This is a genomic window from Aeromonas sp. R4-3 (assembly GCF_040908275.1).
GTDB lineage: Bacteria > Pseudomonadota > Gammaproteobacteria > Enterobacterales > Aeromonadaceae > Aeromonas > Aeromonas rivipollensis.
In genome coordinates this window covers 1-55,996 of sequence record NZ_JBFODK010000058.1, presented here as the reverse complement: position 1 = coordinate 55,996, position 55,996 = coordinate 1, and the positions used below count along the sequence as shown (strand labels likewise).

The window sequence follows — 55,996 nt, the reverse complement described above, 5'->3', positions numbered from 1 at the left end:
AGAGCCGTGACTACGGCCGCTTCGAGGTGGGCACCGATGGCAAGTGGAGCTTCGTGCTGGCGGACAACGCCACCGTCGATGCCCTGGCCGCCGGCGACAAACACACCGAGCAGTTCACCGTGAAACTGAGCGATGGCTCGACCACCACGGTCACCATCACCATCAACGGCACCAACGATGCGCCGACACTGAGCATCGACAAGGGAGCTGTGGTATCCGAAGAGGGCCTCGTCGGCGGTATTGCCGATACGGCAGGCAGTAGCGATACGACTGACAGCGTGGCTGCCAGCGGCAAGATCACGGTCGGTGATGTGGATAGCCAGGATAACCTGACCGTCAGCCTGAGCGGGCCGGCCGGCCTGACATCCAGTGGTGCTCAGGTCCAGTGGAGCTGGAGTGCGGGCAGCAAGACGCTGGTCGGTTACACCGGCACCATAGGCGCTGCCGACTACAAGGCAGTGGTAGAGGTCAAACTGACCGCGCCGACTGGCAGCACCCAGGGGGACTGGAGCTATGATGTGACCCTGAAGGCACCCCTTGACCACCCGGGCAAAGTGAGTGAAGACGCACTCGACTTCCAGATCGGTGTGACGGTGTCGGATGGCAAGACTACCACTACTGACAGTCTGCCCATTTCGGTCGAAGATGACGCCTCCATCGCTGGCAATGCCGATGCCGTGTCCGTCGTCAAGACCAATATCCCGAACACCTTGACCGGGTTCTTCGATCTGACCCAGTTCAGCGGCAACCATTCGACCCTGAACATGACGGGCTTCACCATCAGTGGTCTCGGCTTCAAGTCGGCCACCGACTCAGAGTTGGTTGAGGCGAGTGTCAACGGCTCCGGATCGGGTCTGGGGGTAGCCAGCGGCGCGGCGCCCTATCACAACATCGCCAACGAGATCGACTTCCGTCACTTTGCGGATGGCACCTCTGCCTCCGAGCAGTTGGTCATCAAGCTGGATGCGGGCAAGGTCGCCTATGGCGCCAATATCAAGTTCAGCCAGATGTTTGGTGGCGAGCTGGAGAGCGGGGTGGTGGAGTTTTATCGCGGTGGTGTGCTGATCAATACCCTGGTATTCAACTCGACGGCAGCAGGCGGGGAGTTCAACCAGAACTTCCAAGTGCAACAAGGCGGCTTCGATACCATGGTGATCAAGGCGACCAACAACGGCAACACCAATACCCAGGACAACAGCGACCTGACGGTGAAGAGCATCGAGTTCCTCGGTGCCGATACGGCGCAGGCCATCGCCTATGGCTCCGGCACTGTGACGCCACAATGGGGGGCTGATGGCAAGGGCTCGATGGGACTGGTCCTGGATCCAAGCGCCTTCGAGAGCGGCCTGCGGACGGCAGCCGGTTCTCTGATCACCATCAGCTCAAGTGGGGCCAACACCCTGCTCGGCAAGGATGCGGGCGACAACCTGGTCTTCAGGCTGGAGTTCACCCCCGCCACCGGCAAGTGGGAGTTCTTCCAGTATCAGAACATGTCCAAGCCCCAGGGGGACAGCGACATCGACTTCCAGATCAAGGTGACGGATGGCGATGGTGACGTGAGTATCGGGTCGTTTGCCACCAAGCCACTCTTTACGCCCATCGTTCAGGGGATCTCTGCCGACAGCGTGACCGAAGGCGGTAGCCTGCAACATACGGTGACCCTGTCCGACGCGACCCAGGAGGCGACGCAATATGACTTCGCCATCAGGGGCAGCGGCAGCAACCCCGCATCTAACCTGGATTGGGGGACTGCCCAGTTCAGCAACGGGGTGACCTACAACAGCACCACCGGCAAGATCACTGTGCCGGCCGGGGTATCCGGTTTCACCGTGACGATACCTACGGTGAACGATCGTCTGGTCGAGGCAAACGAGACCCTCTCGGTGACCATAGGTGGCCAGAGCGGCACAGGTACTATCGTCGACAACGATCGGGCGCCGACGGCGGCCGGGGGCCACAGTGCCGGGCAGGAAGACAAGCCCCAGGTGCTGACCTGGGCCCAGTTCGGTGCCAGCGACGATCAGGCTGCGACCGATCTCGGGGTGAAGATCAACACCCTGCCCCTGAACGGTACCCTCGAATACCTCAATGCCGCGGGGCAGTGGGTTGCGGTGCAAACCGGATCCCTCATCTCCTACGCCGAGGTGAATGCGGGCCATCTGCGCTTCGTGCCCGGTCTGAATGAATCGAGCACCAATACCGCCAACGGAAATGGCGCCCTGGCCGGCAATATGAAGGGCGACTATGCCAGCATCGGCTATCAGATAAGCGACGGTGCCAACCTCAGCAACGGCGGCAAGCTGGTGATCGATGTGGCGGCGGTGGCTGACAAGCCGACCGTCAACCTGAGCCTGCTCGGCAATGGCATTCCGCAGTACAACCTGAGCTTCCCGAGCGCGGGGATCACCACTGGCCAGTTCCAGTCCGGCAGCTTCGACAAGAGCGCCCTCGGGATCACCAATACCCTGACCGACAGCTCTGCAGGGCAGGATCAGGTCAATGGCACCAGCGGCAACGACTACATAGTGAGCCAGAAGGGGGGTGGCGACAGTCTCGTCGGTGACAAGGGCAATGACATTCTGGTGGGCAGTGACGCCATCCAGGGCGACTCTCTCTATGGTGGGGAGGGCAACGACATCCTGGTCTCCGGTCTTGGCAACGACGGCCTCTATGGCGGTGCCGGTGACAAGGATATTGCCGTGTTGCCAGGCAACCGTGCCGACTACTCCATCAAGAAAGGGTCTGGCTACTCGTCCAATGACCGCTGGTTCGACTTTGCGGTGTCGGAGAAAGGGGTCGGAGTGACCAAGGCGCTGCACGACGTCGAGTATGTCCAGTTCGCTGACGGTATCTACCAGATCAACCAGAATACCGGGGAGCTGACCCTGGTGCCGCCGACCAAGGTGGATTACCCGGTCGAGCTGACTGCCTCCCTCACCGACAGGGATGGCAGCGAGGTGTTCGACAGCCTGGTGCTGAGCGGCATGCCCAAAGGCTCCGAGCTCTACAAGGGCAGCCAGTTGCTGGGTACCGTCGGTGATGATGGCAAGCTGACCTTCACCGCAGCGGACAAGCTGTGGAGTGGCAATGCCTTGGATCTGAATCTGACCGGGCTGACCCTGAGGGTGCCGGGTGACAAGGCGGGGCTGGTCAATCTCAAGGTCGACGTCACCGCCAAAGAGGCGGGGACCGATCAGACCAGCACCGCCAGCGATGAAGACAGCATCCGTCTGAGCTACTTCAACGCCACCGAAGGGGAGCCGGGTAATCAGAACCGCACCTTTGGCAGTGAGCACAATATAGTCGTGGGGGATCTGGATGGCAGCGTGGTGCTGCCGGGTCAGAACTACAACATTGCCTTTATGGTCGACAGCTCCGGCAGTATCGGTAGTGACGCCATGAAGACCATCAAGAGCCAGCTGGCGCAGGTCTTTGCCAGCCTCAAGAGCAGCGCCGGGGCGGACGGTGCAGGTAAGGTCAATATTTTCCTGGTGGATTTTGATTCTCAGGTCAACAAATCCATCAGTGTAAATCTGAAGGACCCTGATGCCTTGAACCAGTTGCAAAACATTATCAAAACCATGGATGGTAGTGAGAAAAATGGTGGCGCTACAAACTATGAGGATGTCTTTAAAACAACCGCTAACTGGTTCAAAAGTGATTTTGCCAAGTTAAACACCAATGCCAAGAATGTTGCCTACTTCATAACGGATGGCCAGCCGAATACGTTTAATTCCGAGTCTAATCCTTTCATTGGCTATCAGTGGGAGGGGGGCAAGTGGAACGCTATTTATTTAAGTCAGATCGTGACGGGCGAATACCAACCAGGTCAGGAATATTATCTTGATGGTCGTCTGGTGATTACAACGACTGGCCAAGTATATGGTGCTGACGGGCGTTGGAAAGGTGTTATGCGCCCTGATGGTAAAGGGGGCTATGAAGCGGTGACATTCTCTGGTGACCGAGATGGTAATAGCGATCAAAATGCGAGAGATGGGTACGCTCTATTGATTGCGGCAGGCGTTACTGTAGACGCTATTGGTATTGGTGATCAGCTGAGTGTCGACGATCTGAGAGGGTTCGACAGTGACGGCAAAGTGTTGACAGGGATCAGTGCTGACGGCTTGGCCAATGCCATTCTGGGGACCCCGGTCAGCAACCTGCCCGGTGCCGACAGGCTGGATGGTGGGGCGGGCGACGACATACTGTTTGGCGACGCGGTGCGCTTTACCGGCATCAGCGGGGAAGGGTATGCGGCCATCAAGCAGTATGTGGCCGGCAAGCTGGGGGCCGGGTCGGTGACCGATGCCCAGGTGCATTCCTACATCAGAGATCATGCCAGCGAGTTCGATCAGTCGTCGGCCAATGACAAGGGTGACACCCTCTACGGTGGGGATGGCAATGACATCCTGTTCGGCCAAGGGGGCGATGACTTCCTGTACGGCGGTGCCGGCAACGACACCCTGTTCGGCGGCAGCGGCAACGATATCCTTTATGGTGAAAGCGGCAACGACAGTCTCTCTGGCGGCAGCGGCAACGACACCCTCTATGGCGGTACCGGCAATGACATACTGAGTGGCGGGCTGGGCAACGACATCCTCATCGGGGGGCTTGGCAACGACGTTCTCAAGGGGGATGAGGGATCCGATACCTTCACCTGGCTGAAGGGGGACACGGTCGCAGGCTCCGTTGCCAAGGACTATGTGGTCGATTTCAGCAAGTCGGAAGGGGACAAGCTGGATCTGAGCGACCTGCTCGACAGCGATGGCAGCAAGAACCAGACCACCCTGAAGAGCCTGCTCTCTGTGTTCCAGGACAGCGAAGGGGTGCACCTGCAGGTGAAAGAGAGCAGCGCGGCAGCGGTGACCCAGGAGATAGTGCTGGTGAACCACACCTTCGACACCCTGACCGGGGGATCGGGGTCCACGGCCAACCAGGTCATCGACTACATGTTGAATAACAATCTGCTGGATATCGACAAGTAAGCCAGCCAGATGGACACAAAGCGGCAGAGCAATCTGCCGCTTTTTTTATGTGCGTCATTCGGCTTGTGGGGTGATGGAAAGTGGGGTGAAGGAAAGAGGGGGGTATGCAGGTCAGGGGAGGGGGCCGCAGACCCTGTGTTGCCGGGTAAAAGAAGGGCGCCGACTCGCACGAGGGGCGCCTCGGGGTCATCAGCATTGGGTGCTCAAGGATCAGGCATTGACCTGGGCCAGACGGGAGTCGCGCTGAAAGCAGTTCACCAGCAGCAGCAGGGTGGTGACGCCGACGGTGCCGAGCACCAGCCAGGGCAACCAGGGTTGTCCCTGGGCCATGGCGTAGTCGTGCAGGGCGCCGCCCCCCACGTAACCCGTCATGCCACCCAGCGCCAGACCCAGGCGACTGAACCCCATGTAGCTGCCGCGCGCACCCGGCTGGGCCAGTTTGGTCATGAGCGTCTCCCGCGCCGGTTCGGCGATGACGATGCCGAGATAGAAGCAGGCAAGCAGCATGAAGACGGCGGGCAGGGTGGTGGCAAAGGCCACCAGCCCTATCCCCGCCGTCATCAGCAATACCCCCGCCATCAGGCGGTTTTCCAGCTTGAAGTGGCGCTCGCCGTAACGGGCAAGGGGGTAGAGCAGGGCCAGGGAGATGGCCGTCTCCAGGGTATACATCCAGCCCACCGCCGTGGTGCTGCCCGCCATCTGCTTGACCAGGATGGGGAAGATCAGCATCACCTGTACCCAGAGCGCGTAGTAGCCGCTCAGGATGAGCACCAGCCGGCAGAACGCCTTGTCCGCAATCACCTGGCCGAGGCCTGTCCGGATCGGCGTCGGACGCAGGGAAAGCTTGTAGGGAGGCAGGATCAGCAGGTTGCACAGGGCCGCGCAGACGAACAGGCCGGCCCCCAGCAGGCAGACATATTCAAAGTCGAAGTTGAGCAGCCAGCTGCCGAGCAGGGCCCCCACCACGGCGCCGGCGCTCTCCAGCATCATCAGCAAGGAGATGTAGCGGCCGCGCTCCCGCGGGCGGGTGAACTTGATCACCAGGGCGGCGCGGGGGGGATCGAACAGGCAGCCGCCTAGCCCCGAGATGATGCAGGAGACGATGAGTTCAAGCCCGCTCTGGGCGTAGGCCAGACTGGCAAAGCCCAGCGCCCGCAGCAACATGCCGCAGACGATGAGGGGGCGAGCGCCGAACTTGTCGGCGAGGGAGCCGCCGAAGACCCCCAGCCCCTGCTGGGTCAATTGACGCAGGCCCAGCGCCAGTCCGACCACACCGGCGGCCCAGCCAAGCTGGTCCACGAATCGCAGGCTTATCATGGGCATCACCACGAAGAACCCCAGGATCACCAAGAGGGAATCCAATGCCAAGAACCACCGCCCCAACCGCCTCGCCCGCTCCACCATGACCCTTATACCCCTGCTTGCTTCGATGACATTATTTGTTGTGTACTCATTATCCGAATGGCGCCGTCACCAAACAGAGCCAAGGGCGACGATAAGTCCCTGACTCGCTGGCGTTCTGCCATTTCACGACGATTGATGCTGCTATTCTGGTGGGGCTCCAGATATAGTGGTAGCCGACAACTGGCTATATTTCATATTGGATTTGGTTATGGCTGTGACACTCGACGATTTGCAATTGCTGCTGGATGTGGCCAACCGTGGCAGCTTCAGCAAGGTGGCGGCCATTCGCGGCTGGTCACAACCCATGGTCAGCCAGCGGATCGCCGTGCTGGAGCAGGAGCTGGGCCAGTCCCTGTTCCGCCGTCACCGCCGTGGCGCCACCCCCACACCGGCCTGCGAGCAGTTCCTGCCGGCGGCCACCAGCGCTTTGAGTGCTCTGGAAGGGGGGCGGCTGGCGATGCAGGGGGCGCCCGCCCTACCGCGGATCCGGCTCTCCTGCCTTCCCTCCCTGACCACTGTGGTGTTTGGTCCCCTGCTGCTGGCTCTGGTGGACGAGGCGTTCGAGATCCGCTGCAGCACGGATCACTCCGGCGTCATCATGCAGGAGCTGCTGACCGGCGAGACCGACGTCGGTTTCATCCTCAAGTGTCCCGCCATAGCCGGCATCCAGCTCGAGCTGCTCTATCGCTCCCCCATCATCGCCGTGGCCTGCGCCACCCACCCGCTGGCCGGACGGCAGGGGCTGACCCTGCAGGATATCGCCAACGAGCGGCTGGCCCCCCAGCAGTGGGGCACAGGCTGTGACGAGCTGATCCTGCAACTGCGGCTGCTGCGCCAGGTAGCGAGCCCGCTGCACGCCATCCAGCCCGCCAGTGCGGCGCGGGAGCTGGCACTGGAGCACGGCTTCATCACCCTGATGCCAGCGCTCGCCATCACCCGGGATCTGGAGTTTGGTCGCCTGGTGAAACTGGATGTGACGGATCTGCCGCCGGATCACTGGGACGTGATGATGGCCTGGCGCAGCGGCAAGCGGCCCAACCCCGCCAAGGAGCGGGTGCTGGAGGCGGCGCGCACCCTGGCCAGGCGCTGGTCGGGCAAGCCCACATGAAAAAAGCGCCGGACAAGCCCGGCGCTCTCCCTTCACTGACATTCGGGATCAGTAGCTGGCCTTGAGGCTCACCCCCGAGAAGGCACTGAAGCCGCTCAACTGCACGTGCCAGGTCCCTGCCTTGGGCGCGTTCAGGGTGCAGGTTTCGGCGTTGCCGCTCTTGTAGGGGCGGCAGTCATAGCTGCTGCTGGTCGGCTCGCTGCCAAATTTTACGTAGAGATCCGCATCCCCGCTGCCACCGCTGCTGGCGATCACCAGTTGGCTCTTGCCGGTCGGCACCTCGACGGTGTAGTTCAGCTTGCCCCCCTTGGCGGCGGTGAGATTGGTCACAGCTACCCCGTTTTGCAGCACCTTGTCGGGCTGGGGCGTGGCGCCACAGCTGGCGTTGACCCCGACCGCGGTGAAGGCGGTGGCGACGTCGGTCAGGCTGTAGCCGAGATCGGTAGCCGCCCTGGTCACGCCGCAGGCGCCCTGATCGAAACTGGTGTTGGCCCCCCAGTAGAGGCGGTTTGCCAGCACGAACACTTCGAACGCCTTGCGGGTGTTCCAGCCGCCGGTGTTGGCCAGCAGGTAGAAGGCGCGGTTGTAGACCCCCGAGCTGTGGTGCACGTCGATGCCGTCATAGTAATCGCTGGCATGGCCGATGGAGCTGCCGTCCCGGGTCGGATCCTCGAAGTAGCGCAGGGAGCCGTTGCCCTTGAAGATCTGGGCCCCCACCAGCCAGTCGTTGCTGCCCTTCATGTAGTTCTCGGCCGCTTCCCCCGCCATGTCGGAGAAGGCCTCGTTGATGCCGCCCGACTGACCCGAGTAGACCAGCCCCGAGTTCTGCTCGGTGAAGCCGTGGCTCACCTCGTGGGCAGCCACGTCCAGGCTCACCAGCGGATAGAAGGTGGTGGCACCGTCGCCGAAGGTCATCTGGCTGCCGTCCCAGAAGGCGTTCTCGTAGTTGCGGCCGTAGTGCACCCGCATCTTGAGCTTGAAGCTCAGCGGCGCCGTGTTGTACCAGTTGCGGTACATGTCGAACACCACATTGCCGAAGTAGTGGGCATCGTTGAGTGGCGAGTAGGCACCGTTGATCTCCTTGACCCTGTTCTCCGGGCAGCTGAACTGGTGCACTGCACCCCCACTGGTGGCGTGATTGAGGTTGATGGTGTCCACGTTGCTGCTGCTCATGCGGCAGCTGTCGTCCACCTTGAGGGGACCAAAATCGGCGCCATAGAAGTACTTGCCGGTCTTGAGGTTGCCGCCAGGGCCAGTGGCGTCCTGGTGATTGATCCCCTCCCAGCGCTTGATCTCGGTGCCGCTCTGGGCATCGAGCATCACGAAGGGACGGCTCGGCTTATCGCTTGCCGCGAGCCAGGAGACCAGATAGACCAGGCGGGCCTGACCGGTCTCATCCTGCATCACGAACAGCTTGACCCGTTCGTTGCTGCCCTTGGCACCGGCGCGGGCCTTGAGGGCGGCATCGGCAGGGGAGAGGGTGGCGGTCGGGCCCGTCAGGTCGGCATCTATCTTGCGCAGCATGGTGCCGGACACCTGGTTGACCTGGCCCCCCAGGGCCTGATCGGCCACCAGCACCTGACCCCAGACCGGGATGCCTTGCCAGGTCTGCTCGTAGCGCACTCGCTGCTGGCCGTTGGGCAGCTTGACGACCCGTACCTGGCGAAACTCGCCATCCCCTGTGGCGAGGGCGCCTATCCTGGCGGCGCCGCTCACAGCGCCGGTCAGGTCGGAGACCTGGTTCACTTCCACCTGTTCTGCCGCCATGGCGGCGCTTCCCCAGCAGGCCAGTACCACGGCCAAATAGACTTTGTTCATCTCGTCTTTCCTTAGTCGATGAAGATTGCACGCCGGGTCCGTTGCCCGGCGCTCTTACACTAGTGCGCCGGTCTGAAATAACTGCCTGTCATATGTGACAGAGCAGCATAAAGGCGTAGCAGATCTGACTGTTGCCATTTGTGACTGCTGAAATTCGTCATGAATATGGTGACTTGTGCCAAGGGAAGGGCTGATTGCTGCAAGGTACAAAACAGTGCCCAAATGGGCACATCCATATGGGGATTGCCTGCCGGTTGAAGGCGCCGAAAGTCCTTGGCAAACAAGGGATTGATTGACTACATTGGCTCCCATGACGGCGGATGCCGGACCAAAGGCGGGGGAGGAGCAATGTTTTCATGGCAACTGGATGACGAGCTGGCGCTCCTGTTTCTGCAGCCCGACATGGCCAGCGAACTCTTTCGCCTCTGTCAGCGCAATCGCGACTATCTCTCCCAGTGGCTGCCCTGGGTGCCCCATATCCAGCAGCCCTCCGACAGCGCCACCTTCATTCGCCACGCCATCGAGAAATTTGCCCGAGGCGAGGGGCTGACCACCGCCATCGAGTATCAGGGGGAGGTGGTCGGTGTCATCGGTTACAACCAGATCGATCAGGGGCTGGCCAAGGTCAGCATCGGCTACTGGCTGGCGGAGCGCTGGCAGGGCAATGGCATCATCACCCGGGCCTGTCAGGCCCTGATCCATCACGCCTTCGAGGAGATGGGGATGGAGAAGGTGGAGATCAGCGCCGCGCTGGAGAACGAGCCCAGCCGGGCTGTGTGCGAGCGGCTCGGCATGCAGCAGGAGGGGATCACCCGGCGTGCGGAGCGGTTGGCGGACAGGGTAGTGGATCATGTCCACTACGGTCTGCTGCGGGATGACTGGCTCAGGCTGCGGGAAAGGGATCACTGATGGGGTCCCGGCCCAGTCCGGTTACTGGCACCCTGCATGGCCAGCATGGGGAGGCACAGTGCTGACCCTGCCCCATATCACCACGGCCCGCACCCGGCTGACCGTCCTGCCCCCGGAGCGGGCCGAGCTGATGCTGGATTTCTACCGGCGCAACCGCACCCATCTGCAGCCCTGGGAGCCCTGGCGCGACGAGAGCTTCTATACCCTGGGTCACTGGCAGGGGCGGCTGCGCGACGGTTATGGCCAGTTTTTCGACGGCAGCGCCGTGCAACTGGTGGCGCTCGACCCCAAAGGGGAGCGGGTGCTCGCCACCTGCAATTTCACCCACATCATGATGGGCATGTTCAAGGCATGCCATCTGGGTTATGCCATCGATCAGGATCATCAGGGGCAGGGGCTGATGCAGGAGGTGGTGGCCGCCGGCATCGACTACCTGTTTCGGGAGCGCGACCTGCACCGCATCATGGCAAGCTACATGCCGGTGAACCGGCGCAGTGGCGCCCTGCTGGCGCGTCTCGGGTTCGAGCAGGATGGCTATGCCCGGGACTACCTGATGATCAACGGCCGCTGGGAGGACCACGTCCTCACAGCGCTGCTCAATCCGGCCGGTTGAGGAGCCTGTGGCTTTCTCCGTGCGGGACAAGTTCCTCGCCAAGCCATGGGCGCAGGCCGTCCCGGATCCTGGCTCCCCATGATTTGGAGGCTTTTTCACGGCAAGATCGCACTATCTGTATGCCTCTCATACCCCTGACCCCAAAAGCGTGTAAAATTGCGCCCTGAATTTTCCCGGCCAGCAGCAGCTGGTCGCGACTCCATACATGCAAGGCTGACATTGTGACAGAAGTAGATAGATTCGCGGACATTCGCCCCTATCGCGATGACGAAGTGCCGGCTGCCATCGAGCGGCTGATCCAGGATGACGAGTTTATCGGCGCCATCGCCAAATACCGTTTCGGTTCCCTGATGAGCTGGCTGGGCTGGGCCATTCGCCCGCTGATCCGCCAGTTCCTGCGCCACAAGTGGGCCAAGGTCAGCACCATCCATCAGGTGCAGATGGGGGTGACCCGCTACATGAGTCGCATGATAGCCACCTCCACCCAGGGGGTGAGCTTCTCCGGTCTCGAGCATCTGAAGAAGGAGCAGGGCTACCTGTTCGTCTCCAACCACAGGGACATCGCCATGGATCCGGCGTTCGTCAACTGGGGGCTGCACACCCATGGCTTCGATACGGTGCGCATCGCCATCGGTGACAACCTGCTGCGCAAGCCCTGTGCCACCGAGCTGATGAAGCTCAACAAGAGCTTCATCGTCAAGCGCTCCGCCAAGGGGCCGCGGGAGATGATGAAGGCCCTCGGCGAGCTGTCGGCCTACATAGGTCAGTCGGTGCACGAAGGCCACTCCATCTGGATCGCCCAGAAGGAAGGGCGCGCCAAGAACGGGGACGACAAGACGGATCCGGCCATCCTCAAGATGTTCTACGTGGACGGCAAGAAGCAGAAGATCGACTTCGTCGATTACATGCGCAGTCTCAACATAGTGCCGGTCAGCATCAGCTACGAGGTGGATCCCACCGACAAGGCCAAGGCGCGCGAGCTGTACGAGAAGTCGGTCAACGGCAGCTACGAGAAGGGCGAGTTCGAGGACATCGAGAGCATAGTCGCCGGCATCGTCGGCCAGAAGGGGCGGGTACATGTCTCCTTCGGCGTCCCCATCACCGAGGGCTTCAGCGATCCGGACGAACTGGCCGCGCTCATCGACAAGGCGATCTGGAGCAGCTACCGCCTCTTCCCCGGCAACTATCTGGCGGCGGATGTACCCGGCAAGGCCAGCACCATAGAGCAGACCGCCTTCCTGACCCGTCAGTCGGAGGTGCCGGAAGAGCACAAGGCCATCTGGCGTGCCATGTACGCCAAGCCGGTGGAGAACGCCAGCAAGGTTTGAATGACGCCGATTCGGTGAAAAAAACGGGAGCAGATGCTCCCGTTTTTGCGTCTGGTCAAAGTCGGTGGCAATGGACTAGTGAATAATATTGTTTCAACTGGTACGATCATCGGGTGAATGAGCGGGTATCTCTTGGCAAGGGGCGGGCGACTGTGCAACAGTGACCCGGCGCCAACAAGATGAACCAGGCGCTTTTCGAGTCTGCACGGATGGCAGACGACGCTGGATAAGGACCTTTAGGGGTCCTTTTTCATTGATGGACAAAGATAGACGGCAGATATACCTAAGGATGCGACCCACATGATCACCGGCAGTCTGGATACCTTGCAACGCACCCCCTTGCCCGCGCCGCTGGCCCGCATCATGGCCGAGGTGGTGAAGAGCCTTGCCCACTGGCGTGAGGCGCCCCTTGGCAAGCAGGACATAGACGGCCTCAAGCTGTTTTGCCTGGTGAGCGAAGCGCTGACCGAGCCGGTCGCGGATCGCCGCGGCGAGTTTCATGAGCAGTATCTGGATATCCAGCTGCTGCTGCGGGGGGAGGAGTGGATCGGCGTAGGGCCCCATGCCTATGTGAGCGACGACGCCGATCATCCCCACCCCGATCTCTGGTTCGTCGATGACGACCAGACCAGTTATCTGGCGTTGCAGCCCGGCGACTTTGCCATCTTCTGGCCGGGAGAACTGCATCGCCCTCTCTGTACCCTGACTACCCCAGGCTTGGTGAAGAAGCTGGTTGTCAAGGTCCACCAGTCGCTGCTGACCTCGGTCTGAGCCGCAGCGCCGGGTGCCCGGGCACCCGCCAGGACAGGGCCGCGTCGAATGGGCGCTGGCCTGTCCCGCATTGACGATTCGATGAGTGTGCCAGCCTCGGGGTCTGCACCAGAGAGTTTGAGAAAGATGAGCGCGCCAGACTATGGGTCGGCGCCAGAGAGTTTGAAAGGATAAGCGCGCCTGGACCAGAGTTGGCGGTCGGCGTTAGAGAGTTTGAAAGGATAAGCGCGCCTGGCCCAGAGTTGGCGGTCGGCGTTAGAGAGTTTGAAAGGATGAGCGCGCCAGACTATGGGTCGGTGCCAGAGAGTTTGAGAAAGATGAGCGCGCCAGACAATGGTCGGCGCCAGACAGTTTGAAAAATTGGGCGCACTTTCCTGCGACCATAACGCCCCCGGCAGGGGAATCCCATCCATGTTGGATGACACGACACTGTCGGCATAAAGCCGAAGCACAGGAAGATGTAGAACATGAGCAAGTTGGTATTGATCCTTAACTGCGGTAGCTCTTCCCTGAAATTTGCCGTAATGGACGCCGAAACAGGTGAGGACATGCTGTCCGGCCTGGCCGAATGCTTCAATCTGGATGATGCACGTATCAAATGGAAACTCCACGGAGTCAAGGGCGAAGCCATGCTGGGCGCCGGTGCCGCGCACCAGGCCGCCCTTGACCACATAGTGGGCCACATCCTGCCCCAGGATCCGACACTCGCCGAGCAGCTGGTCGCCATCGGCCATCGCATCGTGCACGGTGGCGAGCAGTTCTCCCGCTCCGTTCGCATCGATGATGGCGTCATCGCCGGCATCGAGGCCGCCATTCCGTTCGCCCCCCTGCACAACCCGGCGCACCTCATCGGCATCCGTGCCGCCCTCAAAGTCTTCCCGGCCCTGGCCGAGAAGAACGTGGCCGTGTTCGACACCGCCTTCCACCAGACCTTGCCGCAGGAAGCCTACCTCTACGCGCTGCCCTACAAGCTCTATCAGGAGAACGGCATCCGTCGTTACGGCGCCCACGGCACCTCCCACCGCTTCATCGCCGAAGAGACCGCCAAGGCGCTGGGCAAGCCGCTGGCCGAGCTCAACATCATCAACTGCCACCTGGGCAACGGTGCCTCCGTCTGCGCCATCAAGAACGGCGAGTCCGTCGATACCTCCATGGGCCTGACTCCGCTGGAAGGGCTGGCGATGGGCACCCGCTCTGGTGACATAGACCCCGCCGTGGTCTTCTTCATGCACGACCAGCTCGGCTACAGCGTGGACGAGATCAACCATGTGCTGACCCGCGAGTCCGGTCTGCTGGGGATGACAGAGGTGAGCAGCGACTGCCGCTATGTCACCACCAACTACGCCACCGACGCCGGCGCCAAGCGGGCGCTGGATGTGTTCACCTACCGGGTAGCCAAGTATGTCGGGGCCTATGCCGCCGCCATGGACGGTCGCTTGGACGCCCTGGTGTTCACCGGCGGTATCGGCGAGAACGCCGCCATGGTGCGCGAGATGGTGCTGGCGCGGCTGGCCCTGTTCGGCTTCAAGGTCGATAAAGAGGCCAACAACGCCGCCGTTCTGGGCGGTGAAGGCCCCATCACGGCCGAAGGCAGCCGCCTGGCCCTGGTGATGCCCACCAACGAAGAGCTGGTCATCGCCCGCGATGCCCTGAGCCTGGTCGGCTAAGGCCCCCTCGCACCGAAACAACGCCCGGCCTGTGCCGGGCGTTGTCGTTTCAGCGGCACATTGAGCAAGCTGTCATTTGACATGAGGGGCCAGATACGTACCCTGACGGCAGTTTCACGTCGCAGAGGTAGAGATGAAGGAGATATTTTTCAACTGGTTGTCCGGTCTCGGGGTGGAGGTCACTGCCATGATGGCGCTGGTGATCGCCCTGAGCTTCATCGTGCTGACCGCGTTGGCACTGCACCTGGTGCTGCACCGCATCCTGCTGGTGCGCCTGGTGGGGCTGCTCGGCAAGACCAAGCAGGTGTGGCTGCCGCCCCAGTTGCAGCAGCGGCTCTTCTACCGGCTCGCCCTGGTCCTGCAAGGGGCTGTGCTGCTCGGTCAGGCGGAGATCTGGCTGCCCAAGGCATCCGACAGCCTGCAGCTTATCGAGATGCTGGCCCAGCTCTGGATCCTGCTGTTCCTGCTGCTTGCCCTGTTCGCCCTGCTCGACTGTCTGCTGTCGGTGAGCCGTTATACCCGGCTCGGACGGGATCTGCCCCTGCGCGGCATCTTCCAGGGGGTGAAACTGGTGGCCAGCATACTGGTCGGCATCCTGATGATAGCCCTGCTGCTCGGCAAGTCGCCGCTCTTCCTGTTCAGCGGCCTGGGGGCCATGACAGCGGTCCTGATGCTGGTGTTCAAGGACCCCATCCTCGGCCTGGTGGCCGGGATCCAGCTCTCCGCCAACCGCATGCTGAGCGTCGGTGACTGGCTGCAGATGGACAAGTACGGCGCCGATGGCGAGGTGACCGACATCGGCCTCACTACGGTCAAGGTGTCGAACTGGGACAAGACCATCACCACCATCCCCACCTATGCCCTGATCTCCGACTCCTTCAAGAACTGGCAGGGGATGACGGAATCCGGTGGCCGGCGCATCAAGCGCAGCGTCAACATCGACATGACCAGCGTGCGCTTCCTGACCGCAGAGGAGCAGCTGACACTCAAGCAGGCCAAATTGCTGGCCCCCTATCTCAGCCGCAAGGAGCAGGAGCTGAGCAGCTACAACCAGCAGCTCAGCGACGCCATCAGTTGCCCCATCAATGGCCGTCACCTCACCAACCTCGGCACCCTGCGCGCCTACCTGGATGCCTATTTGCACGCCCACTCCGGCATTCGCAAGGACATGACCCTGATGGTGCGCCAGCTGGCACCGACTTCCGACGGCCTGCCCCTGGAGATCTACTGCTTCACGGCGACCACCGCCTGGGCCGATTACGAAGGGATCCAGGCCGATATATTCGACCACATATTCGCCATTATCGGGCAATTTCATCTGCGGTTGCATCAATCGCCAACCGGTTATGACATGCATGCCTGGAAGAACGGGTGATTTGATGCTTGTTGCAGGATGAGGCCAGGGGAAAACGCCATATTAATCATCGACCCGTCACCACGTGTCGGTTGAAATTTGCGGTGCAGAGGAGAAAAATGGCGGCCTTCTCTTCGCCCCGGGCGCGCACGCCCCGGCCTGGCCAGAGTCCTGAATCACCCCAATATCACAGGAAAGTTATGAAGCTCCTCCACAACACGGCGGCTGCACTGTGCTGCAGCCTGCTCCTGACCGCCATGCCCGTGCTTGCCGTCGAATATGCCCTGCCTGCGGCCAACAGCCGCCTGGTGGGCGAGAACCTGGAATACGTGGTGCCGGCCGAAGAGGCGGGCCAGCCCCTGGAAGCGGTCGCGGCCAAGTTCCAGCTCGGTTTGACCAACATGCTGGAAGCCAACCCCAAGGCGGATCCCCTGCTGCTGCAGGCGGGCGAGAAGCTGGTCGTGCCGCACCAGCTGATCCTGCCGGATGCCCCCCGGGAGGGCATAGTGCTGAACGTGGCCGAGATGCGCCTCTACTACTACCCGAAAGGCAAGAAGGTGGTGGAAGTGCTGCCCATCGGTATCGGCCAGCTCGGCACCGACACCCCGGAAGACTGGGTGACCAGCGTGCAGCGCAAGAAGGCGGGCCCGACCTGGACCCCGACAGCCAAGATGCATGCCGAGTACGCCGCCCGTGGCGAGACCCTGCCGGCGGTCTGGCCGGCCGGCCCGGACAACCCCATGGGGCTGTTTGCGCTCTACATCGGCAAGATGTACGCCATCCACGGCACCAATGCCCAGTTCGGTATAGGTCTGCGGGTGAGCCACGGCTGCGTGCGCCTGCGTAACGACGACATCGAGTATCTGTTCAAGCAGGTACCGGTCGGCACCCGCGTCCAGTTCGTGAACCAGCCGATCAAGGCCTCGGTCGAGCCGGATGGCAGCCGCTACCTGGAAGTGCACCAGCCCCTCTCCCGCAACCAGGAGGAGTTCAACTCCAGCCTGCCGGCGCCCTTGTCCATGTCGACCGCGGTGACCCGTTTCATCGCCCACGCCGACAGCGATTCCCAGCTGGTCAAGCAGGCCCTGGAGCAGCGCAGCGGCATGCCCATCGCCATCAACCGCTGATCCGGTTGCCCTCGATGTCGAGCCCCGGCCAAGGTCGGGGCTTTTTTATGATGCAGAAGAAGGGGGCTGCCCGGGTAACTCCTTGCACCGTCGGGATAAAATCCGGCCTAACCCCTCTTGATTGGTTACTTGATTAGGTGTGAAACGTTTTCTCTGTGTTTTTTATTTGTTAAAAGTGGTTGTGATCAGGCGATCTGCTGATTAATCTAGGCCGGTTTTTTAAGGAAGAGCCCGTCGCGAGAACGGGTACAAGAGTCACATAACGGAGTTTTGAATGACAGCTAGCACCCCAATGCTCATCACCTTCCTGGTGTACATCCTGGGTATGGTCCTGATCGGCTTCATCGCCTATCGCGCCACCCGTAACTTTGACGACTACATTCTCGGCGGCCGCCGCATGGGGAGCTGGGTGACAGCCCTCTCCGCCGGGGCCTCCGACATGAGCGGCTGGCTCCTGATGGGCCTGCCTGGCGCCGTCTTCATCGGCGGCATCTCCGAGAGTTGGATCGCCATCGGCCTCACCATAGGTGCCTACTTCAACTGGCGCTGGGTGGCTGGTCGGCTGCGGGTTCACACCGAGAAGAACCGCAACGCCCTGACCCTGCCGGACTATTTCACCTACCGCTTCGAGGACAAGAGCCGGGTGCTGCGCATCCTCTCCGCCCTGGTGATCCTGCTGTTCTTCACCATCTACTGCGCCTCCGGCGTGGTGGCCGGTGCCCGCCTGTTCGAGAGCACCTTCGGCATGAGCTATGACACCGCCCTCTGGGTCGGTGCCGCGGCCACCATCACCTACACCTTCTTCGGCGGCTTCCTCGCGGTGAGCTGGACCGATACGGTGCAGGCCACCCTGATGATCTTCGCCCTGATCCTGACCCCGGTGTTCGTCATCATCGCGGTCGGCGGCATCGACACCGCCATGGTGCAGGTAGCGGCGCAGAATGCCAGCAACCTCGACATGTTCAAGAACCTGGATTTCATCGCCATCATCTCCCTGATGGCCTGGGGCCTGGGCTACTTCGGCCAGCCCCACATACTGGCGCGCTTCATGGCGGCGGACTCCCACCACTCCATGGCCAGCGCCCGTCGCATCAGCATGACCTGGATGGTGTTCTGCCTGGGCGGCGCCGTGGCCATCGGCTTCTTCGGCCTCTCCTACTTCTCCACCTTCACCGAGCAGGCTGCAGGCGTCACCGCCAACCCGGAGCGCGTCTTCATCGAGCTCTCCAAGATACTGTTCAACCCCTGGATTGCCGGCGTGCTGCTCTCCGCCATACTGGCGGCCGTGATGAGTACGCTGAGCTGCCAGTTGCTGGTCTGCTCCAGCGCCATCACCGAAGATCTCTACAAGCCCTTCCTGCGCAAGAATGCGTCCCAGAAAGAGCTGGTGTGGGTCGGCCGCGCCATGGTGCTGGTGATTTCGCTTATCGCCATCGCCGTGGCCGTGAACCCGGAGAACCGGGTGCTGGGGCTGGTGAGCTACGCCTGGGCCGGCTTCGGTGCCGCCTTCGGTCCCGTGGTGCTGCTCTCCGTGCTCTGGTCGCGCATGACCCGCAACGGCGCCCTGGCCGGCATGCTGGCCGGTGCCCTGACCGTCATCGTCTGGAAGCAGTTCGGTTGGCTGGGTCTGTATGAAATCATCCCGGGCTTCGTCTTCGCCACCCTGGCCATAGTGGTGTTCAGCCTGCTGGACAAGGCGCCCTCGAAGGCCATGCTGGATCGCTTCGACGAGGCAGAGCGTGAGTTCCAGACTCCCATGCCTGACGCCATCCCGGTGAAATGACCCCCTGTGACAACAAACAAGAAGCCCCGCAACTGCGGGGCTTTTTCATGGTGGGGCTGGCTTATTGGCCGCTGACCCGGCACTGCCGGGGGGGTTGGTCATAGCGCTCCAGCCTGGCTTCGTTCCCCTTGGTCAGCAGCGTGAGATTCTGCCCCTCGTAACGGGCACCGCTGGCGCTGGGGGCTTCAAAGGCGAGTACCTGCGACTGCTGCGCCCCCTCGCTCAGGTTGATCACGGCGGCGGGCCGCTTGGCCTCGTTATAGAAGTAGGTCGAGAGCCGGATCTCGCCGTCGCACTGGTAGTCGACCGGGCTTGGCACCATCAGCTGGCCCCCCTTTATCTGCAACTCTGTGATGCGCAGCTGGTAGCTCTCCTCCACGCATTGGCGCGAGTCGCTCTCTTTCCAGCACTCGTTGCGCCCCTTGATCCAGCCGCGCTGCATCGCCTTCTCGGTCTTCTGCTGCTCGGCCGAGAGCTTGGCCAGCGCCTTGGGATAGAGGGCGGCGAGTTCGTTATCCAGCGCCGCCAGCCCGGCGTCCTGGCAGACAAGCTGCTCGGCCGCGCTGTGGGCCTTGGCGCAGTCAAAGGAAGGGGTAGCGGCACTGGTCAGCAGCGGCATCAAGGCGAGGGTGCCAAGCAACATCTTATTCATCGAAAAGGCTCCAGCAAGGGGGATTCCCACTTACTACAGCACAAGGGCGCCGGGCCGCCGAGGACTTTTTCACCCCAGACTCCCTTGCCCGTCTCTCTGGACCCCGCTGCCGACAACCCTAGTCACCAGGGACGCCGCCGCCCTGGCTTAGGTTCGTCGCCGCGCCAGCCGCTGCACATCCTGGCGAGCCGCAGCCTCGGCACGGCCCAGCCAGCGCTGTCGCTCCCGCTCGCCCGAGGTATGGACAGGCCCCAGATGCTGGCGATGGGTCAGCTTGATGCCACAGAGCCCCAGCACGGGCTTGTCGAGGGTGCGCTCGACGGGGGAGCCCAGCCACCAGCGGTAGTACCAGAGCGGGCTGTCCATGGTGAGCAGCAGGCGCGCCGTCTTGCCGGCGAGCAGGCGCTCGGGAAGGGCCTTGCCCTTCTGATAGCGAAAGGCAAACCCCGAGAGCAGCGTTCTGTCGAGCAACCCCTTGAGCCGGGCCGGCAGGTGGCCCCACCAGAGGGGGGCGACGATCACCAGATGCTGGGCCTGCTTCAGGCTCTGCTGCAATGCCAGCAGATCGGGTTCGAGAGGCTGCGCCTCGTCATAGCCATGGTGCAGATCCGGCTCGAAGGCGAGCTCCCCCACGTGATGCAGGGTGACTTCTGCGCCGCCCTCCTCGGCGCTGCGGGCATACTCTCTGGCCAGGGCATGGCAGAGGCTGTCGGGTTTGGGGTTGCCGTTGATGATAAGCAGCTTGGGTGTCATGGCGTGGCTCCTTGAAGTGAGCCCCCATTACACCCCTTGTCCCATGGGACAGAGTCAAGCCACCTTGTGCGCCCGTCCTGCAAGCCCTTGCTCAGCCTGTGGGAGCGGCTCGCTCTGGCCGGGGGCGCCATAGCGGCAGGGGTGCTGCGCCAGCAGCGCGGCGCACTGGGTCAGGGAGTGGTGCTGGTGCTGCAGCCTGGCCACCTCGGCCTCTATCTGCGCCAGCTTGCCCGCGATAAGCTGCTCCACCTTCTGCCAGGGAAACTCGGCGAGACTGGTGAGGCCTGCCAGTAAGGGAACCAGCTCCCCAAGCTTGCAGCCGAGCTGCTGGGCCTGGCGAATAAAGCCGACCCACTCCAGATCTTCGGCCCGGTAGATTCGATACTTGCCGCGCCGCCTGGGCTCGGGAAGCAGCCCGAGCTGTTCGTAGAGGCGGATCGCCTTGGGAGTGGTGCCCGCCAGCCGGGCAAATTCGCCGATATACATCTTGCTGCTCGCAAAGGTTGTTCGAGTAGGGGCTCACTATAGGCCAGTGGCAGGGGGGAATGCATCCCCACGGGGGAGGGCGAGCAGTCGGCGCAGTGCAGAGAGGATAGCAGGGAGGATAGCTGTGTGGATCCGTTATGGGCCCGCAACAGGCGCCGGTGGACTGGTGATCGCCACTATAAGCAAATATTGGGTCATTATCGGAAAACCCATAAATTCAGCTTATAGTGGCTCCGGCGAGCCAGACAGGGCCACTAGGTGGCCGAAAAAAGCACTCCAAGGGGATTTCCCGACCCGAAAGAAGGGAGGGGAATATCTCTTTTGTCGGTCTGATGAGCAAAGCGTCATCAGACGATCGCGGCAGAATGATCGTTGGAAGGGCGCCTGATAATTATCCGGCTACCTGTATGCTGATTGATTCGCACCTATTTGAATACTCACCGACATTCAAATCTACGGGGTGTAGGTCAATGTCGAAATATTCTAGTTCAAATGGATTGTTTATAGATACCCTGGCTTTTCTTAATTTTATTTTTGCTTCATACATACCCTTTCTTTCATTAATGGTTGATATTATATTCATGAGCAAATTTGTTTTTGTTTCTGGAAATTTACACCCTAAAGTAATGCTTAGTATCTCTGCATTGATTTTGCTTCTATCTCTTTGGGGATGATTGCATGTTTCAAAATAAACCTTGTCTCTTTTATAAGAGATAAGGCGAACTTCTTTTTCATATGACCAATCTCTATTTTTAGTTAATAAATATTGATTGAATAAATATTCGCTTTGTTCTTTTTTTCTTCTGTGCTCACTTGTATACTCAACTTTACTAACGCCGACTCCATCCGGTAATTCATGTCCGAATCTATATTCAACCATAATACCTTCATGATTTTGCGTATAATGGGACCACATTAGCATAGAATTGTTGTTATTCGTGAATGAACATATCCTGTAGTCATCATCTATTAATTGGTCTTTTCCTATTCCCTCTAACGTCGGAAGTTCAATTGGATCATTTAGATGCTCTTTTGAAGGGAAATAAAAATATTGATTAACTAAAGCATCGATGGTATTTATATTGAGCGGGTAGTATTTGTAAATGACGCGTTCTCTGCCAGTTATCGACCTATTCCACGTAAATACATTTACCAAGCTGACATTTAGTTTCTCTCTTAGTTCATTGTATTTATTTTCTGGTATAGGTTGCTTTATCTTGCGCGCACTATTTAGATAGTTGCTAATAACAACATAATTATACTCAGAGTGTTTCCCCATCAAATTTAGCGCTGACTTATAGTAATTATAAGCATCTGAGTATTTTCCTTGCCTTTCTAGGCAAATACCAATCAAATTATAAGTGATTATGGTTGGCTCATTTTCATCATGGAATTCATTTATTTTTTTAAATGTGTATTCATAGTTTTCATTTTGTATCTCTAAGCGAAAAACATTTATATACTCATCTCGTGTAAAATCATCATTACTTTCTTTTTCTAATAGAGCTTTTAAACGGCCAATGTCTTGACTTGAATTCCACTCTTGTTCTAGCTTGTTATATATTTGATATAAGTCATCATATAAATAGTGACTTGTTAACTCGGGGTCATCTAATAATTCCTGGACGTCTTTATACTCAGCGTGGACGTGGATAGGTGTATCTGAAAAACTATGTTCACCGATGTACCCTTTTAGGGTGTTTAAATGCATAGCGAGTAAAAATACTTTATATAATCCAGTGCATTCAAAGTTAATAAGGTCTGGGCGTTTTTTGATCTCTTGCAATACCTCATTGTCAACACTCTCGCCCAATAGAAACTTTGAAATAGCGAAGAGGGTCTTAGATTTAAGTTTATATGGCAAAGGCTCATCATTCTCTGGGCTAGAACAGTAGATGTGTATAACTTCAAAATAGAGTTTTGCTTGAAGTGCTACTTCTATCAATGAGGATTTTAATATTGATTTTTCACTTTCTTTTGATTCATACAAGTACTCTTTATATAGTTTTTCAGGGGCTTCTTTTAAGAATCTTGTTTTTTCATGTATAGATATTTTAGATATTGCAGTTTTTTCATCGATCTTATTATTAGCGTAATATTTACTAATGACGTTTAAATTCACCTTGTTTAGGGAGTTTATTATTTCTATTCCATTCTTAAAATCATCAAGGTGAAAATATGCTAAGGCCAAAGCCTGCTTTCCATTATTATTAAGAGATACGTTGTCACCTTGGGCGATCTGAAGAAAGAGAATCCAATCATCTATATCTTGATGATCGGGAAGGATATAAGTTAGGTGTATATCGTTCAACTTTTTTGATATTGATACAAAATTTTTGGCTTCATAATCTAGTTTCAATGATTTGAAAAATGCACTGCTGTTATTGGTTAGGTGAAATAGTACCCACCAAGCATTAGCATTATTTTCATCATTTTTAATTGCCATTTTGAAATATGATTCAGAAATATATTCATCCCCGGAGTGAGGATAGATTTCTTTAGCTATTGTCCCTAGATACTCATATGTCTTACTTAGATTTCCATGTTTTTTAAGTATGTCATCTAGAACTGTTGATGTATCAAAGCCTTTTGCATCAAGTAAAAAATAGCGAAACCCATAATAATCTTCGTTCTGTTCTAACAGCATGGGGTCATCTAATATAGTAAGCTCTGAGAATTTTTTGTTTCTAATTGAATCCACTATTTCTTTATTTTTCATGGTATGGGTCTATGGCGATGTGATTGGACAGTGTTAGTCAATTAAGTAACTCAGGGACAGTGTTTAAATTGAGCTGAGTCAATTATCCATCTGAATACAGAAGATTTATCGATTGTCAATTATTTAAGCTGTAAGGTTTGTGTTTTTATACACTACTTGGATGTTTTGGATGGGTCACCTTGGCCAGGCAAGATTTGGCATGGCTACCGCACTGGATTTCAGCCTCCAGATTGCTGCTTTTGACCAAGAGGTGAGGGTTGGCAGGGCTCATGGGTGACTCCAACGAGGCATCTATTGCCATTCGGGTATGTTAGCGAGGGTGGCGCTGAGGGGAAGGGCAGGGTGATGGATTTTCGGGCGGGATCAAAGAATGAGTCGCTATGGCAAGGGATGTGTCGGCGTAGCGGGTCTGTGAGAGGGGGCTCATTGGGCTCATGGGGCCAGTTTTGCTGGCCTCCTTTAGGCCAGCACCAGGGTTTGGCGGCTGCTATGGCCGCTCGTGAAGGGGAAGGGCTGGTCGCCCTTCCTTATGCCAGTGCCAATGGCTGCCGGTTGCGCCACAGCCGCTCGTGGAAGAAGAAGACCACGGTATTGATAGCGGGTTCTATCAACGCCATGACGCCGCCGGTCAGCAGCTCGCCGCTCAGCAGGTAGGCGACGGCGAAGGCCACCGAGAAGTGCACCAATGCGAAGCTGCTGGTCTTGGCCTGCAGGCTGTGATCGGGTTTGAGCTTGTGCCAGCCGAGGTCGTGGAAGTAGAAGGCGACTGTGTTGACGGCAGGCTCTATCAGGGCGATCAGGCTGGCGGTGAGCAGTTCACCGGTCAGCAGGTAAGCCACTGTGAAGGCGACACTGAAGTGCAGAACGGCAAAGCTGATGGTCTTTTTCATGATGGTGTCTCCTCTGGCGATGAGTGCAGTATCACCCGGAATCACATCAAATGAAAACTATTCTCATCTGTCGGCTGGATAGAAAAAGCCTATCGACCGAGGTCGAGACCACCTGATTGGGGACTTGCCTGGGGCCACGGCGACGATAAAGTGTGCCTTTGCCATGAAAAAGGAGCTTTCATGACCCTCAATGCCAACATTTATGTGCTGTTCATCTTGCTGCTGATGATCGTCGTCGGCGTCGTGGCCTGGCGACTGGCCCGCCGCAAGAGCCGCCACCCCGTGCTTGTCACCGTTCTGTGCGTGCTGCTCTGTCTGTTCCCGCCCTTGCCCCTGCTGGCGCTGCTCATTTTGGCGCTCTGGCGGGATATGCCCGTCCGGGCCTGAGTCGTCATTTCGGCAACGGCAGACAGAGAAAAGCCCCTTTCGGGGCTTTGTCATTTTTGTGAGCGATGAGGGCTCAGTCGGCGGCTTTGTTGAGCCACTCCACCCTGTACTGGGCGCCAGCGCCCTGGGCCAGTTTGGCGCACAAGGGTTTGAGGAAGGCTTCAATCTGCTCGGCCAGCATCCAGGGGGGGCTCACTATCAGCATGCCTGAGCCGTTCATGCCCCAGTCGGCAGTCTGGCCGGCCACTTCCAGCTCGGCCACCAGGACGTTGCCGAAGTTCTCCCGCTTGATCGCCTTGAGCATATCGCGGGACTTGTCCGCCTCCTGCCCGAGGATGGGATACCAGAGCGCATAGATGCCGGTGGCCCAGCGCTTCTGTGCCTTTTTCAGGGTATCGACCACGGCGAAGTAGTCTTCCTTCAGCTCATAGGGCGGGTCGATGAGCACCAGCCCCCGGCGTGGGGTGGGGGGCAGCAGGGCGATCAGTCCCTCGAAGCCGTCACGGTGGTGCACGGCGACGCGGGGGTCATAGCCCATGTTGGCGCGAAGATCCTCCACCTCGTTGTTGTGCAGCTCCATCAGCGCCAGCTTGTCCTGCTCGCGGATGAGGCGGCGCGACAGCTCGGGGGAACCCGGGTAGTAGTGCAGCTGACCATCGCTATTCATCTCGTCGATGACGCCAAGATAGGGGGCCATGGCGGACCACTGGGCGCGCTCGTCCCACAGCCGGCCTATGCCGTCGGCGTACTCCGCCTTCTTCTGGGACCAGACGCCGCGCAGGTCGTAGAGACCGCCGCCGGCATGGGTGTCCAGCACGATGAAGGGTTTCTCCTTCTTCTTGAGGGACTCGATGATCAGGGCCTGAACGGCGTGTTTCAGGACGTCGGCATGGTTGCCGGCGTGAAAGGCGTGGCGGTAGCTCAGCATATTAGGTCTCTGAGGGGGCCCTGCTGGGCACCCAATAACGATAGGTAGTTCAACAAGTTGTGGCTCTTGCCACGAAACAGGGAGAGGCCGCGCAGGGTCTGCAGCAGGACCCCCTGTTGCAACCGCTCCAGCTCCAGCTCGTGGGCCAGCATGGCCTGATACTCTTCCTCGGCCAGCCGCGCCTTGGCCTGCTGGCGCAGGGTGCGCCAGGGGAGCAGCACGGCCTCGGTCTGGACCAGGGCCGGTTGCAGATCGGTGAGATCGACCGGGATGCCGAGCAGATCCAGGTGGTGCAGCAAGAGCGCCAGATTGACGTTGCCCCCCAGCGTCTGCACGTTGAGCCAGTCCTGGCTGCGCTCACCATAGACCTTGCCGCTCCAGTGCCAGAAGCCGAGCGGCGTCGGCAGCTCGTGCACGGCGACCCGCTCGCTTGCCATCAGCTGTTCGTCACGCAAAGAAGGCCTGCTCCATGGTTTCCAGCTCCTCACTGAGGCTCATCCACTCCAGCTCCACCTCTTCCAGCTGCTCCTTGAGGGGGCCCTGGGATTTGAGCAGTTCGGAGAGCCTGGTTTTAGCGCTCTCTTCGTAGATGGCGGGGTCGGCCAGCTGGCTCTCGATATCGCCGAGCTTGCCCTGCAGCTTCTCCATGCTGGCCTCGAGCTTCTCGAGCTTCTGGCGCAGGGGCCGGGTCTGCTGACGGAACTGGGCCTCGAGTCGCTTCTGATCCTTGCGCGCCACCGCCGAGTTGGCGGAGACGGTGCCGTCCGTCGGCTTGGCGTTGGCCTCTTTCTCCTGCTCGCCGAGCCACTTGTGATAATCGTCCAGATCGCCGTCGAACGGCTCGACCCGGCCACCGTGCACCAGATAGAAGTCATCCGTGGTGGTGCGCAGCAGGTGACGGTCGTGCGAGACCACCACCATGGCACCCTCGAAGCCTTGCAGCGCCATGGTCAGGGCGTGGCGCATCTCCAGATCCAGGTGGTTGGTCGGTTCATCCAGCAGCAGCAGGTTCGGCTTTTGCCAGGTGATGAGGGCCAGCACCAGCCGCGCCTTCTCGCCACCGGAGAAGGGGGCCACCTTGTCCAGCGCCTTGTCACCGTGGAAGCCGAAGCTGCCGAGGTAGTTGCGCAGCTCCTGCTCGGACTTGTCCGGGGCGAGGCGAGCCAGGTGATCGAGGGGGGTATCGTCCAGACGCAGGGTTTCGAGCTGATGCTGGGCGAAGTAGCCGATGCTGACCCCGGCGCTCACCTCCAGCTTGCCCGACAGCGGCGCATTGGAGCCCGACAGCATCTTGATGAAGGTGGACTTGCCGGCGCCGTTGCGCCCCAGCAGGCCGATGCGCGAGCCCGGCACCAGGTTCATCTTTATCTTCTCCAGGATCACCTTGTCACCGTAACCGGCGCACAGGTTCTCCATGGCGATGAGGGGGGTCGGCAGGGCCGAGGGCTCGCGAAACTCGAAGCTGAACTCGGAGTCGGCGTGGGCGGGCAGTATCTTCTCCATCCGCTCCATGGCTTTCAGGCGGCTCTGGGCCTGGCGCGCCTTGGACGCCTTGTAGCGGAAGCGGTCCACATAGGCTTGCATGTGGGTCATCTCCCGCTGCTGCTTCTCGTACATGGATTGCTGCTGGGCCAGTTGCTCGGCGCGCTGCAGCTCGAAGTCGGAGTAGCCGCCGGTGTATTCGTTGAGCTTGCCGTTCTCGATGTGGATGATGCGATTGATGACCGAATCGAGGAAGTCGCGGTCGTGAGAGATCAGCACCAGTGTGCCCTGATAGCCCTTGAGCCACTTCTCCAGCCAGATGACGGCGTCGAGATCCAGGTGGTTGGTCGGTTCATCGAGCAGCAGCAGATCGGAGCGGCAGAGCAGGGCCTGGGCCAGGTTCAGGCGCATGCGCCAGCCACCGGAGAAGCTCCTTACCGGCGAGTCGAGCTGATCGCCGCCAAAGCCGAGACCATGCAGCAGCTCGGCGGCGCGGGCGCGGATGCTGTAGGCGCCTATGGTGTCGAGCCTGCCGTGCAGCTCGGCGACCAGGAGGCCATTGTCATCCGCCTCGGCCTGGGCCAGCTGGGCTTCGAGGGCGCGGAACTCCTTGTCGCCATCGACCACGTATTCGAGCGCGGAGCAGTCCAGCGCCGGGGTTTCCTGGGCCACGCCGGCAATCTGCCAGCCGGCGGGCAGGCTGAAGCTGCCGTTGTCGATGGCCAGCTCGCCCCGCACCAGCGCAAAGAAGGTGGACTTGCCACAGCCGTTCTTGCCCACCAGGCCCACCTTGTGGCCGGGGTGTATGGTGGCGGACGCGTTGTCCAGCAGCGTGCGGCCGCCGCGGATCAGTTCGATTTGACTGGCAACTATCATGGATGGATCTGCTTGGCTCAATGAAGGGGAGAAACTGGCGCGGATCTTACGTGAAATGACTCGGATTTGCACTTGAGGCTGGGGGGCATGGCTGGCTGCGGCAAGAAAAACGTGCCATAACAGAGACATCTGTCAGGGGGCAGGAGGCTTCCATGTTGATTAAAGAGATCATGACGACCCGGGTCGCGACCGTTTCCATGGATGACAGGCTGGGTGTCATCAAGGAGATCTTCGAGCAGGCCCACTTTCGCCACCTGCTGGTGCTGGAAGAGGAAGTGCTGGTGGGGGTCATCTCGGACCGGGATCTGCTACGCGCCCTCAGCCCCTATCTCGACACTGATGCCGAGATGAACCGCGACACCGAGACCCTCAACCGGCGGGCCCATCAGATCATGAGTCGCCAGCCCATCACCATCTCTCCCGAATCGTCCTTGCAGGCCGCCAGCGCCATCATGCTGGAGCAACATGTCTCCTGCCTGCCGGTACTGGAAAACGGCGCCCTGGTCGGCATCGTCAGCTGGAAAGACCTGCTGCGCGTCATGCGGGACTGGCAACCTGCCTGAGGCCTCTTTGGGAGCGAGTGGAACCCGCTCCCTCGAGCTTTCATTGACCCCTCCTCGATATAACCCTCTGTCATTTATAGTCATTACCTTCTTGTTGTTCTGAGTTATTCATTTAATTGGCTTAAAATCCCGAATAAATCTTGATTTGCGACATTTGATGTCGCAACAGGCAGGATAAATCGAGTATTTCTAATTAATCGACCCCTTCTTCAGTTCCCATCAAGGTTCGCAGATCTACCCTAGGTCATCGGAAATGAACCCGATTCAAAATGACAACGACCGAGCACAGGTCTGGTTTACACCTCAGAGGAACGAACAATGAAAAAGACAGCATTGACGATGGCCATCTCCAGCCTGCTGCTGGCCGGTGGTGCACAAGCTTCTACCGTTTACAACCAGGATGGTACCAAGCTTGACATCGGTGGCCGTGTTCAAGGCATGTACTACGGTAGCGACAACGACGACGAGAGTGGCGATCAGAGCTACCTGCGTCTGCGCATCGGTGGTGAGACCCGCATCAACGAAGAAACCGTCGCCAACGGCTTCGTCGAGTACAACGTACCGACCAACAGCTCCGACAACGAGCTGCGTTATGCCTACGTTGGCATCAAGAACGATCGTTTCGGCGCCTTCAGCTACGGTCGTCAGGATGGTCTGATTGCCAAGGCCGTTAACGATTACACCGACGTTCTGCCGGAGTGGGGCGGAGATGGCCTGGGCAAGGGTACCGAAGTGTTCGGTACCGGTCGTACCAACGGCCTGGCTCAGTACCTCTACACCTTCGACGGCCTGGTGCTGGGTGCCCAGTTCACCGGCGAGAACGAAGCGCAGAACGAGAGCGCGTCCAGCTGGACCAAGGGCTCCGAAGAGGGCTACGCCCTGTCTGCCAACTACAACTTCGACATGGGCATCAGCCTGGGTCTGGCCTATAACCAGGCTGGCAAGACTGCCGATCAGGCTGCCAACTCCAACTTCGGTGGCAGCGAAGACGCCAAGCTGACCGCAGTCGGTATCAAGTACAACGCCAACAACCTGTACGCTGCCGCGACCTACGCCTACGGCGAAAATCACGTCTATGTGAACCAGGCTGGCAACGACGGTTATGCCTCCGAGAGCAACGGTTACGAAGCCGTGGTTCAGTACACTTGGGGCCAATGGAAGCCGTCCCTGGCGTATAACCGCCTGGACGTGAAAGATTCCGACCAGAACCTGGATGACACTCTGACCGAGTACGTGTCCATCGGTGCCTGGTACAACATCAACGATAACTTCGACGTCTACGTTGATTACAAGGCCAACCTGCTGAACAGCGACGGCACTGACGGGTACAACAAGTTTGGCCAGAACACCGACGACGTCGTTGGCGTGGCCATGCAGTACCACTTCTAAGTCGTTCCCTGACTGCCTACTGTATTTTTTTGACCGGCCGCCTCGCGGCCGGTTTTTTTATGGGCGCAAAACCAGCTGTGCCCTTTGTCGGCCGTCAGGCCAATCCCGGGTTCAGCATTGTCCCCTCCTGGTCGATAACTCTTATTGTCGGGTCGATGGGGATGAGGGGTTGCTGACATGGGGCTATGGGGTGAGGATCACGCCCCGCGGTCAAGATCCTATCTTTTCTCGACCCTTTTCATTATTTCTATAGAGACTTGCGTTGCTCCTGTCGGTGGAATGCGGGTCTGGTTGGCATGCTGGCGCCCCATCGCGGGGCGGCACTCGGGAAACGGACGTAAGGGCTTTATATGGCGAGCATATTGGATTCAGTGGATCAACGTACCCAGCTGGTGGGGGAGAATCGCCTGGAGTTGTTGATGTTCCGGCTGGGTACCCAGCAGCTGTTTGCGATCAACGTCTTCAAGGTGCGGGAGGTGGTGAAGCTTCCCCATCTCAACAAGATGCCGGGCTCCCATCACAACATCAGCGGGGTGGCGAACATCCGCGGCGTCTCCATTCCCGTCATCAACCTGCGCGGCGCCATCGGCATGCGCCCCATGGTGGTCGACAACGAATCCAACCTCATCATCACCGAATACAACCGCACCATTCAGGGGTTCCTGGTGGGGCAGGTGGCCCACATAGTCAACATGACCTGGAAGGACATACTGCCGCCCCCCCGTTCGGCGGGTCGTGCCAACTACCTCACCGCCATCACCCGCATCCCGGAGGGCGGGGTCGACCAGATAGTCGAAATCATCGACGTGGAGAAGGTGCTGGCGGAGATCATCACCTATGACATCCGCATCTCGGCTGAGGTGCTGGACAAGGAGATCCTGCCCCAGATGCAGGGGCGCCGGGTGCTCATCGTCGATGACTCCAGCACGGCACGCAATCAGGTGCGCGAGACCCTAGCCCAGCTCGGCCTCGAGGTGATCGAGTGCCAGGATGGGCTGCAGGCGCTCAAGCTGCTCAAGGGGTGGTGCGATGCGGGCAAGAAGGTGACCGACGAGATCATGCTGATGATCACCGATGCCGAGATGCCGGAGATGGATGGCTACCGCCTGACCCACGAGGTGCGCAGCGATCCGCGCATGGCCGATCTCTTCATCACCCTCAACACCTCCCTGAGCGGCAACTTCAACGAGGCCATGGTCAAGAAGGTGGGGTGTGACCGCTTCATCTCCAAGTTCCAGCCTGATCTGCTGGTCGGGGTCACTCAGGAGCGCATGCGCCAGATACTGGGGGTGTGAACCCGCATAGTCGGCAGCGTCGTGCCTTGCCAACTGACAGTCGAACTGGCCTGCTGGCAGGGGGATTCACGAATGCATGGGTCAGAACCTGAGGCTCTGGATCTGGCAAAGACAGATAGCAACGCACCCGCCTTGGCGGGTGCGTTCGTTTTGGTGGGTTGGAGCCCTCGTTCGCCCCCTGGGGTCACTGGGTCAAGAGGGGCTCGATAAAGCTGGCGACCCGGTCGCGGATCTGGGGCTGCGCCGCCGCCGTGGGGTGGAGCCCATCGTTCATCATGAGTTCAGGGCGCAGCACAATATCATCGATAAAGAAGGGCATCAGCGGCAGGTCATTGGCCTGCGCCAGCTCCGGGAATATCTGCTCGAACTGCTGCAAATAGCGGGCGCCATAGTTACGGGGCAGCTGGATCTGGGTCAGCACCGTCTTCGCCTGGCTGGCCTTGGCCAGCTCCACCATCTTGGTGAGGTTGGCCCGGGTGATGGCGGGGGCAAAGCCGCGCAGGCCATCGTTGGCCCCCAGTTCGATCAGCACCCAGTCAGGCTTGTGCTCCTCGAGCAGGGTGGGCAGGCGGGCCAGCCCACCCTGGGTGGTTTCACCACTGATGCTGGCGTTGATGAGCCTGTGCTCGCCACCCTGCTGCTGCCACTTCTCATTGAGCAGGGCAGGCCAGCTCTGTTCGGCCTGCATCTGGTAGCCGGCACTCAGGCTATCCCCCAGTACCAGCAGGGTTTGCGCCTGGACCGATGAGATCCAGCAACACAGGCAACTCAAGACGAACAAGACACGCGTCATGCATTCAACTCCCACGATCTATTGTCATTACAGGTTAAGGCAAACAGGAAACGCATCATGAGTTCAACGCCCATTATCACCGTCAGGGGGCTCGGCAAAACCGTTCGCCTCGGCCAGGAAAGTCTCACCATCCTTGAAGGGATCGATCTGCAAGTCAATACCGGCGAGACGCTGGCCCTGGTCGGCGCCTCCGGATCCGGCAAGTCCACCCTGCTCGGCCTGTTGGCCGGACTCGACCTGCCGAGCAGCGGCGAGATAGAGATCCTGGGCCAGTCCCTGACCCGGCTGGACGAGGAGGGGAGGGCCAGATTGCGCGCCGAGCAGGTGGGGTTCGTGTTCCAGTCCTTCCTGCTCTTGCCCACCCTGAGCGCCCTGGAGAACGTCATGCTGCCGGCCGAGCTGCGCGGCGAGACCGACTGTGAGCCCAGGGCCCGCGAGCTGCTCACCCAGGTCGGGCTGGCCGAGCGACTGCACCATCTGCCGCCGCGCCTCTCCGGGGGGGAACAGCAGCGGGTCGCCATAGCCCGGGCCTTTATGACCCGCCCCAGCCTGCTGCTGGCAGACGAGCCGACCGGCAACCTCGACAGCAAGACGGGGGAGACGGTGATCGAACTGCTGTTCCGTCTCAACCGTGAGCACAACACCACCCTAGTGGTGGTGACCCACGATCATGAGCTGGCCCAGCGCTGCCAGCGGCAGCTGGTGATGGCGGCAGGACGGCTGGAGGCAGATGTGCCAGCATCCGAAGCCACCTTGGCTCCACGTGTCAGGGAGCTGTCATGAGCCAGTGGAGAAAGAACCGCCCGGGACGGTCAGGGCTTGTGCTGGCGCCGGCGATGGGGAGCAAGTCATGAGTCAATGGAGGAAACGGGAATTCAAGCCGCTTCGCCGGGAAGGGTTCAGCGGTGAGCTGCTGTTCTGGCTTGTGCAGGCGCCGGGCATGGGGAGCAAGTCATGAGTCAATGGAGACTGGGTTTCAAGCTGCTGCGCCGGGAAGGGTTCAGCGGCGAGCTGCGCTGGTTCGTGCTGGCGCTGGCCCTGAGCGTGGCCTGCGTGCTGAGCGTGGCCCTGGTAGCTGACCGGCTGGATGCGGGGCTCAAGGCCTCGGGCCGTGACTTTATCGGGGCGGATCGGGTGTTGCGTTCCGCAACCCCGGCGCCCGAGGCCTGGCTCGCCCAGGCGACGCAGGAGGGGCTCCTCGTCCAGACCACGGTCAGCTTCAACAGCATGCTGTTTCACGGCGACGGCCTGCAACTGGCGTCCATTCGCGCCGTGCCGAGCGATTTCCCCTTCTATGGCAAACTGGAGCTGATGCCCCAGCGCGCCCCTGCGCCTGGCGAGATCTGGCTCTCCGCCCGGGTGATGCAGTTGCTCGGCGCCAAACTCGGGGACGAGCTGGAGGTCGGCAACACCAGATTGAAGGTGGCGGGGGAGCTGGGCCAGGAGCCGGATCAGGGCTTCAGCCCCTTCCAGATGGCGCCAAGGGCGCTGATCCACAGCGCCGATATCGAGGCGACCGGCGCCCTCTTGCCGGGCAGCCGCCAGCAGTGGCGTTATCTCATCAAGGGGCCCCGGGAGGGGATCGCCCGCTATGAGCGCTGGCTGAAGTCCAAGCTGACGGCTGGGCAGAAGCTGATCAAGCCCGACGATCAGGGCTCCCAGGTCGGCAAATCCCTGGCCAATGCCGAGCGCTTCTTCCGCCTGGCGTCGCTGGCAGGCGTGCTGCTGGGGGCCCTGGCCATGGGCATAGCGGTGCGCCACTTTGCCGAGCGCCAGACCAACATGGTGGCGCTGCTCAAGACGCTGGGGGCGTCACGGCGTACCCTCTGGCAACTGATGGGGACCCTCCTCGCCTCCCTGACCCTGATAGGTGCCCTGATCGGCCTGGTGGCGGGGAGTGCCATGCAGTGGCTGACGCTGCAACTGCTGGGGGATCTGCTGCCAGCTGATCTGCCACCGCCCTCCTGGCGTCCCTTTGCCCTGGGTCTGGCGGTCGCCTGCTTCATCACCCTGCTGCTGGCCTTCATCCCCTTCCTGCGCCTGCTCAAGGTGCCGCCGCTGCGGGTGCTGCGCCGGGAGCTGGAGGCGGGCATTCCCCCCTGGCTGACGGTGCCCGTGGGCCTGCTCGGTCTGTTCGCTCTGGTCTGGGGCTTTACCGCCGATGCCAGGCTGGCACTCGGTCTCATCGGGGGCATGGGGTTGCTGATGGTGTTGCTGGCGCTGCTGGCCTCCGGGCTGCTGCGACTCGGTGGTCGGCTCAAGGGGCCCCACGCCCTGCGCCTCGCCATCAGCCACCTCTCCCGCGAGCGCGGCAGCGGTCTGTTCCAGCTGGCGGGTTTTGCCCTGGCGCTCATGCTGTGCGGGCTGCTGTGGGCGGCGCGGGTCGATCTGCTGGATGATTTTTCCGCCCGTCTGCCCGCGGATGCCCCCAACCGCTTCCTGGTCAATGTGGCCGACGGGGAGCGCGACGGCATACTGGCGGACCTGCACAAGGCCGGTGCCACCACCTCGGACTTCTACCCCATGGTGCGCGGGCGCCTGACCCGGATCGCCGGTCAGGCGGTGGGTGAGGATGCGGCCCGGGAGGGGGTGAACCGCGAGCTCAACTTCACCACCACGGCGACCCTGCCCCCCGACAACCAGGTCACCTCGGGGCAGTGGCTCGGCGGCAAGGGGGAGGTCTCCGTCGACGAGGTGCTGGCGGGCCAGCTCGGCATCGCCCTGGGGGATGCCCTCAGCTTCACCATAGAGGGGCGCAGCTTCGAGGCCAGGGTGACCAGCCTGAGGTCCATCAAGTGGGATAACATGAGACCTAACTTCTACATGATCTTCTCGCCGGACGTGCTGGCCCCCTTCTCCCAGACCTGGCTTGGCAGCTATCGCCTGCCGCCTGAGGGACGCAGTGCCGAGGTGGAGCTTATCCGTCGTCACCCCACGGTGAGTCTCATCGATGTGGAGGATCTGATTGGGCGGCTGACTGTGGTTTCGGATCAGGTGAGCCGGGCACTGGGGCTGATGCTGGGGCTGGTGACTGTGGCCGCCCTGCTGGTGCTGCTGACCCAGACCCAGGCCAGCATGGCCGCCCGGCGTCGGGAGCTGCTCTTGATGCGCACCCTGGGGGCGGGCAGCAAACTGCTGGAGAAGATGCTGCGCTGGGAGCTGGTGGCCAGTGGCGCCCTGGCGGGGCTGTGCGCCGCCATGGTGGTGGAGCTCTGCTCCTTTGGCCTGCAGTGGTGGTGGTTCGATGGCCAGTGGCAGTTCCACTGGGCCATCTGGGCCGGCTTGCCCTTGCTGGGGGCCCTGCTGGTGACCCTGGCCGGTCAGGGCATGCGCCGCCAGCTGCTGGCGGGCACCCTGAGCGACCGGCTAAGAGGCCTGGGGCAGGGGCTGCTGTAGGTTCGATTAGCCACGAAGTGGCGTAATCGGACTAACGGGGATGCTGATGCTTGGTTGCCAGCTACGCGAGCGTTCGATGACTAATCGACCCAGCACCCTTCTCTCAAAAAGCGCCCGGCCTTGGCCGGGCGCTTTTTTATGGATCTCAGCGCGGGGGCTGCAGCAGGTTGCCGAGGGCCTCGGGGAGCGCCGGATAGGTGAAGTGGAACCCCGCCTCCTGCAAGCGTGCGGGAAGGATGTGCTGGCCGGTGAGCAGCAGATCGGCCGCCTCCCCCATCAGCAGTCGAAGCAGCTGGGCCGGCACCATGCAGAAATGGGGGCGATGCAGTGTCCTGGCCAGGGTCTGGCTGAACAGACGATTGCTGACCGGCTGCGGGGCCGTGCCATTGAAGATCCCCTCGCACTCGTCGTGCTCGAGGAGAAACAGCATGGCCCGCACCAGATCCTGCACGTGGATCCAGCTCATCATCTGGGTGCCCGGGCCCATGGGGCCGCCGAGCCCCAGCCGATAGGGGGGCAGCATCCTGGGCAGAGCGCCCCCATCGGCGCCGAGCACCAGGCCGATGCGCACCACGCAGACCCGGGTCTGGGGGCTGCGGGCCTGCAGGGCCAGCTGCTCCCACCGCTGGCAGAGGCGGTGAGTGAACTCGTCGTGGGGATGGTGGCAGCGCTCGTCCAGTGGCTCATCCCCCTGGCGGCCATACCAGCCGATGGCGGAGGCGTTCAGCAGCAATCTGGGGGGCGTGCTGGAGAGCTTGACCAGATCCACCAATTGTTCGGTCAGCAGCCAGCGGCTGTTGCACAGCAACTGCTTGCGGGATTCGCTCCAGCGGCCATTGGCGATGGGCTCCCCGGCCAGGTTGATGACGATGTCCACATCGTTGAGGTGGTCCAGCCGGTCCAGGTTGTCCAGCAGAGTGACGTCATGGCCAAGCAGCTCATAGGCCCGGCTGCCCTGGCGGGTCAGCACCACCACCTCGTGTTGCACCTTGAGGTGTGCCACCAGGCGGCGGCCGATAAAGCCCGTTCCCCCCGTGATCAGTATCTTCATGTCCTGCCTCCCAGATGGCTGTTGGCTCTACTCTAGAGGCTGGGCACTGGATGGACAAGCTCCTGTTTTTATGAGCATTATAAATTCATGATGGCGCCGCCTCGCACGCCTTGCGCCAGGGGGCTGGCGCTGGCGCAAGGCATGGGATCTGGATGGGGAGTGGGGCTTGCCTCCCAGAGTGGGCGCCATTCGGGTTTTGCCCGAGCGCATTATCATTGCTTGCCAAGCGGGCTGTGGCGGGTAAACTTGTCCGCTTTTTCGCCGTTACCATGAGGACGGTTATGCCATTTCGTCGTTTAAAGGTGCGTCAATTCTATGTCCGGCTGGTCTGTGCCCTGCTGGCGGGTCTGCTGCCCATGGTGCTGGGGCTCGCCGTCATCACCTGGCAGACCGCCACCGGGGTGCGGCAGGATGCGGTGGAGCGGCTGCAACACGCCAGGCTGATGTTTGACCGCACCCTGGACAACGCCCAGCAGGCGGCATCGGCCCTTGCCGGCAGTTTGAACAAGCCCTGCCTCGAGGTGGTTCAGGGGCTGCGGGATCAGGTGGCGACAGTGCCGGATGTGCGCAGCGTCAACCTGGCCGAGGGCACGACCATCTACTGCACCTCCCTCTATGGCCCGGTCAGCGGGGAGATCCAGCTGAACGACTACGTGGGTGGCAAGCTGGATCTGATGAAGGGCAACCCCGTCACCCCGAATCGCCCCCTCATCGTCTACCGGGAGGAGATCGGCGCCTTCAGCGTGCTGGTGGGGGTCGATGGTTACTACCTGCTCAACATCCTGGACATGCTGAGCCGCAACTCCCCCCTCGGGCTGGTGGTGGGTCAGAAGATGCTGCAGCGGGACAGCCAGCTCACCGATCGCCTCATCCCGCCGGACAGCCAGGGCTATCTGGAGGAGGCTTCCGGCAAGTATCCGTTCAAGGTGGTGACCCGAGTATCGGTCGATGAATACAGGGCCCACATCTGGGACTACTCCAAGGTCGGCATCATCGTCTATCCCCTGCTGAGCGTGCTGTTCGGGGTGGGGATCTTCTGGCTGACGGGGCGCTCGACCTCCCCGACCCAGGAGCTGAAGCGGGCGCTGGATCAGCAGGAGTTCATCCCCTATCTGCAACCCGTGGTGACGGGGGAGGATGCACACTGGAGCGGCTGCGAGGTGCTGATGCGCTGGCAGCATCCCCGGCAGGGCATGATCTCGCCGGATCGCTTCATTCCGCTGGCGGAAGACAGCGGCCTCATAGTCCCCATGACCCGGCTGCTGATGGCCCAGGTGCGGGAGGCCTTTGCCCCCCTGGCGGACCAGCTGCCGAAGGGGTTCCACTTCGGTTTCAACATCAGCGCCAGCCACTGCAAGGATCTGAGCCTGGTGGACGATTGTCGGGACTTTATCGGCGCCTTCCGGGGGAACCCCATCAAGCTGGTGCTGGAGTTGACCGAACGGGAGCTGATAGTGGCGGACGAGACGACGGATCGGCTGTTTGCCGAGCTGCATCAGCTCGGGGTCTTCATCGCCATCGACGACTTCGGCACAGGCCACTCCAGCCTGACCTATCTGCAGGCCTTCCAGGTGGACTTCCTCAAGATCGACAAGAGCTTCGTTGGCATGATTGGCTCGGATGCGCTCTCCAGCCACATAGTCGAGAACGTCATCGATCTGGCGACCCGGCTCGGTCTGCTGCTGGTGGCGGAAGGGGTGGAGAACCAGGTGCAGGCCGATTATCTGAAGGAGCGCCAGGTGAGCTTCCTGCAGGGCTACTTCTATGGCAGGCCCATGCCGATGACGGCCTTTGCCAGCCTGCTGCCCACCCAGACGTCGCCATCAGCCTGAGGGCGCCGCGCCAAGGCGCTCGGCTCCAATGGCTTGCCGCCCGCTCACAGGGGCTGACGGCGAGGCATAAAAAAACCAGCGACCTGGGTCGCTGGTTTTTTTTCATCCCCGGAGGGCTCAGAGCATGCGGGACAGGGCGCGGCAGAGGCGCTTGATGCCCTCTTCCGTGGTGGCCTCATCCACACAGGAGAAGCTCAGGCGCAGGGTGTTCTGGATCTCGGGGCGCACATAGAAGGGGGCGCCGGGCACGAAGGCGACCTTCTCCTTTATCGCCTCGTCGAACAGGGCCATGGCACTGATGCTGGGCGGCAGAGTCAGCCAGAGGAACATGCCCCCCTCGGGGCGGGTGTAGCTGACGCCGGGCGGGCAGTGACGGCTCAGGGCGGCCTCCATGGCGGCCCGCTGGCGGCCATAGACCTCCTTGATCTTCTCCAGATGAGCGTCGAGCGAGTGATCGGTCAGGAAGCGGTGCAGCACCTGCTGGCTGAAGGCGTTGCTGTGCAGATCCGTGGCCTGCTTGGCGATGGTGACCTTCTTGCGCAGCCAGTCCGGCACCAGCATCCAGCCCAGACGGAAGGCGGGCACCACAGTCTTGGAGAAGGAGCCGAGCAGCACTGTATTGTTCGGCGCCAGCTTGGCGATGGGGGGCAGGTGTTCACCCTCGAAGCGCAGCTCGCCATAGGGGTCGTCTTCCACCATCAGCAGATCGTGGCGCACCAGCCGCTCGGCCAGCGCTTCGCGATTGGCACGGCTATAGGAGACCCCGCTCGGGTTCTGGAAATTCGGCACGCCGTACAGCAGCCTGGCGCTGGAGCCCTGCTCCAGCAGCGCATCCAGCGCGGCCAGATCCAGTCCCTCTTCCCCCAGGGTGATGGGCTTGAAATTCGGTTGATAGACGGAGAACGCCTGGATAGCACCCAGGTAGCCCGGCTCTTCGATGATGAGATCCTGCCCTTCGTTCACCAGCACCTTGCCCAGCAGATCCAGCGCCTGCTGGGAGCCGCTGGTGATGAGGATGTTGTCCGGGTTGACCTCCATGCCGTGGCGGCTCTGGTAGCGATCGGCGATGTACTGGCGCAGCGGGGCGAACCCTTCGGTGGTGGCATATTGCAGCGCCGCGGCGCCCTGCTCGCGCAGCACATCCTGGCAGGCTTGCTCTATGGCCTTGACCGGGAACAGGTGGGGATTGGGCAGGCCACCGGCGAAGGAGATGATCTCCGGATTGGCGGCGACTTTCAGGATTTCACGGATAAAGGAAGGCTCGACCTTCTCGAAGCGCTGGGCAAAAAACGGCTGCATAGGGTTCTCTCTGACTAGGTGGCGGTCGCTCCATTCAACCGCCAGGTTATCCGTTTGTATCAGATTTCAGAAATGAGGCAATGGCTGTCACAAAAATCCATAAAAAAGGGCAGGTTTGGCACCTGCCCGAATTTTATCGTCTCTACCCTGGCCGGGGGCGCAAAAACCCCTGTCAGACGTTCATCTGCCCTGAGCCTGGAGCCCGGGTTCTGTCAGCCTGAAGACGCAGATCATCGGCTTGGTGCTCAGAGCCCGGGTTCTTTCAGGAAACTGATCATCAGATCCGTGTTGGCACCGAGTTGCTGCTGGACCCGGCCCGGGAACAGTTCGGCCATCTTGTCGAGGCGGTCGTGCTCTGTGTGCCAGATCTTGCCCCACTGGGTCTCGCTGTCCCGATCGCAGGCGCTCTTGCTGGCATCGTCGTAGCAGTCCCACAGCGCCGGGTTGGTGCTCTGGGAGTAGCCGTCATAGCCATCTTCCCCGTTGATGGTGAAGTTGGTGGCTTCCACGTAGGCGATGGGCACCCCCAGGCAGGCAAAAGGCGCATGATCCGACCAACTGCCGGTCTCCCCTTCCGGGTAGCCGCCGTAGCTGGGGTGAATGGCGAACGGGGTGGCGCTCTGCTTGGAGATGGCCAGCAGGCGGTCGCGCACCTTGGGATCGAAGCTGTAGCGGCTCGGCTCGGCGCAGTTGTACTCGGCCACGTCCGAATGGGCGGAGTGGACATAGACGATGTCGCCCCCGGCTATGGTGTCGTAGTTCACCATGGCCAGCAGCTTGGCGACGGCGTCGGCATCCAGGCTGGCGGCATAGGCCTTGGAGCCGTTGAGGCCGTTCTCCTCAGCCCCGAAGAAGGCGAAGCGCACCGTGTAGGGCAGGGTTTGATCCTTGAGCGCCTCGGCGACCGCCAGCAGGGCCGCGACACCGGCGCCGTTGTCGGTGGCACCTTCGGAGCCCTTCTTCTCGCCTGTGCTGTCGTAGTGGGCGCCGATGAGGATCACCTTGTCACTCTGGCCCTTGAGCTCGGCGACCAGGTTCTGGGAGTGCTTCTCGGTGCCGCTTCGGGTGTAGGTGAAGGGCTGGTTCTGCACCTCGTAGCCCCAGCCGGTCAGATGGTCCTGGATCCAGGCGGCGGCGCGGGTCTCGGCCTCGGTGCCCGTGGGTCTGGCACCTATTCCCTCGGCACTGGAGCTCAACTGCACCAGGTATTCATAGGCCTGGGTGGCAGGGGCGGGGGGCTGGGAGTCATTGTCCGAGGGGTTGCACCCGGCCAGCAGGGCCGAGATGGCGAGGGTCAAAAGGGCTTTTTTCATACTGCAATCCTTTGTTGTGTATGGTTTTATTTTTCCGCGTCAGGATGCACCTGACGCCTCGCAGATTCTGTGAAGGGGGTGGCATTTGTCAACCGCAGTGGCGGAATTGGTCAGTCAGGGGGGATTTGTTTTGCGAAACACTTGCGCCTTGGGCCTATCTTGGGATAATTCGCTCCCCTGTTTTTGCCGATTGATGAAATAACGAACCACCCAGGTCGGCCTAAACCCGGATTGACCCCGGTTCTGTTACCCGGATTGATGAAATAACGAGACAATTATGCCTGTGACCCAAGATGTATTTAACGAAGACGGCAAGTTCATGCGCAAGATCCGCAGCTTCGTCCGTCGCGAAGGCCGCCTGACCAAAGGGCAGGAGAAGGCCCTGGAAGAGCTCTGGCCGGTCATGGGCATAGATTTCGCACCACAGCCCCTCGACATGGTGGCGCTGTTTGGCCGCGAAGCCCCGGTGGTGCTGGAGATCGGCTTCGGCATGGGCGCCTCCCTGGTGGAGATGGCCAGGAATGCCCCCGAGAAGAACTTCATCGGCATAGAGGTGCACTCCCCTGGCGTGGGTGCCTGCCTCGGCACCGCCCAGGAGGCGGGCGTCACCAACCTGCGCGTCATCTGCCACGATGCGGTGGAAGTGCTGGAGCACATGATCCCGAACGGCTCGCTCTCCTGCCTGCAGCTCTTCTTCCCGGATCCCTGGCACAAGAGCCGTCACCACAAGCGCCGCATAGTGCAGCCGGCCTTCGCCCAGGACATCCGCCAGAAGCTCGCCATAGGTGGCGTCTTCCACATGGCTACCGACTGGGAAAACTATGCCGAGCACATGCTGGAAGTGATGAGCGCCGCCGAGGGGTACGAGAACACCTCCGCCACCGGCAACTGGGTGCCCCGTCCCGACTGGCGTCCGCTGACCAAATTCGAACAACGTGGCCATCGTCTGGGCCACGGTGTCTGGGATCTGATTTTCAAGCGTGTCAGCTGAGCTGGCACGTCAACTCGCGTATCAACTAACTTGAGGAGCTATCATGGCCAATCGTAGCCGCCGTCTGCGTAAGAAACTGCGCGTCGATGAATTCCAGGAAATGGGTTTCGACATCAGTTTCAACTTCCCGGTCGGCACTGCCGAAGAGACCATCGATGCGGTAGTCGATGCGATGATCGATGAGGTTGTTGAACCCCGTAAGCTGGCCTTCGCCGGTTCAGGCCACCTGGCCTGGGAAGGGATGATCTGCACCCAGCAACTGGGCAAGTGCACCGAAGAGGACCGCGCCGTCGTCAAATCCTGGCTGGAAGGCAAGGGGATGGAGGCCGTGGTGGTCACCGAGCTGTTCGATCTCTGGTACGGCGAGCCGGCCTGATATCTGACTGCCTCTCGGGCAGATAGAAAATCCCGCCGCCGGCGGGATTTTTGTCGGTGAGCCTGGCCTCACCTCGTCTCACGTCATGGAATCGTCGATGGTGTTGTCATCCGAATTACTGGCCAGCATCCTGGAAGAGGTGCGCCCGCTGCTCGGGCAGGGCAAGGTGGCCGATTACATTCCCGCGCTGGCGCAGGTGCCGGCGGACAGACTCGGGATCGCTGTCTGCACCGTGGAGGGGGAGCTGTTCACCGCAGGTGACGCCTTCGAGCCCTTCTCCATCCAGAGCATCTCCAAGGCCCTGAGCCTGACGCTGGCGCTCACCCTCTATCAGGAGGAGGAGATCTGGGCCCGGGTGGGCAAGGAGCCCTCCGGTCAGCCGTTCAACTCCCTGGTGCAGCTCGAGTTCGAGCACGGCATTCCCCGCAACCCCTTCATCAATGCCGGCGCCCTGGTGGTGAGCGATCTGCTGGAGACCCGGCTCACCGCCCCGCGCCAACGCACCCTGGAGCTGGTGCGACGCCTCTCTGGCAATCCGGCCATCATGGCGGACCAGGTGGTGGCTCGCTCCGAATATCAGCACGCCGCCCGCAACGCCGCCATCGCCTACCTGATGAAGGCCTACGGCAACTTCGAGAACGAGGTGGACAAGGTGCTGCAGAGCTACTTCAATGCCTGCGCCATCCGCATGAGCTGCGTCGATCTGGCCCGGGCATTCATCTACCTGGCCAACCGCGGCGCGCCGCTCGGCGAAAATACACAGCTGCTGCCTGCCCGTACCACCAAGCAGGTCAACGCCCTGCTCGCCACCTGCGGCCTCTATGACGAGGCTGGCGACTTCGCCTACCGGGTCGGCATGCCGGGCAAGTCCGGGGTGGGGGGTGGCATAATGGCGCTGATCCCCGGCGAACTGACGGTCTGCGTCTGGTCCCCCGAACTCAACAAGGCGGGCAACTCCCTGGCGGGCACGGCGGCGCTGGAGCTGCTGGCCGAGCGCCTCGGCCGCTCCATTTTTTAACTTTGTTCACTATGTATCGAGACAACATCATGAAACGAATGACTGGACTGTGGCGAAGCGGCCTGGCTGCCTTGCTGCTCTGGTGTGCCTGGCCCGCCCTGGCCGCCGAACTGCCCCCTCTTTCCCTGGCCGATGCCAAGGCCAAGCAGGCCGTGATCCTGGATACCCGCCCCAGCTACTTCTATCAGGGCTGGCCCATGGCGGGCGAGAAGCAGGGGGGCCACGTGGCTGGCGCCGAGAACCTCTCCGCCGAGTGGAAATACAGTGACGAAGAGTGGCCCAAGGCGCTCGCGAGCAAAGGGCTGAAGGCCGATCTGCCGGTCGCCCTCTACGGCGCCCCGCGGGAAGTGGCCGAGGTGGCCCGCCTGCTGCGCCAGCAGGGCATCAAGCAACTGTTCGAGCTGCAGGGCTGGCAGAGTGCGCCGCGCGAGCACCTGACCCGCTGGCAGCAACTGGTCTACCCGCTCTGGCTCGCCGATCTGCAGGCAGGCAAGCCGGTGGCCGCCGCTCCCAAGGGGGACTGGAAGGTCTTCGAAGTCGACTGGGGTGCCCCCAAGGCTTATCTGCTGAGCCACATCCCGGGGGCCGGTTACATCGACACCAACCGCCTGGAAGAGGAGCCGCTGTGGAACAAGGTGTCTGACGAAGCCCTCAAGCAGTTGCTGCTGGAGAACGGCATCCGCCACGACACCACCGTCATCCTCTACGGTCGCAACACCATGGCGGCGGCCCGTGCCGCTCACCTGATGATGTACGCCGGGGTGGAAGACGTGCGCCTGCTGGACGGCGGCCTGGATGCCTGGTTCGTGCAGCACCTGCGCACCGAGACCGGCCTGGCCAACAAGTTTGAGCCGGTGAAGGAGTTTGGCGTGGCCATTCCGGCCCACCCCGAGTATTACACCACGCTAAGTCAGGCGAAAGAGTTGCTCAAACAGCCCGATAGCGCCCTGGTCAGCGTGCGCACCTGGGATGAGTTTGTCGGCAACACCTCCGGCTACAGCTACATCAAGCCCAAGGGCGACATCCCAGGGGCCAAGTGGGGTCACGGCGGCGTGGATGCCAACAGCATGAGCGACTTCCACAACCCGGACGGCACAATGAAACCGGCCCGCGAGATCCTCGCCATGTGGGACCAGTGGGACATAGAGCCCACCCAGCAGGCCGCCTTCTACTGCGGCACCGGCTGGCGCGCCTCCGAGGCCTTCTTCTACGCCTGGCTGATGGACTGGAAGCGGATCAGCGTCTACGACGGCGGCTGGTACGAGTGGAGCTCAGACCCCAAGAACCCCACAGTCACAGGTGAGCGCAAGCCGCAGGGCTGATAACGCCAATGCGTTGCCCACTCAAAGGCCGGACCCATGTCCGGCCTTTTTTCATCTGGGTATCCTGGCGCATCCCGCTGTTAACTCGCTGATTCAGCTCGCTGTTCTCATATTTTGGTGACACTCATTCGGGTGAGGGCGCTTGAGCTAGGCTTCAAGAAACATCCTCGTCCTGAGGATGCAGGAGGGAGAAGAGGCGGGCGATGAAACGACTGATGATGGTCCTGATGTGCATGCTGGGGCTGGTGGCGTGCAGCTCTCAATACATCATGAGCACCCGGGACGGGAAGATGATTACCACCGACAGCAAGCCCAAGCTGGATGAAGACACGGGCATGTACCGCTACTACGACGAAGAGGGGCGGGAGATGTTGATCAACAAGGATGACATCACCCAGATCATGGAGCGCTGAGACGCACGACGAGAAGGGCTGCCCGCGGGCAGCCCTTCTGACGTCGGCGAGGCAGCAGAGATCTCAGCCCGTCAGTTCTCCCACCTGGCGGTTCACCTGACCGGCAAACAGCTGGTGGAAGCGGGAACCCGGATTGGCCAGCAGGCTGACCGGGGATCCCTGCTCCACCACAGTGCCAGCCTCCATCACCACCACCTTGTCTACCGACAAGAGCGGTTCCAGATGGTGGGCTATCACCAGATAGCTGGCCTCTGGCCGGTAGCGATAGAGCAGCTCCGCCATCTTGCGCATGCCACCGTGGCTGAGATCCGAGGTGGCTTCGTCCAGCACTATGAGGGGGCGGCGCGACAGCAGGATGCGGGCGATCACCAGCAGTTGGGTCTCGCCGGCGGAGAGCTGCAGCCTGTCGAGATCCTCGTCCAGCCGGCCGGCGCAGCGCTCGGCCAGACCCACCCGGGCCAGCGCCTGCTCCAGCGCGGCGTCGTTCTGCTCGCTCAGGGGGGCGAGATTGGCACGCAGGGTGCCGAAGAAGGTGAGGGGGATCTGGGAGACGGTGTCGTAGAGATCCCGCACCGCCTCCGGCGCCAGGGCAGAGAGCGGCTGATCGCCGTAGTAAATCTCTCCCTGGGAGGCCGGATACATGGCCTGCAGCACCCCGAGCAGGGAGCTCTTGCCCGCCCCTGTGCGGCCACAGACGCCCACCTTCTCGCCGGGGGCCAGCTCGAAGTTGACCCTGTGCAGGGCCCACTGGCTGGCGCCCGGATAGCGCAGCCCCAGGTTGTCGAAGCGCACCGCCGGATGGGGAGTGGCGAGGGCCTCTCCCTCCTGGCGCTCGCTCTCTATCTCGCTGTATTCGCGTACCCGCTCCACCGCGTTCATCACCTGTTCCACTTCGGCGAAGGTACGGATCAGGGAGTTGAGCATGGCCGATGCGGTGAAGGCGTAGGTGATGGCCACGGCCCCCAGCAGCGGGCTGTTGCCAAAGGCCACCATCAGCGCCACTGCTCCCACCAGGGCGGCGGAGAGCAGGGTCTGGTGCATGCCAAGCCAGCGGTTGATGGAGGTGGTGGTGTACCAGCTACGCAGGTTGTTGTCATAGTGATGCAGCACCTGATCCAGGGCGAAGCGCTCGGCCCCGGCCAGACGCAGGGCGGGGGCGCCGCGAATGGTCTCGCTGATGCTGATATAAAGTGGGGAGCGCAGCACCGAGGACTGGCGCCGCAGCTTGAGCTGCACCGCCCGGTAGCGTCGTTGCAGCACGTAGAGCGCCCAGCCCACCAGGGGGGCGATGAGCAGCAGCAGGGGAATGTTGATGCCGATGACCACCACCTGCAGCAGCACAGAGACCAGCATGCCGAACAGTCCCATCAGCATGGACAGCAGCACCTCCTGGGCTTCTCCAAGATCCCGATCGAAACGGTTGAGGATGCGCCCCTGGGGCACCTTGTCGAAGAAAGCCATGGGGGCGCGGCTGATGCGGCCCAGCATGCCGTCGAACAGAGTCCAGGCCAGCTTGAGGCCGAGTTTGTAGTTGATGACCCGCACCACCATGATGCAGACGAGGGAGCCCGCCCCCAGCAGCACATAGATGCCGAGCAGGGTGCTCACATCGCTCACCTCGGCCTTGCCGCCGAGCCAGAGATCCGAGGCGATGCGCAGCCCCTCCTGACCCAGCGTGAGCAGCAGGGCGATCAGGATGGCGCCGGGGGCGGCCAGGCGCTGCCACATGAAGCCAAACAGTCCCCAGTCCACCTTGCCCTCCACCACTTTTTCTTCGCTGAACAGCTCCGCCTCCTGGGGCGCCACCAGAGGGGTGGGCTGCGGGTGCTGGATGAGATCCGCCAGCTGGTGGGCGCCTAGCTCCACCAGGCGGCCCTGCTCGATGCGGATCACCCGATCGCAGTGGGCCAGCACGTCCGGATCATGGCTCACCAGCAGCCGGGTCGGCCCCGGCTTGAAGGCGAGCCCCTGCTCCAGCACCTGGGCCGAGACCATGGGATCCAGCGCCGACAAGGGGTTGTCCAGCAGCAGGATGTCGGCCTCTGCATAGAGGGCGCGGGCCAGGGCGACCCGCTGCTGCTGGCCGCCGGAGAGGCGGGTGCCGAGCTCCCCCACCAGCGTCTGATCCCCGTGGCTCAGCAGCCCCAGATCCGTGGTGAGGGCGCAGGCACCGAGCACCCACTGGTAGCGATCCTCGTGCCAGGGCTGGCCGAACAGTATGTTGTTGCGGATGCTGTCGTTCATCAGCCAGGGTTTATGGCCGAGGTGCGCCACCCGGCCGTTGCGACGGATAACCCCCTCAAAGCCGTTGTCAAAACCGGCGACCAGGTGCAGCAGGCAGCTCTTGCCCGCCCCGGTCGCCCCTGTGATCCCCACCAGCTCCCCCGGTTGTATGCTGAGGCTGACCTCTTGCAGTACAGGTTTTTGCTGGTGCAGGGCGGTGACCTCTTCCAGCACCAGGCTGCCGACGGGCAGGCTGGAGTCGCCGAGATCCCGATGCTGCTCCGGGCCATTCAAGAACTCGCACAGCCGGTTGAAGCCGGTATTGAAGTTGATCAGGGTGCGGATGAGGTAGGGCAGCCGCATCATGGGGATCCGCAGCACGGCGAACAGGGCTATGGTGGTGAACACCTGGGGCAGGGTCAGGCTCTGGCCCGAGGCCAGATAGGTGGTGAAGGTGGCGAGCGTCACCAGCAGCGGGGTGCTCATCATCAGGAAGCTGTTGATGGCATCGAGCTTGAGCACCCGGCCGAGCACCCCCAGCTCCTGCTGGCGCTTGGCGTTGGCCGCCCGGGTGAAGAAGGCGCCGAGGCCGTTCTGGCGCACCAGTCGCAGCTTCTTGATGTATTCCGCCAGTATGCCGTTGCGCTCGTCTTGCTGGCGCTTGAGCTGCTGCTCCTGCTGGTTCATGCGGCGCACCACCCGGGTGGAGAGCAGCAGCAGCAGGGTGAGCACCGCAAAGCCCACCAGGCCGGCGCTGCCCACCTGCCATACCAGCAGGGCTATGGTGCCCGCCAGCTGCAGCGCCATGGTGAGCGGCATGGCGGGGTCGGCCAGGATCCAGGTGATGTCCCACACGTCCCGGTTGATGAGGTTCTGTACCCGGCCACCGGCCCTGTCATCGAAGCTCTTGCCGCCCAGCTTCATCACCTTGGCAAGCAGGGATTCGGCCAGCAGGCGGCGAATGGGCACGTGCATCTTGAGCGCCAGTTGCAGGGAGTGCTCCGCCAGCATGCCGGCGGCGAGCACAGAGGCAAACAGGGCAAAGGCCAGCAGCAGCTTGTGGCCTGTGCTGGCCCCGGCGCCGAGCTGGGTCATGCTGTGGTTGAGCAGCCAGGGGCTGGCCAGGGTGGCCAGCATGCCGATCAGCTGCAACAGGGTGAGCAGGCCGATGCGGCGGCGGTAGTGACGCCAGATAAAGGCCATGATGGGCCAGGGGCGCACCGGCGCAGCGGCGGTGAGCGCGAGGAAGGCGTCGGCCCGCTCGTCGCGCCTGTCTTCCGGCAGCAGGGGGTAGAGATCGTCGAGACCGACCTGGGGCTCGGTCAGCCCCTTGCGTTGCAGCGGGCCCGTCCAGTGATAGAAGAGGCGGCTCAGCCAGCCGGCCGAGATTTCCGGATGATCCAAAGGGTGTCCTTGTTGTTTTGTGTTGCTTCCGACAGGGCGGGGCGGCTCATGGGCCGCCCTCGATATTCTTTTTATGGCGAGCTCGTCGCCCGCGGGGGATCAGCAGCCCCGGTTCAAGCGGATGAGTCTGTCCAGGATCTGCTCGCCGTCGACTCTCAGGCCGTTGTGCTCGTACTCGTTGGTGATCCAGGCGCGGCTGCTGCCAAGGCCCTTGAGGGTATCGCGGCTGTAGTCGAACTCCACGTACATGTCCTCGGCATAGACGGCGCAGGCCACAGGCACCCGGTTTCGGGCCAGTTGCGCCTGGTCGTAGAGGGGGCCCCAATCGGCCTTCTTGGCCAGCAGGTGGGCGGCCTCCTTGAGCGGCATCAGCTCGCGGAACTGCTCGAACATCCAGGGGAAGATCATCTCGCCGGTGAAGGCGAAATCCTTGCCGGGCGCCCAGGCCAGGGCCGGGAACTCGGTTCTGACCCGCTCGGCCGCCCAGTTGCTGGCAGCTCCTTCGCAATAGATGGCCTCATGCAAAATGGCGAACACCGGATTGGTGTTGAACGGTTGCATGGCCTGCACCTTGTAGAGGAAGGCGGGGTTGAGCTTCTCGCCGATGAAGGCATCCTCCAGCAGGTAGTAGAGCTCCTCGAAGGCGCCGCTGGCGCCGAGATCCAGCCCCTGCTGCTGCAACTGCTCCACCGTCAGGCGCTGGCCGTTGGGCAGGCGCACATCGTGGCGGTGCAGGTGATTGGCCAGCCGGTTGGCGATGGCCTGGGCATGGGGGAAGCGGGCGAAGAAGACGCGGTTCTTGTCCGCCACCCTCTGGTAGGTGGCGCGGTAGACCTCGTCCGCCGTGCGGCCGATGGGGGCCACGCCGCCGGTGAGGTAGACCTCGTGCAGGCTGTCCGGGAACAGGGAGAGATAGGTGAGGCTGCAAAAGCCGCCGAAGCTCTGGCCAAGCAGGCTCCAGGGTCGGTCCGGGCTCAGGGTATCGCGAACGTATTCGGCGTCCCGCACTATGCTGTCGGCGCGAAAATGACTGAGGTAGTCGGCCTGCTCCTCCGGGGTGAGCCCTGCCAGCGCCTCGGCGCTGATGGGGGTGGAGTGGCCTGTGCCGCGCTGATCGAGCAGCAGCACCCGAAATTCCTGCAGGGCCCGCTTTATCCAGCCGCCGCTCGCGGTCGGGCGCGGCGCGCCAAAGCCCGGCCCCCCCTGCAGATAGAGCAGCCAGGGCAGCTCATCGTCCAGCCTGTCCTGGCGACAGAGAGTGCGGCCAAACAGGGTGATGCTCTCCTCGTCATCCGGTTTCTGGTGGTCGAGGGGCACGGTGAAGAAGTGTGGCTCGCAATGGATGCCATCCAGCACATAGTGCAAGGGGCTGCTCATCTGGGGTCTCCCTGGGATCGGAAATCGTCGGCCTCATCATAGCCCCGGCTCGCAGACGGGTCACGCCGGTTTTCCCGATAATGAGCGGACCCATGACGAGGCCCTCTCCCAAGTGCCCGGCCGCTTTATTGTTGCGGACCGATTGACCTGGAACTGAACCGGGATCAAGATGAGCGGCCTGCCGAGGAGGGCAGGGGAGCTGGACACAACAGGATGAGGTGGGCTCGATGAAGCCGCGATGGATAAGGTTCAGAAAGAGAAGAAAAGAGACGGATCCTGAGGGCGTGCTGCAGGCGGGGTTGCTGGTATTCAGCGCCACCTGCGGGGCGACCCTGTTGCTGGCGGCCTGCAACGGCGGCTGACAGCCATGAAAGGCCCATCCGGCAGGGTGGGCCTTTTCATTTGCGCCCCTTTCCCGGCAGGGCTGGACCAGCCTGGAGCCCTTGTCTGGTGCGGGTTTGCGGTAGTCTGATACCTGCTGCTATGGTCAATTTACGACGGGATCCACAGAGGGAGGCGATCATGAATAGTCGTGAAAGAGTACTGTCTCATTTGGCCACAGATCACCGGGTTGCAGGATTGACCGCTGGCGAGGCACTGGCCGGTATCAGCCATTCGATGAGTTCGCTTCTGCTGCAACAAGATCAGCATTTCTTCCGCTGCCATGCCGATGACCCTTGCCACGAGGTCGCCCGGGCATGTTCTGCCGGACATGTCTGGCACGGCGACGAGAATCGCTATTAGGGAATGAGGTTTCGGGAAGGGGAGATGCAGAAAGGCCCGCTCAGATGAGCGGGCCTTTCGAATTTGGCTCCTCCTGCTGGACTTGAACCAGCGACATACGGATTAACAGTCCGCCGTTCTACCGACTGAACTAAGGAGGAATTATTGGTGCCCAGAGACGGAATCGAACCGCCGACACGGGGATTTTCAATCCCCTGCTCTACCGACTGAGCTATCTGGGCAACGGCGCGCATTAAACCCTTTCTCGACTGGGGTGTCAACCTTGCAGCCCCAGTTTCTGGCATGTTTTTGCATAGGGTGAACCAAGTGGCGAGATACTGTGCAAGGAGCCCCTGACTCAACACCCGGATCCGGTTGTCGGTAGGTGCTGCTATCGAGGATTTTTCCCTTTATAGAATTACCTTTTCGCTCTCTCACGCATTCGGTTCCTCCAACAAGTCAGCCCATTTTCTGTCAAAAAACGGATGAACTAACCTGCATGTTTTTTGTGCGCTGAAAAGTTACCAGAAATTGACCAGACAGGGTTTGGTGCGTCGATACCGAAGGACCTCCGGTCGCTCAACTTCCGTATCTGCGTTTGAAGAAGAGTGATAACCCCCTACAGCAAGAGCTGTAGGGGAAGTAAATACTTGTGCTCAATGTGGTGTTTTAGCTCATAAAGTGAGCAGGGTGTCGGGGGGGCGGAAAAAAATAAAAATATTTTTCCGCCACAAAATCGGACTCTATTGAGTTTCTTCTTTCTGATTCTTTAGAGGGGGGCAAAAACTGATTTCTACTCTCCGGCTATAGGGGGATTTTGTAAAGCACAAAACATACCATGTGCAGGGTAGTCTGTTTTTATAAGGCATTATCGGATGGTTACGCTCTGGAGCTGGTCTTCCCTTTCGGTTTTTCTTCGTCCAACATTCTTGTCATGAGTCACCACGGTGGGGGCTCTAGATGATAGGAGGTGCGATGCCCGAACAGGCTGTAGCTCCAACTGTAGATAGTGCCAAGTTGGAGGAGTGCAGTTCAAAGCAGCGTGAAAGTAAAGATAAATACGAGCGTTCCCTTACGTGGATTACTTATGCCACTGGTCGCAAGGTTGGTTGTCTTAGTTTCACCAAAAATAAAGTCCGTTATCGGTTAAAAATTGCGAGCACGGACGAATTCAGCGTTAAAGAGATACGTGAACAAGCAAGAAAGCTAAAAGCGGAGTTTGTACTTGATCCAGTAGGATTCAATCAAACCTATCTTTCGAGCTTGTCAGTAGAACAGTTTATACATGATAAATACCTGCCCTCAGTACGAGCAACTCATCGGTCACATAAAACCATCGAGTCTCGCGTAAAGCCCATCGTGGCAGCTTTAGGGCGCAAGCCATTAAACAGAGTAACCCGTTTCGACATCGAGGATTTTCTTACAGAATCAAATAAAACGTGCTCTGTCGCCACGCGGAACCGCTACTTGGCACAGGTAAAGGCCATCATGTCCTTCGCTGTAGAACGTGGCATTCTCAAGTCCTCGCCAGCAGCAGGGATTCCGGCAAAGCATGAAGCTGTTTTGCCACCCAAGGGGTTGCCTGATGAGGTGGTGAATAAGGTGGTCCATCGTTTGATGAAAGACATCGACGATGAAAAAGCTAGGCTTCTGCTGTTCCTGTTTGCAACAGGGTGCCGGCTGGGTGAGGCCCGAGCGCTACAGCTTCAAGATTGTAATCTCAATCGAAAGCTTGCGTATTTGCCCACCAGTAAGTCTGGTCGAGAAAGGCTCATACCACTTAATCATTTCGCGCTGGAGTTGATTCAACTCCAATTCCAGCGCCATGGCACAACCGGTCTGCTCTTTAGAGGCCAGGGTGGTGTCTCTCAGATTTCCGAACCTCGGCGGTATTGGTACCGGGTCTGCAATGATTGCGGACTCTCAGGAGTACGCATGCATGACGCCCGTCATACCGTCGCTACCTCGCTGTTAAACCAAGGTTGCTCGCTGGATGTGCTTCAAAAAGTGCTGGGCCATAGCTCGCCAAAAATGACTGAGCGATATGCCCGCCTCCACGATACCACGCTGGTTAAGGCCGTCAACGAATTACACACCCTGTGGGACCTCCCACGCATCACCTGTTAACAATTTTTTGGAGAATGGGGGAGGAGACTCCCCCATAGATAATTATGCGTAGACCCAGATCTAGTAGTGATAACCCCCCGAGGCGTTTTGACCGTCGTCCAGGGACTCAAGCATCTATTGATAGGATGGCAAGTCAGGGTGTACCGCCGACAGACTCGGTACCGGACTCGGATCAGGAGGCATCAGCGCCAGAATCGCACCCTGCAGTCGCTCCTGACTCGCTGCCGTTACTGGTGGAGAAAACGAACCTTGATGCACACCATGGTGATGCTCATCGAGCGAATATTGCCCCCGATGCTGTGAGCCCAATGTCCGAACAGCACGAATGTTGTCAGCCATACCCCGACAGTGAGACTCAATATGAGCTTTTCGTTCGTCGTGAACTTCTTATGCTGGATCAGTGTTCAGCAGAATACAGGTTGTACAACGAGGGGCGTTGCTCGATTACCCCTGATGGGACTGTGTGTGACCTAGATGGCGTGGTGCTTTCCAGGTCTGAGCCGGAGATGAAAAAACCGGTTCATTCGATAGCTATTCCTGATGGGTTTGCGATGTCCCCGTGGGGGAAATTGGCTAGCGATCATGGCAAGCCAAAAACGATACTCGGTAAGCCATTGCTGCCGGTATCGATACTCCAAGCTGACAGTACAGACATCAGTGGTGTTCGTTTCATGTATCTGGATGAGCGGAAGCAATGCCAGCGCATCGACCTATTATTCGATAGGGTGATTCAGGACTACAAAACAGTGAGGGCTGCGCTATACCGCGCGGGGATTGAATGCCTAGGTGTACGGGAGGAGGGGCTGCTGTCATACATGTCCGCCAGCATCAGTATCCAAAATATCAGCGTGGTCCATCAGCATCTGCAAGCGGGGTTTGTTAGCGAACATCTCTGCTATGTCTGGGTAGGTCGGTCAATTTACAAAACGGGCTATAGTGGTCCTCAGCACGAGCTGCTGTCCGCGCCTGGTGAGCATGACGCTATCCACTCGAAAGGAACGCTGCAGGATTGGCAAAAGAACATTGCGTTGTCTGTCAAAGAGTCACCAACCATGCTCGTTGCAATCATGGCAAATCTATCCAATGTATTCATGAAGTTATCAAATACAGGGACCATGATTTTTCACTTCAATGGTGCAAGCTCTTGTGGCAAAACGACGCTTTTACAAGTGGGGCAGAGTGTGTCAGGCGTGGCATCTGACCCAAGTGCGGGCCCCGCAACGGCGATTGTGAAGTGGGACGGAACAGCTGCTGGGTTCAAAGGCATGTTTCAACAACGAACTGGCATTGGCATTTGTTTGGATGAACTGGGCTCATTGTCTAGTAACGATCCGCTTCAGTTTGCCTATTCGGTGACGGGTGGACAGTCGAGAGTACTTGGCAATTTGAAGGGCACAGGTAATAGGAGCCCATTGGCATCGAATGTTTGTGCTCCCTCTTCGGGGGAGGAATCCTTCAAGGAACTGCTAGAGCGGAGCAAGGCGGGCACTAAAGGGGGGATATTCGTCAGACTGCTGGATATTGAGATGATGGCGGAGGATGTCGCGCTGGCGGGTGAGAGCCTTGAGCTGACTCGTTGCCGGGTGAATGGCCTTAAAGCTGCAACCTCTCAGTACTACGGTACGGCGATGCCTGCATATATTCAGGCGCTGTTGAATATGCCAGACATCGATACCCCTGCTGATTTAGCGGTTATCTTTGCTGCTAAGCGTGAGGAGTGCCAAGAGTGGCTGATGAGTCGCTCGGGATTAGAAAACCCTCCGCCTCTTGCTGCTCGTGGTGCTGGTTGCTTCGCAAACGTCATGGCAGCGGGGCGATTGGCCGTTGAGCTAGGTATTCTGCCGTTTGATGTGGCGTATGCAGATAATGCAGTTTTGGTATGCTTCCGACGGTGGCTCATGTCGATGGACGGCATCATGGATGATGTCACCAGAGAGGCTTATCGGTTATTGGATACGCTCTCCGAGCAACGAAGAAAGATCCACATCGGCAAGCCATCCATGGAAGTGCGGGAGCTATTAGGATTCACGGAAGACGGAAAGCTTTATGTCGAAATGACCCAGCTTCAGAAACTGTTGACAAGCAAGCCGAAGCTGGTCATGAAGTGGCTTCGTGAAAACGGGTACATAGTGCACTATGCTGACGGACGATATGTCAAAGAGATCGTAATAGACAGCCTTCCTGGCAATTATTACGTATTCTCGGTGAACAAGGTATTTCAATTTAGAAGCCCGCTATTTGATGAACGGACTGAGAGCCTCGTCCAACCTTGCAGTACTGGTTCATCAACGGCCCCTGGCTCCCCCGCTCCGAGTTTCACCCGCCGCGCGACGAGCGAGACGGGGTGCGTGATGGTTGAGTCCTCACCAGACATGCCAGAGATATCGGTGGAAGTCGAAAAATTCTAAAAAATGAAAGGGGGCCAGTGCGAACTGGCCCCTTTGCTTTTATGGGATCCGGTGGCAAAAGCAGGCAGCAAGGGGAGGAACGCTTTAGCAGGCCGAGAAGGCCAGGATGATCTTGTTGCGGAGGTTTGGAGGGCGGCGCAGCCAAAACGGCTCATTGGGTCGCTAAACCGCGATACAGGTGCCTCGCCATGCGGAGATTACCCCGGTATTGCTCACTGGTGTGATCTCAGCCTGTGCTGTCGAACGGTCCCCCAAAAAAAAGAGGCCAGTAGAACTGGCCGCTTTGTCGTTACGAGCGTTTCGTGGCAGATATCGCTCACAGGAGTCAACTAATGACCAACTAACATGTACGCGTTGACGTTATCGATACACTTCATATCCGGCAGGAACGCGGTCTTCATTATCGACTTCCTCTCGGGATTCACCGATCACCCGGTTCACCCGATCCCAGAACGTCTGACCATCGGTTTCGGTCAGGCCGTATTCCTGCTTCACCTCGCGCTTTGCGGTGGACTCTTTCATCTGGATCATTTTACTCATGCATCACTCCTTGGATTGCTACTGCTTGATGGTTGACGACAATGCAGAACAGCGGCGACAGGTGGTGTCGCGGCATGTCAGGCGCTGTCGCCAGATGTATAAA

At 60.3% G+C, this 55,996-nt stretch carries 43 protein-coding genes and 2 tRNA genes; 26 read left to right on the top strand and 19 right to left on the bottom strand.

The window, feature by feature from the left end:
* A partial coding sequence (locus AB5Y91_RS18675) for a VCBS domain-containing protein (RefSeq protein ID WP_368170507.1) occupies positions 1-4,985 on the top strand: 4,985 nt, incomplete at its 5' end.
* A 210-nt stretch (positions 4,986-5,195) separates the two neighbouring features.
* Here AB5Y91_RS18675 and mdtH read toward each other — a convergent pair.
* Complete coding sequence (mdtH, locus tag AB5Y91_RS18670; RefSeq protein ID WP_368170506.1) at positions 5,196-6,389, bottom strand: multidrug efflux MFS transporter MdtH; 1,194 nt, start codon at positions 6,387-6,389, stop codon at positions 5,196-5,198.
* 208 nt (positions 6,390-6,597) lie between these two features.
* On the opposite strand from mdtH, the gene AB5Y91_RS18665 reads away from it, so the two are divergent.
* Entirely contained in the window at positions 6,598-7,497 is a 900-nt protein-coding gene (locus AB5Y91_RS18665) for a LysR family transcriptional regulator (RefSeq protein WP_290030751.1), read from the top strand.
* Positions 7,498-7,545: 48 nt separating this feature from the next.
* Here the strand turns inward: AB5Y91_RS18665 and AB5Y91_RS18660 are convergent, their stop codons facing one another.
* Positions 7,546-9,315: a M4 family metallopeptidase gene (locus tag AB5Y91_RS18660; protein ID WP_368170505.1), complete on the bottom strand. Its 1,770-nt coding sequence runs from the start codon at positions 9,313-9,315 to the stop codon at positions 7,546-7,548.
* 348 nt (positions 9,316-9,663) lie between these two features.
* On the opposite strand from AB5Y91_RS18660, the gene AB5Y91_RS18655 reads away from it, so the two are divergent.
* From AB5Y91_RS18655 to putP, 8 genes are all read left to right on the top strand, one after another.
* Complete coding sequence (locus tag AB5Y91_RS18655; RefSeq protein ID WP_025325892.1) at positions 9,664-10,224, top strand: GNAT family N-acetyltransferase; 561 nt, start codon at positions 9,664-9,666, stop codon at positions 10,222-10,224.
* 61 nt (positions 10,225-10,285) lie between these two features.
* Positions 10,286-10,837: a ribosomal protein S5-alanine N-acetyltransferase gene (gene rimJ / locus AB5Y91_RS18650; RefSeq protein ID WP_368170508.1), complete on the top strand. Its 552-nt coding sequence runs from the start codon at positions 10,286-10,288 to the stop codon at positions 10,835-10,837.
* A 221-nt stretch (positions 10,838-11,058) separates the two neighbouring features.
* A complete protein-coding gene (locus AB5Y91_RS18645; protein WP_368170504.1) occupies positions 11,059-12,165 on the top strand; it encodes a 1-acyl-sn-glycerol-3-phosphate acyltransferase in 1,107 nt (368 codons plus the stop codon).
* A gap of 300 nt (positions 12,166-12,465) precedes the next feature.
* Positions 12,466-12,936, top strand: a complete 471-nt coding sequence (locus AB5Y91_RS18640; RefSeq protein WP_368170503.1) for a YhcH/YjgK/YiaL family protein — start codon at positions 12,466-12,468, stop codon at positions 12,934-12,936.
* A 467-nt stretch (positions 12,937-13,403) separates the two neighbouring features.
* Entirely contained in the window at positions 13,404-14,603 is a 1,200-nt protein-coding gene (locus AB5Y91_RS18635) for an acetate kinase (RefSeq protein ID WP_163134816.1), read from the top strand.
* 133 nt (positions 14,604-14,736) lie between these two features.
* Positions 14,737-15,978: a mechanosensitive ion channel family protein gene (locus tag AB5Y91_RS18630; RefSeq protein ID WP_042648913.1), complete on the top strand. Its 1,242-nt coding sequence runs from the start codon at positions 14,737-14,739 to the stop codon at positions 15,976-15,978.
* A gap of 179 nt (positions 15,979-16,157) precedes the next feature.
* On the top strand, positions 16,158-17,084 hold the full coding sequence (locus AB5Y91_RS18625; RefSeq protein ID WP_368170502.1) for a L,D-transpeptidase family protein: 927 nt from the start codon (positions 16,158-16,160) through the stop codon (positions 17,082-17,084).
* Between the two features lie 274 nt (positions 17,085-17,358).
* The gene (putP, locus tag AB5Y91_RS18620; protein WP_168234444.1) at positions 17,359-18,867 is read left to right on the top strand and encodes a sodium/proline symporter PutP; all 1,509 of its coding nucleotides are present in this window, start codon (positions 17,359-17,361) and stop codon (positions 18,865-18,867) included.
* A 61-nt stretch (positions 18,868-18,928) separates the two neighbouring features.
* Here the strand turns inward: putP and AB5Y91_RS18615 are convergent, their stop codons facing one another.
* The 5 genes from AB5Y91_RS18615 to AB5Y91_RS18595 form a co-directional block, all read right to left on the bottom strand.
* Positions 18,929-19,519 carry an MliC family protein gene (locus AB5Y91_RS18615; RefSeq protein ID WP_368170501.1) on the bottom strand — a complete coding sequence of 197 codons (591 nt, stop codon included), beginning with the start codon at positions 19,517-19,519 and terminating at the stop codon, positions 18,929-18,931.
* Positions 19,520-19,666: 147 nt separating this feature from the next.
* Complete coding sequence (locus AB5Y91_RS18610) at positions 19,667-20,272, bottom strand: NAD(P)H-dependent oxidoreductase (RefSeq protein WP_368170500.1); 606 nt, start codon at positions 20,270-20,272, stop codon at positions 19,667-19,669.
* 54 nt (positions 20,273-20,326) lie between these two features.
* Positions 20,327-20,758, bottom strand: a complete 432-nt coding sequence (locus AB5Y91_RS18605; protein WP_368170499.1) for a MerR family transcriptional regulator — start codon at positions 20,756-20,758, stop codon at positions 20,327-20,329.
* Positions 20,759-21,149: 391 nt separating this feature from the next.
* On the bottom strand, positions 21,150-23,477 hold the full coding sequence (locus AB5Y91_RS18600; protein ID WP_368170498.1) for a DUF2971 domain-containing protein: 2,328 nt from the start codon (positions 23,475-23,477) through the stop codon (positions 21,150-21,152).
* 527 nt (positions 23,478-24,004) lie between these two features.
* Positions 24,005-24,367, bottom strand: a complete 363-nt coding sequence (locus AB5Y91_RS18595; RefSeq protein ID WP_368170497.1) for a DUF2061 domain-containing protein — start codon at positions 24,365-24,367, stop codon at positions 24,005-24,007.
* Positions 24,368-24,547: 180 nt separating this feature from the next.
* Here AB5Y91_RS18595 and AB5Y91_RS18590 point away from each other — a divergent pair, with 180 nt between their 5' ends.
* A complete protein-coding gene (locus AB5Y91_RS18590) occupies positions 24,548-24,754 on the top strand; it encodes a hypothetical protein (protein ID WP_368170496.1) in 207 nt (68 codons plus the stop codon).
* Between the two features lie 73 nt (positions 24,755-24,827).
* Here AB5Y91_RS18590 and AB5Y91_RS18585 read toward each other — a convergent pair whose 3' ends face one another.
* From AB5Y91_RS18585 to AB5Y91_RS18575, 3 genes are read right to left on the bottom strand one after another with little or no spacing between them, the layout of a single operon-like run.
* Positions 24,828-25,682, bottom strand: coding sequence for a 23S rRNA (adenine(2030)-N(6))-methyltransferase RlmJ (locus AB5Y91_RS18585; protein WP_368170495.1), 855 nt, complete (start codon positions 25,680-25,682; stop codon positions 24,828-24,830).
* On the bottom strand, positions 25,676-26,137 hold the full coding sequence (locus AB5Y91_RS18580) for a DUF2390 domain-containing protein (protein WP_162627311.1): 462 nt from the start codon (positions 26,135-26,137) through the stop codon (positions 25,676-25,678). Before AB5Y91_RS18580 ends, AB5Y91_RS18585 begins: the two co-directional genes overlap by 7 nt.
* Positions 26,130-28,040, bottom strand: a complete 1,911-nt coding sequence (locus AB5Y91_RS18575; protein ID WP_368170494.1) for an ABC transporter ATP-binding protein — start codon at positions 28,038-28,040, stop codon at positions 26,130-26,132. Before AB5Y91_RS18575 ends, AB5Y91_RS18580 begins: the two co-directional genes overlap by 8 nt.
* A gap of 152 nt (positions 28,041-28,192) precedes the next feature.
* On the opposite strand from AB5Y91_RS18575, the gene AB5Y91_RS18570 reads away from it, so the two are divergent.
* From AB5Y91_RS18570 to AB5Y91_RS18560, 3 genes are all read left to right on the top strand, one after another.
* A complete protein-coding gene (locus AB5Y91_RS18570) occupies positions 28,193-28,603 on the top strand; it encodes a CBS domain-containing protein (RefSeq protein WP_163147093.1) in 411 nt (136 codons plus the stop codon).
* Positions 28,604-28,921: 318 nt separating this feature from the next.
* Entirely contained in the window at positions 28,922-29,992 is a 1,071-nt protein-coding gene (locus AB5Y91_RS18565; protein WP_139745456.1) for a porin, read from the top strand.
* Between the two features lie 350 nt (positions 29,993-30,342).
* Positions 30,343-31,287 (top strand): chemotaxis protein CheV, encoded by a 945-nt coding sequence (locus AB5Y91_RS18560; protein WP_368170493.1) that lies wholly within the window; start codon positions 30,343-30,345, stop codon positions 31,285-31,287.
* Positions 31,288-31,471: 184 nt separating this feature from the next.
* On the opposite strand, the gene AB5Y91_RS18555 is transcribed toward AB5Y91_RS18560, so the two are convergent.
* Positions 31,472-32,080, bottom strand: a complete 609-nt coding sequence (locus AB5Y91_RS18555) for an arylesterase (RefSeq protein WP_106887731.1) — start codon at positions 32,078-32,080, stop codon at positions 31,472-31,474.
* A gap of 57 nt (positions 32,081-32,137) precedes the next feature.
* On the opposite strand from AB5Y91_RS18555, the gene AB5Y91_RS18550 reads away from it, so the two are divergent.
* Entirely contained in the window at positions 32,138-32,863 is a 726-nt protein-coding gene (locus tag AB5Y91_RS18550; RefSeq protein WP_368170492.1) for an ABC transporter ATP-binding protein, read from the top strand.
* A gap of 171 nt (positions 32,864-33,034) precedes the next feature.
* Positions 33,035-35,476 (top strand): ABC transporter permease, encoded by a 2,442-nt coding sequence (locus AB5Y91_RS18545; protein WP_368170491.1) that lies wholly within the window; start codon positions 33,035-33,037, stop codon positions 35,474-35,476.
* A gap of 145 nt (positions 35,477-35,621) precedes the next feature.
* Here AB5Y91_RS18545 and AB5Y91_RS18540 read toward each other — a convergent pair whose 3' ends face one another.
* Complete coding sequence (locus AB5Y91_RS18540; protein WP_368170490.1) at positions 35,622-36,527, bottom strand: TIGR01777 family oxidoreductase; 906 nt, start codon at positions 36,525-36,527, stop codon at positions 35,622-35,624.
* A 281-nt stretch (positions 36,528-36,808) separates the two neighbouring features.
* On the opposite strand from AB5Y91_RS18540, the gene AB5Y91_RS18535 reads away from it, so the two are divergent.
* A complete protein-coding gene (locus tag AB5Y91_RS18535; RefSeq protein WP_368170489.1) occupies positions 36,809-38,359 on the top strand; it encodes an EAL domain-containing protein in 1,551 nt (516 codons plus the stop codon).
* A gap of 117 nt (positions 38,360-38,476) precedes the next feature.
* Here AB5Y91_RS18535 and AB5Y91_RS18530 read toward each other — a convergent pair whose 3' ends face one another.
* Together AB5Y91_RS18530 and AB5Y91_RS18525 are read right to left on the bottom strand one after the other, a co-directional pair.
* The gene (locus AB5Y91_RS18530; RefSeq protein ID WP_290030738.1) at positions 38,477-39,658 is read right to left on the bottom strand and encodes a PLP-dependent aminotransferase family protein; all 1,182 of its coding nucleotides are present in this window, start codon (positions 39,656-39,658) and stop codon (positions 38,477-38,479) included.
* Positions 39,659-39,903: 245 nt separating this feature from the next.
* Positions 39,904-40,971 (bottom strand): M28 family metallopeptidase, encoded by a 1,068-nt coding sequence (locus AB5Y91_RS18525; RefSeq protein WP_368170488.1) that lies wholly within the window; start codon positions 40,969-40,971, stop codon positions 39,904-39,906.
* A gap of 277 nt (positions 40,972-41,248) precedes the next feature.
* Here AB5Y91_RS18525 and trmB point away from each other — a divergent pair, with 277 nt between their 5' ends.
* The 5 genes from trmB (at position 41,249) to AB5Y91_RS18500 (ending at position 45,091) form a co-directional block, all read left to right on the top strand.
* Positions 41,249-41,962, top strand: a complete 714-nt coding sequence (gene trmB / locus AB5Y91_RS18520) for a tRNA (guanosine(46)-N7)-methyltransferase TrmB (RefSeq protein ID WP_139436010.1) — start codon at positions 41,249-41,251, stop codon at positions 41,960-41,962.
* Positions 41,963-42,005: 43 nt separating this feature from the next.
* A complete protein-coding gene (locus AB5Y91_RS18515) occupies positions 42,006-42,338 on the top strand; it encodes a YggL family protein (protein ID WP_005325222.1) in 333 nt (110 codons plus the stop codon).
* Positions 42,339-42,435: 97 nt separating this feature from the next.
* Positions 42,436-43,356 carry a glutaminase B gene (gene glsB / locus AB5Y91_RS18510; protein WP_162627312.1) on the top strand — a complete coding sequence of 307 codons (921 nt, stop codon included), beginning with the start codon at positions 42,436-42,438 and terminating at the stop codon, positions 43,354-43,356.
* A 29-nt stretch (positions 43,357-43,385) separates the two neighbouring features.
* Positions 43,386-44,678: a rhodanese-like domain-containing protein gene (locus AB5Y91_RS18505; protein ID WP_368170487.1), complete on the top strand. Its 1,293-nt coding sequence runs from the start codon at positions 43,386-43,388 to the stop codon at positions 44,676-44,678.
* Positions 44,679-44,881: 203 nt separating this feature from the next.
* Complete coding sequence (locus tag AB5Y91_RS18500; RefSeq protein ID WP_368170486.1) at positions 44,882-45,091, top strand: YgdI/YgdR family lipoprotein; 210 nt, start codon at positions 44,882-44,884, stop codon at positions 45,089-45,091.
* A gap of 63 nt (positions 45,092-45,154) precedes the next feature.
* On the opposite strand, the gene AB5Y91_RS18495 is transcribed toward AB5Y91_RS18500, so the two are convergent.
* Positions 45,155-48,718 carry an ATP-binding cassette domain-containing protein gene (locus AB5Y91_RS18495; RefSeq protein ID WP_368170485.1) on the bottom strand — a complete coding sequence of 1,188 codons (3,564 nt, stop codon included), beginning with the start codon at positions 48,716-48,718 and terminating at the stop codon, positions 45,155-45,157.
* Between the two features lie 99 nt (positions 48,719-48,817).
* Positions 48,818-50,095 carry an alpha/beta hydrolase gene (locus AB5Y91_RS18490; protein WP_368170484.1) on the bottom strand — a complete coding sequence of 426 codons (1,278 nt, stop codon included), beginning with the start codon at positions 50,093-50,095 and terminating at the stop codon, positions 48,818-48,820.
* Between the two features lie 227 nt (positions 50,096-50,322).
* On the opposite strand from AB5Y91_RS18490, the gene AB5Y91_RS18485 reads away from it, so the two are divergent.
* Positions 50,323-50,457, top strand: coding sequence for a hypothetical protein (locus tag AB5Y91_RS18485; RefSeq protein WP_080675077.1), 135 nt, complete (start codon positions 50,323-50,325; stop codon positions 50,455-50,457).
* 160 nt (positions 50,458-50,617) lie between these two features.
* Positions 50,618-50,839, top strand: a complete 222-nt coding sequence (locus AB5Y91_RS18480; RefSeq protein ID WP_368170483.1) for a hypothetical protein — start codon at positions 50,618-50,620, stop codon at positions 50,837-50,839.
* Between the two features lie 64 nt (positions 50,840-50,903).
* Here the strand turns inward: AB5Y91_RS18480 and AB5Y91_RS18475 are convergent.
* Positions 50,904-50,979: transfer RNA gene (locus tag AB5Y91_RS18475), tRNA-Asn, on the bottom strand.
* 5 nt (positions 50,980-50,984) lie between these two features.
* A tRNA-Phe gene (locus AB5Y91_RS18470) sits at positions 50,985-51,060 on the bottom strand.
* A 733-nt stretch (positions 51,061-51,793) separates the two neighbouring features.
* Between AB5Y91_RS18470 and AB5Y91_RS18465 the strand changes: the two genes are divergently transcribed.
* Both AB5Y91_RS18465 and AB5Y91_RS18460 read left to right on the top strand, forming a co-directional pair.
* Positions 51,794-52,945 carry a site-specific integrase gene (locus tag AB5Y91_RS18465; RefSeq protein ID WP_182951357.1) on the top strand — a complete coding sequence of 384 codons (1,152 nt, stop codon included), beginning with the start codon at positions 51,794-51,796 and terminating at the stop codon, positions 52,943-52,945.
* A 506-nt stretch (positions 52,946-53,451) separates the two neighbouring features.
* Positions 53,452-55,353 (top strand): DUF927 domain-containing protein, encoded by a 1,902-nt coding sequence (locus tag AB5Y91_RS18460; protein ID WP_368169955.1) that lies wholly within the window; start codon positions 53,452-53,454, stop codon positions 55,351-55,353.
* Positions 55,354-55,713: 360 nt separating this feature from the next.
* Here AB5Y91_RS18460 and AB5Y91_RS18455 read toward each other — a convergent pair whose 3' ends face one another.
* Positions 55,714-55,893: a hypothetical protein gene (locus tag AB5Y91_RS18455; RefSeq protein WP_151028097.1), complete on the bottom strand. Its 180-nt coding sequence runs from the start codon at positions 55,891-55,893 to the stop codon at positions 55,714-55,716.
* Between the last annotated feature and the right edge of the window lie 103 nt (positions 55,894-55,996).

What these genes read in the sequence shown, in the direction of transcription:
- mdtH (WP_368170506.1), bottom strand. Translation starts at nt 6,389, where the DNA reads ATGGTGGAGCGGGCGAGGCGGTTGGGGCGGTGGTTCTTGGCATTGGAT.
- AB5Y91_RS18500 (WP_368170486.1), top strand. Translation starts at nt 44,882, where the DNA reads ATGAAACGACTGATGATGGTCCTGATGTGCATGCTGGGGCTGGTGGCG.
- AB5Y91_RS18660 (WP_368170505.1), bottom strand. Translation starts at nt 9,315, where the DNA reads ATGAACAAAGTCTATTTGGCCGTGGTACTGGCCTGCTGGGGAAGCGCC.
- AB5Y91_RS18625 (WP_368170502.1), top strand. Translation starts at nt 16,158, where the DNA reads ATGAAGCTCCTCCACAACACGGCGGCTGCACTGTGCTGCAGCCTGCTC.
- glsB (WP_162627312.1), top strand. Translation starts at nt 42,436, where the DNA reads ATGGTGTTGTCATCCGAATTACTGGCCAGCATCCTGGAAGAGGTGCGC.
- AB5Y91_RS18530 (WP_290030738.1), bottom strand. Translation starts at nt 39,658, where the DNA reads ATGCAGCCGTTTTTTGCCCAGCGCTTCGAGAAGGTCGAGCCTTCCTTT.
- AB5Y91_RS18655 (WP_025325892.1), top strand. Translation starts at nt 9,664, where the DNA reads ATGTTTTCATGGCAACTGGATGACGAGCTGGCGCTCCTGTTTCTGCAG.
- AB5Y91_RS18585 (WP_368170495.1), bottom strand. Translation starts at nt 25,682, where the DNA reads ATGCTGAGCTACCGCCACGCCTTTCACGCCGGCAACCATGCCGACGTC.
- AB5Y91_RS18480 (WP_368170483.1), top strand. Translation starts at nt 50,618, where the DNA reads ATGAATAGTCGTGAAAGAGTACTGTCTCATTTGGCCACAGATCACCGG.
- AB5Y91_RS18550 (WP_368170492.1), top strand. Translation starts at nt 32,138, where the DNA reads ATGAGTTCAACGCCCATTATCACCGTCAGGGGGCTCGGCAAAACCGTT.
- AB5Y91_RS18605 (WP_368170499.1), bottom strand. Translation starts at nt 20,758, where the DNA reads ATGTATATCGGCGAATTTGCCCGGCTGGCGGGCACCACTCCCAAGGCG.
- AB5Y91_RS18455 (WP_151028097.1), bottom strand. Translation starts at nt 55,893, where the DNA reads ATGAGTAAAATGATCCAGATGAAAGAGTCCACCGCAAAGCGCGAGGTG.
- AB5Y91_RS18615 (WP_368170501.1), bottom strand. Translation starts at nt 19,519, where the DNA reads ATGAATAAGATGTTGCTTGGCACCCTCGCCTTGATGCCGCTGCTGACC.
- AB5Y91_RS18570 (WP_163147093.1), top strand. Translation starts at nt 28,193, where the DNA reads ATGTTGATTAAAGAGATCATGACGACCCGGGTCGCGACCGTTTCCATG.
- AB5Y91_RS18540 (WP_368170490.1), bottom strand. Translation starts at nt 36,527, where the DNA reads ATGAAGATACTGATCACGGGGGGAACGGGCTTTATCGGCCGCCGCCTG.
- AB5Y91_RS18575 (WP_368170494.1), bottom strand. Translation starts at nt 28,040, where the DNA reads ATGATAGTTGCCAGTCAAATCGAACTGATCCGCGGCGGCCGCACGCTG.
- AB5Y91_RS18590 (WP_368170496.1), top strand. Translation starts at nt 24,548, where the DNA reads ATGACCCTCAATGCCAACATTTATGTGCTGTTCATCTTGCTGCTGATG.
- AB5Y91_RS18610 (WP_368170500.1), bottom strand. Translation starts at nt 20,272, where the DNA reads ATGACACCCAAGCTGCTTATCATCAACGGCAACCCCAAACCCGACAGC.
- AB5Y91_RS18595 (WP_368170497.1), bottom strand. Translation starts at nt 24,367, where the DNA reads ATGAAAAAGACCATCAGCTTTGCCGTTCTGCACTTCAGTGTCGCCTTC.
- AB5Y91_RS18555 (WP_106887731.1), bottom strand. Translation starts at nt 32,080, where the DNA reads ATGACGCGTGTCTTGTTCGTCTTGAGTTGCCTGTGTTGCTGGATCTCA.
- AB5Y91_RS18460 (WP_368169955.1), top strand. Translation starts at nt 53,452, where the DNA reads ATGAAAAAACCGGTTCATTCGATAGCTATTCCTGATGGGTTTGCGATG.
- AB5Y91_RS18490 (WP_368170484.1), bottom strand. Translation starts at nt 50,095, where the DNA reads ATGAGCAGCCCCTTGCACTATGTGCTGGATGGCATCCATTGCGAGCCA.
- AB5Y91_RS18485 (WP_080675077.1), top strand. Translation starts at nt 50,323, where the DNA reads ATGAAGCCGCGATGGATAAGGTTCAGAAAGAGAAGAAAAGAGACGGAT.
- AB5Y91_RS18515 (WP_005325222.1), top strand. Translation starts at nt 42,006, where the DNA reads ATGGCCAATCGTAGCCGCCGTCTGCGTAAGAAACTGCGCGTCGATGAA.
- AB5Y91_RS18535 (WP_368170489.1), top strand. Translation starts at nt 36,809, where the DNA reads ATGCCATTTCGTCGTTTAAAGGTGCGTCAATTCTATGTCCGGCTGGTC.
- AB5Y91_RS18545 (WP_368170491.1), top strand. Translation starts at nt 33,035, where the DNA reads ATGAGTCAATGGAGACTGGGTTTCAAGCTGCTGCGCCGGGAAGGGTTC.
- AB5Y91_RS18525 (WP_368170488.1), bottom strand. Translation starts at nt 40,971, where the DNA reads ATGAAAAAAGCCCTTTTGACCCTCGCCATCTCGGCCCTGCTGGCCGGG.
- AB5Y91_RS18640 (WP_368170503.1), top strand. Translation starts at nt 12,466, where the DNA reads ATGATCACCGGCAGTCTGGATACCTTGCAACGCACCCCCTTGCCCGCG.
- AB5Y91_RS18565 (WP_139745456.1), top strand. Translation starts at nt 28,922, where the DNA reads ATGAAAAAGACAGCATTGACGATGGCCATCTCCAGCCTGCTGCTGGCC.
- AB5Y91_RS18560 (WP_368170493.1), top strand. Translation starts at nt 30,343, where the DNA reads ATGGCGAGCATATTGGATTCAGTGGATCAACGTACCCAGCTGGTGGGG.
- AB5Y91_RS18505 (WP_368170487.1), top strand. Translation starts at nt 43,386, where the DNA reads ATGAAACGAATGACTGGACTGTGGCGAAGCGGCCTGGCTGCCTTGCTG.
- AB5Y91_RS18600 (WP_368170498.1), bottom strand. Translation starts at nt 23,477, where the DNA reads ATGAAAAATAAAGAAATAGTGGATTCAATTAGAAACAAAAAATTCTCA.
- AB5Y91_RS18630 (WP_042648913.1), top strand. Translation starts at nt 14,737, where the DNA reads ATGAAGGAGATATTTTTCAACTGGTTGTCCGGTCTCGGGGTGGAGGTC.
- putP (WP_168234444.1), top strand. Translation starts at nt 17,359, where the DNA reads ATGACAGCTAGCACCCCAATGCTCATCACCTTCCTGGTGTACATCCTG.
- trmB (WP_139436010.1), top strand. Translation starts at nt 41,249, where the DNA reads ATGCCTGTGACCCAAGATGTATTTAACGAAGACGGCAAGTTCATGCGC.
- AB5Y91_RS18635 (WP_163134816.1), top strand. Translation starts at nt 13,404, where the DNA reads ATGAGCAAGTTGGTATTGATCCTTAACTGCGGTAGCTCTTCCCTGAAA.
- AB5Y91_RS18665 (WP_290030751.1), top strand. Translation starts at nt 6,598, where the DNA reads ATGGCTGTGACACTCGACGATTTGCAATTGCTGCTGGATGTGGCCAAC.
- AB5Y91_RS18465 (WP_182951357.1), top strand. Translation starts at nt 51,794, where the DNA reads ATGCCCGAACAGGCTGTAGCTCCAACTGTAGATAGTGCCAAGTTGGAG.